We start from the raw sequence: 57,671 nt of genomic DNA on the forward strand, positions 1-57,671 counted from the left end.
ATTACAGTGATGGGACGAAAGAAAATTATACCTATCATCCCGATGGAAGTCTTTTGCTTGCTGTCAACGATGCTGCCCATGTAGCTTTTGAAAGAGATATTATGGGTAACACCATCAAGGAATCAGTCAATGGTGAATGGGTAGCTTCCGAATATGATGCTATGGGAAACAGGCTTACGATCCAAAGCAGTCTGGGAGCGGCTATCTCCCATCAATTCAATACCTATGGAGACCTGTTGCAGATGGAATCCAAAGGATGGAAAGCACAGCTGAAACATGATGCCATGGGAATGGAGGTTGAAAGAAGACTTCCGGGTAGCATTATTAGTCAATGGCAACATGATCTGATTGGAAGGCCTTTACAACAGGGTATTGGTATCCTTCAAGGAGATGAAATCTATCTTAAAAAGAAGAGGGAATACCTGTGGGAGGTAAACGACAGATTGAAACAGATTAAAGATGATAAAGGTATCACCGAATTTGATCATGACGGTTGGAGTAATCTTGCCAAAACAACTTATCCTGATGGGGAAGTACAGTGGAGGAATCCTGATGCAGTCGGGAATCTGTTCAGGACAGTGGATCGCGGGGACAGAAGATATGGAAGAGGGGGGCAACTTAAAAAATCAAATGGTTGGGAATATGCTTATGATGGGGAAGGGAACCTGATAGAGAAAAAACACATCAGCGGAGAGCGATGGGAATATGAATGGAATGATGCCGGGATGTTGGTTCTGGTAATCCGGCCTGATAAAGAGGCTGTTTATTTTAGCTACGATGTATTGGGAAGAAGATTAACCAAGCAATTTAAAAATACAATCACTAAATTTATCTGGGATGGTAATGTTCCCCTGCATGAGTGGAAGGAACATGCCCTAAGTGGGCAGAAATTAAGTAATCTCAAAGTAGGTGAAAATGGTTTGATAACCTGGCTCTTTGACTCAGATAGTTTCGTGCCCGCGGGAAAGATAAAAGGGGAAAAAATTTTCAGTATCATTTCCGACCACCTAGGAACACCCAGCCAGATGTATAAAGAAGATGGTACTTTATTTTGGGAATCTGAGCTGGACAGTTATGGTAAAGTTAGGATGGGGAAAGGAGAGATGGGATTTTGTCCATTTCGCTACCAAGGTCAGTATCAGGATATAGAAACGGGGCTTTGTTACAATAGGTTCAGGTATTATGCTGTAGAGGAGGGGAGATATTTGAGCCAGGATCCATTAGGAATTGAGGGAGGAGTTCATTTATACATATATGTTCATGACCCTTGCATATGGATTGATGAACTAGGTTTATTAGAGAGACCATTTATTCGAAAAGCAACAAGAGAAAAAATAGAGAAAAAAGGCAAGGTAAAAAATGGGAGATTTATTGATGCTAATACCCGAAAACCTATTCCTGGAGGACAAAGAAGAGATTATTCAAGAGCTAAAGGGATGTATGATATAGGACATAAAAAAGGACATGAGCATTGGCGACTAGTCAAGATAGCAGAAAAACGTGGATACAGTCAAACAAAATTTAATGCATGGATAAATAAAAATCCACAATGGTTTCAAGTGGAAGATCCTAAAGAAAATCAATCTCATCGGCATGAGAAGAAAAGAAAAACTAGTTATAGTAAATAGATCCATTTAAATATAAAAACATGAATAAAAAATCAGAAAGATTAAATGAAGATGAAATGTTTGACCTCTTCGATCAAACCGATTTTTCAAAAGTAGAAGTTTTTGTAGAAAAATATGGTATTAATTCTGTTGACAGAGATGGCAGAAATTTGTTAATTAATTTTATTATCGAGCACAAATCTAATTTTGCTATAAAATTAATAAATGAGTTTAAGGAATTAAATATAAATAAACAAGATAAAAATGATTGGTCAGCATTGCATTTTGCTGTACAAGAGAATGATTTAAAGGTTGTAACGACATTGTTAAAGAAAGAATCACAAGTAGATATTGTTGACGAAAACGGAAACACACCACTTGCGGATGCGATTTTTAATGAAGTCGATGAGAATATTATTATTTCTTTACTAGAAAATGGTGCAAGTTTAAATAAGAAAAATCATCACGGTATTTCCCCTAAAGATTTTATCAATAAAGATATGAGTAAGGTGGTGGAATGGATAAAGAAAAATTCTGAATTGAAATGATGAAATGTTTATTTTTTCATAATGTCTGACACTGTCCCGAAAAGTAGTATAAAGGAGTAGGAAAAAGATTTCCCCTCTAGGTTTAGATACAATCTACACCTTTTTATCCTAGGAATTTGTAATTCCAGTTTATCAAAGTTTTTACCGGAAGCTAAACGGGGTGGAAGCCTTGAAAAGCGATTAGGTTTTCCAAAATCTATAACCTCAGTCTGTCAGAAACAGGGTGATTTTTTTATTCTTGATATCTTAAATAGAAACCAGGCAAAGGCATTTGTAAATCCTAATCAATTATATTCTTGATTTTTCTGGAAACAAAACTGTGATGTTTCAACTCTCAAAAAATATTGAGTTGTCCTAGGTAACAATTCTGTCCGATCCGGATATCTATATGGACACATGTGAGCTTTTGACTTAGAAATAGTCCAAGGGTTGATAGCAGATAGAGTGAACATTTATCAACAATGTATCCTATTTGAATGGATCGCATTGAATCTTGAGCCATTCTGGATTACCAAAAGGAAAGCTGCACAACAAGTCTTAATGGAGATTATTGTGACATAGCCGACAAGGATAAATCCTTTATTTCAAAAATCAGGTCATAGATTTTTCAACATTAACCAATTATACCTATGAAAACCTTACTATTCTTTTGCTATTTGTTAGCTCCGGTTTCCACATTTGATTTCGGGGATACCATGTCAGAAATGGTCCAACCTGAAATTCAATTGAAGGAACCATCAGCAGATTTCTGGAATACCTTGCTTGCTAACCATTCTCCTGACTCTTTAAATTTATTCCGATCCGTTGACTTTCAAGAGGATTATCCTTTTGATAGCCGTTTGGCGGGTAGCTATTATACTACTGATTATTATAATTCAAGCGGATTGTCCAAGCCAAAGTGTGTTAAATTAAATATTGATTCACTTGGGAATGTAATCCTCTACGAACCGGAGAATTTTGATGTTGGATCTTCCATGGAAGTAATTTCTGATACATCCTCTAAAATTTTGGCCGAATTTAAAATATATACAAGGGTAGGAAACATATACATTGACCATTACCAAACCCAAAAGAAAGAATTTATATGCAAGTACAGTGTGGAGGAAAATTCAATGGTATGGATGGACGAAAATGGGGAGATGATCACCTGGAGGAGATAAGGAAGAATCTATTGTCTATGATCTAATTGAATATTTGAAATAGATTTTGAATTCGGTTTTTGGATATGACATATTTACCAAATTGCAATGAGCTATGCTTCTATAGCTATTGAATTAAGGAATGAAATACAAGACCAAGTAATAAGGAATATACGCGCAATTGCCGTTAAAACTGTTCCCGGTATCAGCTCAAATTACCGGACATCGAATTAGATAATTACTATACTTTGGCAAATTACATCGGTCTCAAGGATTAATACTTTTAGGACTGGGTCATACGTATCGGTGTAGATTTTACCTACAACTTTTTTATTTTTTTGTATCTAAAATTTTGGTCTAAATAATTTGGAAGTAAATTTTTTGAAGTTGAAAAATTCTTCTTTGAGAAATCATTCATCATCAAATCTCTTATAAAATTCCTTTCAAAAATTAGGTAACATATTGATTTTATGATTGATATATATTCAAAAGAATAAGAAGAGGATTTCTGTTCAATAGTTAAAATGACAAGGTAATTTGATTTTCTCCAAATCAGTTTTAGCGTATTTTATTAATTAAATTTTTACTCCGATGAAGAAGACTATTTTAATTTTGATAGCCGCAATGCAAATGGCTTATGGCAGCAATACTCCAAATGATTTAAAATCGGTTTCTGGGTTAGCATATCACCTTAGTTCACTAGAATTGAAAATCACAGGGATACCAAGGATTGGCAGTTCCATAGCGATTATACCTTGTATTCCGGAAACTTTTGTACACCAAATTGCCACATTGGATTCCCGGCTGGTAGGAATCTGGAAACAAAATCAAAGAAATAATTCCGGAGATTATTCAAATGATAGTTCAATTATGATTGGATTTTCCCATGATGGAAAATTTAATATTTATGAAACTAACTCCTATGACCTTTACAAAAATCAGGACTCTAGTATTAAGGTGATTGCAACATTTGAAATATTCGCCAAAGACGATATTATCTATTTGATACATCCCGAGAAAGGGAATCTGATGTTTTTAAGTAAATACCAAATTAATGGGAACTACCTCCAGACCATCTCTGAAGATGGCGTCAAGGAAATGTGGGTTAGACAAACAGGGAAAAATTTATTGTAAACTCCAAGTTTTATTAAAAGGATTAATAATGAAAACGCAACAATCAATTATCGGAAAATTTCTGCAAATGTTTTTTGTGGTTTACATGATGTTTACCCCGGAAAGCATAGCGGAGGTATTGTCAAGAGAAAACAGCCAAATTAAAGTCCAGGTTAATTCTGGTCTGCAAGGTAAAAGGTTGATGCGAAATTTGATTGCGCTTGAATTCAATGATGGGAATCCAATTCCCATAATATCATGCAAAAAAGATGGATTTTCTTGTTTTATGGATCTATCAAATTCGGTGAAAAAGCCGGAAAGAATTACAGTCATTAACCAAAAAGATGAATCGCACCATTGAGAAAAATATATGTAAGGTGTCTTATTATTCACAATTAAAAATAGCTGTCATGAAAAAGTCATTTGTAATATTTGCTGTTGCCGCGTTGCCTTGGATATGCATGTTGGCAGGAATTGTTTTCTTCAAAGGACTAAAAGTCAAAAATGATACTTCAAAAATAGTACAGACTTTAGTAGGAAATCATTTTTATAATAGAGTTAACAATCAGGTTGCTAAAGGACTAGAAATTGCTTTCCGGCAGGAAAACACCTCTGTGGATCATAGGTTGGTTGGGTTTTGGTCCAAAACAAAATATTACAGTTCCGGTGGATTTTCTTATGTCAGCATTCAAAGATTTTCGATGGATTCTGAAGGTACTATGATCATTTACGAAACCGTATCTTATGCAAGCGGGGGCGGTACCCGTATCGGTCCTTCATCCGACCCTCAAATAGAAACTGTTGTAAAGGTCCACACAAGAGATAACAGATTGTATACGATGTATGGAAATCCTCCTGTTGAAATCTTTGTTATGGAGTTTAGTTTCAGTAATGGGTATTTGCATCTTGTCGGTGCAGACGGTGTAAAAGAAATGTGGGAAAGGAATTGATATATCATTTAGGAAGTAGAAATAATTTTCAGGGATAACCGAATTAATTCATGTAGCTAAATCATTGAACAAAGGGGGGGAAGATGGTCGTTGACTAAGGTACTTTCCTCCATCAGTAGATGAATTTGACTCAACGAGTGGTGAAAATAGATACATTACATAAAAACCTACGAATTTTTTGAATACTACTGATGGATATGGATAGTTACAATTTTGTTTAGCACAGACAGAATTATGTATACCCATGATATTTGAATAAAGTACAATGTTATTGTCAGCAGGAAAGCCATTTTTACTAATACTAAGCTTTATTTATTGCTGTTAACATCATCCAAAGACAGTCCACTTTTCGCAGCTTTCTTAATTGTACCTTGATCCCCTATCTTTTTTTGTTAGCTGTAAATGGCGGATAGACTTTAAAATATGAATTGAGGAAGCCATTATTTTATTATGCTTTAAAATATTCTGATCTAAATATTCTAAAAACTATCCAAAAAGGGTAACAAAATTTTTCCGATCTGGATATAAGGTCAAATGATAAATCTTTTAAAACACCATTAAACTTTTAAAAAAAATGAAAAAGCGAAATTTAATTTCAGAAAAATTATTGTCACTATTTTGGGTAATCTGTATGATTGCCTTTACGTCATCATGTGATTCGTTTAAAGGAGATCAAGGGATTCCGGGAGAAGTAGGGCAGACCGGTCCTCAAGGTCCAATAGGTATCCAAGGTCCTCAGGGGATACCCGGGCTGCAGGGTGAAACAGGTGCTGCTGGCCCCATTGGACTTACAGGTACGGCTGGTCCTGCCGGCCCGGTTGGCCCTGTCGGCCCCATAGGCCCCGCTGGTCCTGCCGGCCCCGCTGGCCCTGTTGGTCCCGCTGGCCCTGCCGGTCCTGTTGGCCCTGCTGGTCCTGCTGGCCCTGCCGGTCCAACCGGTAACGGCAATGTTACCTTATTAATATATGATCAAGTCGATTTTAGATCAGTTTTAAACAGGAGCCTCACAATCCCACTTTTGCCAGGAGAAGTTCGAGAACGAGTTTTGCTGTTGCCATTTTTGATTTCAACAGTGTTTTCTTATCAGGTTCCTGGTCCGGGTGTAGGTAATGCATCTGAATATAGAAGCTTCATATCTGTAACAGGCCCATTTACATTAGGTATAAATAAGATTACTGGTCCCGGGGAATTATATAATAGCATCCGTGTATTTAAAATTGTGGCCAATTCCACCGTAAATGGAAGAATACAATTGCCTGACATTGATCTCGAGGATTATAATGCAGTGGCAGAATATTATGGATTTAAAGATTAATTATAGGCACCGAAAGGGATTTATTTCATCAGTTTTAGTTAAACCGCCAAGATTTTTGGCGGTTTTTTTTGTTTTATTAAAACATAAAATTGAAATATATGATTATCCGCATTTCTACCACCCCCCCTTCAATATCAATAAATTCCGGTGGTCGAGCCTGCCGAGACCATTCTGTAAGTAATCCTATACTGGTAAGAAGGCGGATATACATATTGAAATATTTTTGATAGCAGAGGTAACATCTTCATAAAAAAGTGGATATAGGAAAAAAGTATGAAATTTTAACCAATCAACATAAGATTATGAAAACTATAGGAAGATTTACCATCATTTCATTTCTATTGCTTGCTTCAAGTTGTGCCACCGTATTTACAGGAAGCAAACAAACTGTTCAAATAAACTCTAACATCCAAGGTGCAAGGATCCAAGTAAACGGAGAGGACATGGGAGTAACACCCGCAGCAATAAAACTGAAAAAAGGTAAAGATGGGCAGGTGATTTCATTGGTTAACTATGGATATGAGACCAAAATATTTCAGCCTGAGACCAAAATGAATTTGATATCGATCGCCAATCTAATCAATATTTTTGGCTGGGGCATAGATGCAGTGACAGGTGCACTTTGGAAATACGACAAAAAACCATATTTGATAGAAATGGAGCCAAAAGAATTGGTTGAAAAAAAGTAGCTATTGAAATAAATGATTAATCAAAGAAAAAAGATCCTTTTGAAGAAAATTTTTGATTCCAAATTAGACGCAGAAATACAACGGTAAACGTGATAAAAGGAGTACCAAAATTGTCTTGTGATTCTAAATTTGGAGGGTAATGTTTTCTTGGGTTATTTTTTGAGCAGTGGTAAGATAGGAACCGCTATACTTTTTGGAGGCTTTTCCATTTTAGTAGGAGGATAAAAATCAATTCTTGTTCAATTTAAAAGTGAGACCAATTGGGTAACAATTCCTTAACTAGTATTCATAAATTCTTGAATTGTTGACCAATTCAATTAAAATGGATCCCTAATTATCTTAAATGATAGGGGTAACAATTTGGAAGATCCTTTGATATAAACTTATAAAATTATTTAAGATGAAAGGACAATACTTAACCCTACCGCTGAGACTGGGGGATTTGACAACAAAAGGTGAACATCCGGTTTGCAACCTCAAACAATCAGTAGCGCAGCATCTTCATTTGATCATTACTACTTCTTATGGAGAAATGGTAACAGATGAGGAGTTTGGTTGTGGTATTTGGGAACATGATTTTGACAATCTCACCAGTTCCCATAAAATCAAAGAGCTCATCAGGGATTCGTTACAGGAATCTGTGGAAAGGTATGAATCTAGACTTCACCAGGTAAAAATTGACCTTTTGATCAGTCAGGATGAATTTAGTGTAAAAGGCAGCGGTTCTAGGGTCAAAAAGAAAGTTACTATTAAAATCACAGGAATACTGATAGCTACCAATGAAAGCTTTGTCTATGAAGACAGTTTCTTGATGGGGCCGTATGATTACCAAAATGCCTAAAATAGTATGCAAGAAACCAAACAACATATCAAATCAAGAATGCTGAAAGATGCATCAAGATTATGGGGTTATTCTGATACCCAGATGGAAAATAGTTTTGATCCTTTGGTAGCATTACTATTTGAAGGTTGTGCAGCAGAATTGGAAAAATTATCCTCAGATATATATGCTTCACGGGCGAGGGTTATGGAGCGCCTGGTCCAGGTACTTTGTCCGGAAACATTAACAGGGGCACTGCCGGCACATGGATTGATGTCGGCAGAACCCATAGAGGATATAAGTTTTGTGGATGAATCTATGCAATTTTTCACCCAGATTAAGGAAAATAAAAGTGCAGAACTGAAATCACGTCAAACTTTGGATGTGTTTTTTTCTCCCATTTGTAACTTTCAACTAAAAAAATTAGATATCAAATATCTTGTTGCAGGAAACAAATTTTATAAATTAAAAGGTTCTCATAAAGAGTTGCTTGGTCAATCTAAAGGTTCTTTTGGTTCAACTGTATGGCTCGGTATTAGTGGGGCAAATCTCAATCTTGATGGTTTGAGAATTTATTTTGACACTGTCTTATCAGAAGATAAAAGTTTCTTTTCTAACCTTTTGAATAAAACCCGATGGTTTTATAATGGAACCTTTCTTGAAACCCAAATTGGATTGGAACTTTCAGAAAACAGAAATATAGAATCGATACTGAAGTTTCGTCAAAGCAAAAGCTCAAACATATTACATCAGGTCATAAAAAATGTAGACTCATTTTACAGTCGCAATTTTATAACGGTCAATGACAAAAAAGGAATTACCCAAGATTTACAGCATGCTGGAGTCTTGGAAAGACTTTTAAAACAATTTGATAGCAGTATTGCTGAAACATTTATCAATTCAGATGTGAGATGGATTGAAATTCAATTTCCAGAGCATTTTGCTGGATTTAATTTTGAGAACCTGATTTGTCGGACAAATTGTTTCCCGGTTATAAATAGACAGATTCATAACATCAATTATGCTGTGAAGGAATTAGTCAATATTATTCCCCTAAATAGTGAAGATAGCTTTTTGGATTTAGAAAAAATTCAATTAAAAGATGGGGACACTGATTCGGCTGATTTGCTTTTTCCAAATGAGAATAAGTTACCCATAGTATTGCAAAGAAACGGATCAATTGGAAGATTTGATGAAAGAGATGCCAAAGGGTTATTGGATAACTTGATTGACGTTTTAAGGCAAGAAAGTGCCTCATTTTCAAAGTTTAATAATGACTTTATTTATTCAGAAGTAAAAAAATTGCAACAGATTTTTAATAAAATAGAATTCGTATTGAATGAGAAATATGATTCAAAATTCTCTTCACCTTTTTTGTTGGTAAACCAGCATGAATCTTATCAGGATAGAAATATTTGGATAACATACAGTAGTACACTTGGATCAAAAGCAAACTACATAAAACCTGGTACAATTCTTCATGCATATAATAGCCATTCTTTTGTCTGTCAGAATAATGAATTGGTGACAATTTGTATAGGGGGAAGGGAAAAGTTGAATGTAAATCAATCGATTCTAGCTTTTAGAAGTGCATTGTTATCTCAAAATCGAATCCATTCTGAGGCAGATATTAAAGCATTTGTCATGAGTGAGTTGGGTGAAATTGTAAATAAAGTGGATATAAAAAAAGTAATGAAGATAAATCCTGATCCCAATATTTCTTTCGAAAAAGTCATTGAGATCCAAATTGGATTAATTGAAGGTGCTTTGGAAGGAATTAATGGAGAGCAAACCATAGAATATTGGGAAAAGAATTTAGCAATACAACTGGCTACTAAAACCTTGACTTGGTTTCCCATTAAAGTCTTGTTACTACGTAATAAAAATTAAATAAAATCAGGATGGAAACTAAAGATAAATTGTTTCAACTCATCCAAGGAATAAAAAATTCCGAATTGGATATTAAAGCAGAGGCTTATCTGGCGATTGCTGGAAATGAATGTTTGATTAACGACCAATTCGTGGTATCAAACTCAGGAGCTTTTAAAAGGACATTTCAAAAGGATATCCTTGAAATTTCTCTTGAAGAAGATAAAACACATAAAGAATACATCAATATAAAATTAAATAGGGAGGGGATCTATGATTTACTTCCGGAGGGGATTTTCCACCATTCTACTGATCTAAAGAGGGGTGTAATTGGAACTCATGAGATGGCGTTGCAGGTAAGAAAAAATAAAAAAATAGAGGCAGAATGTAGAAAGTTTTTTGCACCTCTGGAGAATTCCATTTTTGCTCAAAAACTAAATATTGAATCTGAGGAATATTCTTTAATCAAAGGGCTGGATTTCGGAGAAATGGATTTTGATTTAATGGGATTTTATGGGCTTCCATTGGATCTTCCCAAAGAGTTTATCCAAGGATTCTTAAGAATCATGCCACATAAACATTTGGTTTCAGGGGATTACAAATTGGCGGAAAATGTCCTATCAATGATAATAAAACATCCTGTTGAATTTAGATTTATTCAAGATTCAAATATTCCAAACATTAAATATGAAAGGAATATAAACTTTGGAGATTTTGGAAAATTGGGTACAGAAACGATTTTGGGAGATTGGATTCAATCAAGTGATCAAAAAATTGAGGTAAAGGTAGGACCAATTGGGAAGAATGACATTCAGGATTATTTTGAGGGAGGCATAAAAAAGAGGGTTTTGGATATTTTTTATGGATTTTTCATGCCCATGGATGTCGAAATGGAAACTAAATTAAGAGTAAAAGAAAATTGCATGAATATGGTTTTAGAAACTGATGGAGGTCCTATATTAGGATATACCAGTGCTTTTACCAACTAGGTAAAAATTGTTCTAAATAATAATATTTTATAATTTAAATTAATTAATAAGGATGACATGGAAAAGATGGTAATAGATGAAGTGACTAAGACCATACTGATTTTAGGTATGGGAGTATTAGGAGCATTTTTGGTTTTTTTAAAGTTCGTATCGAAGATTTTTGGTGGATTTAAGCCATTTATGAAAGCTACATTGATTTATTTATTGATAGGTTTTTTGTTATGTTCTATCATTGCAGGTTTGGCTTATTGGAGCCATTTAAAAGACCAACAGGTATTTTTAGTAACCTTTCAATTTTACTTTTTATTACTCGGCATTGCACATGTCAATTGGATGGATACATTTTTAAAATGGGCAGGGAAGGAAAAATCACTTCCATTGGAATTGATTTTTTCTATACTTATCGCTTTAGCAGGCAGTATTGGATTTGTATTAGTCCTTAGGGTCTTTGGAGATAATGGACTTGAGATCCATATGGCAGGAAGTATAATTTGGTTTATTGTGCCATGGTTTGTCAATAGGAGTTTTTACAATGCTCTTGAAATACCTGATAAGATATTCAAGCTATGGTATTATCATGTGGGTAAAGATATTGAGGAACCAGATGAAAGTAAATTAAAAAACTTGGTGTTGGTCAGTTTCCTGATTCAAAAAAAAATGGGGGACAAAATGCAAACCCATTTTAGAGCAAAAGCTCCTTTGGATATGGAATTTGGGGAATTATTTTATTACTTCATCAATGACTACAATGAAAGGAATTCCCAGGAGAAGATTGAATTTTTGGACAAAAGTGGTGAACCATACGGCTGGATTTTTTATAAAAAGCCCGAAATCTACACTATTAAAAAAGATTATTTGGATGCTGAAAAAACCGTTTTCAATAACTTTGTAAAAGAGAATAATATTATTATCTGTAAAAGAATATTAGAGTCTTAAATGAATAACATGGAAAATTCTCAAAAATACCTGCCTGTCAACTGGGTTGATGGAATGAAATTGAACAAGAATCATTTTATCAAGGAAAATCTTGCGCAAATGGATTCTCTCTCAAAATCGGTGGCATCCCAACTACATCCTTATAATTATGGAATATTACCCAATTGGGGTAAGAATCAGGATATAAAGATAACCATTACAACAGATAATCAGAATGAAGCAAAAGTTAGAATTTCTTCTTTTAATGCAATCACGAGGGGTGGTTATCTGATTGAATTGGATTATGAAACAATAATCGGTGGTTATCTCTCTCTAGTTCTTCCGAAGATTGAAAGAAAAGCGGAGTCAAATTTTTGGCTTATACTTAGAGTCAATCCATTTGAAAGGACTGGATTTGGGAATACTGATATTGAAGAATTACCCCCGAGATTACCTTCTAGTTTGCCCACTTATTCGCTTCATTTATTGCCTCAGTCAGAGGGAAAACCATGGGTAGTGGGAAATGCAGACCTTCCTATAGGAAGGTTACAATACCTTGATGGAAACTATTCTATTGATGACAATTATATTCCTCCTTGTTCAGCAGTAAGCAGTCATTCAAGTTTGTTGGAATTACACGCAGATATGGAAAAGCTCCTAGGAAAGTTGGAAATAGCATCCATTCAAATACTTAGGAAAATAATTCTTAAAAAGCAACAGAACGATATGGCTTTTATAGTGCAAAAAGTTTGCGAACAGCTGTCTAGTTTCACAGCCATACATGCGGGTTCATTTGGAATATCTAAACTATTCCAACCTCCTGTTTTTTTGATTGAAAGCTTTATTGCTTTATCCAGGCTTATCAAAAACAACTTGGATATATTCGAGGGATGTGGGAAAGAAGAACTTTTGAATTATTTGAATGAATCTTGTGATGTTAGAAAAGGAGAACTTGAAGCCCAATTATCTTTAATTTCCAATTTAAATTACAATCATCAGGATATTTCCTTTAGTGTTGAAAAAATCACTTTCTTTTCTAAGTATATAGACAAATTGTTCGCCAATATGTTGAAACTTGAATATATAGGTAAAAGGAAAGATGCAGGGATATTTGTCAAGGAACATCAACATTCGAAAGAACCTTCTTCTCCTACCGGAGACTACCAATCAGCGGAAGAGGAACCAATCGCTCGGAAAAGAAAGAGTTTTTTTGTTGAATAATCATTTATATACTTAATCATAGAAATCATGAAAAATATTCTTAATTCAAAAGAGAGGAATAATGCCTTTGTAATTTATTTATTGTCCTTTGTAATTACAGTTGCAATCATTGTAACTGCAGTTTATTTCAACTCCTTAATTCCAAATGCTGAAAATGCACACCTGAGAGAAAGGATTGGAGATTATGAAAATCAGGTATTTATCCAGCAAAAATTTGTTGAAGCGATGGTTGAATCAAAAGCTTTAAATGATTCTTTGCAGATATTGGGACACGTACATCCACTTATCGAGAGGAATCTTACGGAAAATCTAAGAAATATGGATTTACAAGAAGGAGGAGAATTGTATGGGGTTATAAATAAGGACATATTCAATTTTATGTATGATTATACCGTACTAAATAAAAAGCTAATCAATTTGCACGAAGAGCTGCAGGATATAGAAAGCTTAAAAGATGAACTTTCCAGAGCCAAACAAGAATTGGAAGAAGCAAACCGAAGTCTTGATGCATATAGAAATAGTTCTAATCTTGGTCCAAAATAAAATTTTGTTTTTTAAATAGTAATTCTTGCACTTATCCTTTAAATTCAACAATATTTTTCATAATTTAGGTCCAAGAGTAAATTGTTTTTGGCTTTTAATACTTTGGGGATTATTTGATTCTCTATGATTTCTGATTTTAGAATATTTTATAATTGTTTAGACAAACCACCTTTGTTATGAAAAATTATTTAGTAATTATATTTCTTATATCCATACTCTTTTTAGGATGTAATCCCTTAAAAAACCAAAAACCACCAGAAATCCCTGATAATGAAAAAAATACGTTCATTCCAGCACACATTAGAAATGAGATAATAATTTGGTATAAAGATTTAGAAGCAAAAAAAGAACATTCAGAAAGAATTGTGGCTAATTTTCAAAAGCTCAATCCTAAAATGACAATAACTAGAGAGAGTTGTTCAAAATGTTTAGACCTGACAGAGAAATTAACGGGAGCAGGCTTGGATGCCTTATTGGAAATGGTTTTGGATGGCCATGGTGATCTTATACGAAGCAGTGACAGAAAGACATCAGGTGCAACAGGTGATACAAGTGTTGTGGTAAGCTTAAATTTTTTAACCTCAGTATTCGATTCCGATTCTAGTTCCATGCATAAAATTTCTGGAATAGATGTGAAACATTTTTCAGGAAAGGAAGTGCCTGTTGCAGTAGTGGACTCCGGGATAGATCAGGAAAATTTTCCACTTCAATTTCTTTTTACTGATTTTGGAATGGATGAATGCTACCCGAATGGAAAGTACGGTTATGGGTTTGTTGATCCATCTGGAGATATCACAGATAGCACAACTAGTAAGCACGGCACTTTAGTTAATTACTACATTTTAGAGCAATTTTTAAAAGAAAAAGTAAATATACCTAGGCTGTTGAATGTCAAAGCATTGAATAGAAATAATAGTGGAAGTGTTTTCGGTCTATTATGTAGCTTGTATTATGCGAAAGAAAAAGGCGCAAAAATCATTAACACTAGTATGGGTTTTTATGATAATGACAAATATTTTGATATGACTGATGGAAAAAACCCTATATTATTCATGATGTATAAAGAGCATCTTCTTCCAAATGGTATAATTTTGGTAACAGCTTCAGGAAATAAGGATGTCAGTCAGGTGCCATCAGAATTAGTAAGTCAACGGGACTTGACACAAAATCGATTTTATCCCGCTGTTCTAAGCGAGACAGATAATGGAATGCCAAATAGCATAATAACTGCGACAACCGTTAACCGTAGTTCTAACGAGCCAAGCCAAAGACAAAATTACTCTTCTCGACATGTAGATGTAGGAGTAGTGGCAGATAAGGAAGTAGGAGAATGGTACAGTTTTTATTTGCCTTTCACACAGATTGGAGACCAAAATCGACCATCGGTTTCTGGTTCTTCTTTTGCCAATGCCATTTTGACAGGTAAAATTTCTGCTAAATTTAATCCCAGCAATTATTTAATAGTTGCGAAATCTCCTAAATCAGAATGGTTGGACGCAATACTAAATCCGGATATTCAATCAAACAGCACTGATTTAATTCCATATATCCACAAAGGAAAAAATTTTCGAAGAATTGATGAATAGATTTGGAAGGTTTACTGTATTTTCATTTTTTTTTATATCAGCATTTTGGTTGCCATATTTTACTCTTTTTGCCATTCAAAAAAGGAGTTCGGATCCTTTGGAATGGTTAGATCGATTAAATGAAATCCGTTCACAGCAAATTTCCATAGATAATAAAATAGTCGATTTACATCAGCTTGTAAAAAGCTATCTGAAACATGGTTACGGAAAAGACAGTATCTATGCCCGCATGGTTCACCGGCTTGGGGATTTCTACAGGATAAAGAAGGATAATGATAAAGCCATCCAATTTTTTCAAGAAGCGATCAAGATCAATTCTAGTGATCAGAAAAACGCCGAATATAAATACCTATGTGAAACCTATTGTAATTTAGGGTTGACTTATTTAGACATTGACTTTGAAATAGCGGAAGATTATTTTGAAAAAAGTCTCCAGATATTTAGAAAGTATCCTGAGGAGAAAAGTTTTGTTGCAGTTATAATTCAAGATAACAGAGCGTCTCATTATTTTGGGTTAGGAGATTATCAAAATGCGATCAATATAATTGATTATGCTATAGTTACCATCCCTAATATAGGTAATACAATGGATGAGAATATGCTTCTCTTACAAAAAGCCTATTCGCTACTTCAAATCAATGAATTAGATCAATCTGAAAAGATATTTGAAAAAATTATAAAGGATTACGATACTGAAGGAGTAGATCTGGATAGTAAGGCTACTGCATTTTCACTTTATTCCCAATTCTTGGAAAATTCAGGTAGAATTTCTGAAGCACTTACCTACTTGGAAAAATGCCTTACCATCCGAAAGGCTTTAGGCTTTAAAGATGCTGTAGCCAATACGCTTTATAAAATGGGTTCTTTACTTTCAGAAACAAATTCAAAAGCTTCATTAGTTTATTTTCAGGAAGCATTGAGTTTCATTTCGGAAAATGACACTGAAAAATATAGGTCAATAGTTAACAATGGGATAGGTGTGACTTATCAAAATATGAACTCTCATCTAGAGGCCTTGAAGTATTTTCAATTGGGTATAATTAATCTTGGGATCGGGTTTAAAAACCAAAACATTTTTTCAAACCCGACAGTTTCGGATTTAAAATTCTGTTCTAATGACCAAATAGGGGTTATCTTATTAAAAAATAAAGGCGAGAGCCTTACTGAGCTTTTTAAAAAAGATCCAAATGAAAATATTTACCTTGACGCATCCATCAAGACACATTTTTTGGCGGATGAATTGGTGAACCAAATGAGGTGGAACCAAAAAACCCAAGTTTCAAAAGAATTTTGGAGAGGTAAAACAAAAAGCCTTTATGAAAAAGCTCTTGAAACATCCTTTTTGGCAAAGAATACTGAACATGCCTTTTATTTTCTAGAAAAAAGTCGGGCAGTTTTGTTGAATGATAGACTTAAGGAACTAGGTGCAACCCAACTTTTATCGGAAATAGATGCCAAAAAAGAGAATTCTTTAAGGATATCAATTGAGAATTTTCAAAGGGAAATAGGAAGTAATTTTTTTGATAAATTACAAAATCAAATCTTAATCAAAGATTTTCATGATGAAAAGCAAGAATACGAGAAGTTTGTTAAAAGTCTTGAGGTCAAATATCCTGCATACTATCAATACAAGTATGACACCATGGTTCTATCAATTGAAGATGTGAGGAATAAAATAATTTCAGAAGATCAGGTTTATGTGAGTTATTTTATTGGAAGTGATAATATGTTTATCCTTAAAATAGGAAAGGAAGATACTTATTTCGATATGATACCAATTGGAAAAATTCCGGAAAAAATTGACAAGTTAAACCAAATGGTTGTTGATAAAGTGAAGCTAAACAACAACTATTCACAATTCTTGGATCTTTCCCATGAAGTTTATAAAGATTTAGTTTATCCCTTGGGTTTGAACAATGAAAGGATTATTGTTTCTATGGAAGATAAGCTTCTCCCATTTGAAATTTTAATCACAAATCCTGGAAATCCCAGTTCATTTTTAATCAAAAATCATTCTTTAAGTTTCACTTATTCTGCTAAGTTTTTGACTAAAAGTAGAGAAAACATTAAAAATGATAAATTGCATTGGCTTGGAATAGCTCCAGTTAATTATTCCTCAACAGTACAAAAAGGAGTGCTCCATGGATCTGATGTTTCATTAAAGAAATTGGCAGGTTTTTTTCCAAAACCTAAAATCCTTATTGATCAAAATGCATCCAAAAGTAATTTTTTAAAAGAATTTTACAAGTACTCAGTTGTCCAAGTTTATTCTCATGCGGAAGCGGATGGTTTAGAGGTGGAACCTCGAATTTATATGTATGATGACAATATAAAACTATCAGAGATTCCTTTTTTAAAGGACTTGCAGACAGAACTGATTATATTGACTGCATGCAATACAGGTGTGGGTAAATCGATTAAAGGGGAAGGTGTGATGAGTTTGGCTAGAGGTTTTGCCTCTATTGGAATTCCCTCAAGTATTACTAGTTTATGGGAGGTTGATGATATTGCAACTTACAAAATAACTGAACTTTTTTACAAATATTTAAATGAAGGCTATTTTTCCGATATAGCACTTCAAAAAGCAAAGTTAGATTATTTAAACTTATATGATAAAGAAAATATGATTCCATATTATTGGGGTGGGATGGTTCTTATCGGCAGTGCCTATCAATTTGAAATTGAAGAAAACCACTTTCCATATCACCTCGTTTGGATTGGTTTATCTTTAATCCTTTTTTCATTAATTGGATTTTTTTGGAAAAAAAAGAGAAGCATGTATCCTCAATAAAAAAAATAAAGGATGGTTAAAAACTATACATTTTTTTCTTACCTAATTAACTCCTTCCAAATTTTAACTACCTGCCGAATTATTATTTTTCATCTTTGAACCACTTTTTAGTAAAAATGAAGTTTCCAAGATCGCCATCAACCGCTCTAACCACTCCAGGTATGAAAGTGACTTAATTTCTTCAATCCTTCTTGCTTCTTTCTCTTCGGGATTGGAGTAATTGAGCTTGCCGGATTCTTGATTTTTCATTTTGAAAACATTAGAGACCAAATCTCTTTATTCTAAGCTAAGGAATAGTGGCTTTTTTTCCAAGAAAAGGTAAATCCCTGAATAGAAATGGATGGAGCCTGTTTTAGAAATTCTCCTTGATATACAACATGACCTTTTCCATCTCTCTCCTTACTTCCGGGGCTTTGTTGAGGTAGTTGTTATTCATAAAGGCAAATGCATAAACCTTTCCCGAGTCAACTTTGATATAGCCCACAAGGCCATGGTTGTTGGCCACGGTACCTGTTTTTGCAAAGATGTAAGGAGTTCGTGCTTTGTAATTGTTTTTCAGTGTGCCGCTGATGCCACCCTGTGGGAGGAGTTGCATGACCTGATTCCGGGGTATCTCTTTTTCTATTTTGACCAAAAGGGAAACCATCGACCTAGGCGTAATCAGGTTATGCCGGGAAAGTCCCGAACCATCTACCCATTTTGGCCGGTCAGCAAGATCCGACAAATAAGTTTTTAGAATATATTCAATAATTCTTTCCGAATTGAGTTCCAAAAACTGTTTGTCAGACATCATCAAGAGGAGCTGTTCGGCAATGAAATTGTCACTTTCCTGAAGCATTTCTATCCAAAGTGGCTGAAGTGCTCCTCCATAAAAAACCTTATGTTTTGCTGGTATACTTTCACCTACAACCGAGATGCTTTTTTTCAATTCTTCCCCAGCTAAAAATGCAAATGTCTCAGCCGAAGTGATAAAAGGGATTTCAGACTTGGTTTCTGTATAAGTGTCGGGATTGAAATAAAAGGCATTGGCATGCAATTGCCTTTCTACGCCTTTGTTTGTTTTGTCCGGGTTGATAGAGACTTTCCCAAAATAGGGGATATTGGCTTTGGGAACCCTCTTTTGGTTGGTGAAGGTGACAAAATTCCCATAGATGGGAAATGGGGATTTCTCGGTAGAATAGGAATAATAATAATCGTCCCACTGCCAACCGTAGCCAAAAGCTTCGTCTTTCCAGTTTTTGTCAGAGAATTGGATGGTTTCATATTTTTGAAGAAATCCATCGATATCAGGTTGTGGGAGTTTACTGTATTTCCATCCGGGATAGCCTGTTCCCCAAATTGAAATTTGCTTTCCGTTTTCTACATAGCGAAATGCAGGTAGGCTGTCAGTCAGCATCATGATGCTTCCATAGAAAGTCAGGAGTTTCGTGGTGGAAGCAGGGATGAAATTCATGTGGCTGTTTTTTTCAAAAATGACCCTTTGGCTGTCCGGTTCGAAAAGAATGAATCCTGTCAGGTGGTTGCCAAAAAATGATTTCTCATTGAGAAGACTATCCAAGCCTTCATATTTAGCCCTGAAATCAGCTTCCTGTCCCCAAAGAGGGGAAAGGAAGAATAATGCGAGGAATAAGGGGAGGATGGTTTTTTTAATATCCATTGAAATCAGATTCCTTGTTTTTTTCCTGCCCAAAACAAAAACAACCAACCCACAATAAATGCAACTCCGCCCAAAGGCGTAATGGCGCCAAGCCAAGTGATTCCGGTCAGTGAAAGGACATACAGCGAACCTGAAAAAATAAGGATTCCTATCAGAAAGGACCACATGGCTTTCACTAATATTTTTCTTTCGGGCTGAAAATGATACCAAACAGCTACTACCAACATGGCCAAGGCGTGGTAAAAATGATATTTGACGGCCGTTTCAAAGGTGTCCGACCTTCCATTGGATTCCAAAATCGGCTCCAAACCATGTGCCCCAAATGCCCCAATGCCAACAGCGGTGGCGCCAACTATAGCAGCTATCTGAATAAAATTAGCTTTCATATTATTTGTATTCTCTTTCGCCAAAAATGGCAGTTCCGATCCTGACCATTGTACTCCCTTCTTCCTGCGCAATGATATAATCCCCACTCATTCCCATAGAAATCTCTCCCAGGTCAAAGTTTGACGGAAGTTTTTTGGTTTTTAATTTGTCGAATATTGACTTCAAATTTCTGAATTCCTGCCTTACGACATCCTCCTTGTCGGTAAAAGTTGCCATGCCCATCAAACCCACAATCTTCACGTGGGAAAGAGATTTTATAGCCTCACTTTGGACAAGTTCCTCCAATTCTTTTTCGTCGAGACCAAATTTACTTTCTTCTTTGGCGATGTACACCTGTAGTAAACAATTGATAACCCTGCCTGCTTTTTCGGCTTGTTTGTTGATTTCTGTGAGGAGCTTCAGAGAATCCACGCCATGGATCAGATAAATGAAGGGTGCGATATACTTTACTTTGTTGGTCTGTAAGTGTCCGATAAAATGCCAACGTATATCCTTTGGAAGCGCAGCCTGTTTTTCCTCCAATTCCTGTACTTTGTTTTCGCCAAAATCCCTGAGACCTAGGTCGTAGGCCTGCCGGATGAACTCTGCCGGATGGGTCTTACTGACAGCCACCAATAGACAGCGAGGATTTACAAATGTATTTTTTAATGATAGGAGGTTTTCTTTGATACCCATTCTGTAAATTTGGCAAAATCAATGCAAACAAAGATATGGCGATATTGGGTACATTGCTAAAAAAAGGTATCAGATTAAGGGATTCTTTGGTTCAGGAATACAGTTCTCCATTGGACCTTCAAAAAGAGGAACTCAAAAAACTACTGATCAAAGCAAAGGATACTGAATTTGCCAAAAAATATCAATTTGATTTGATTTTGAAGAAATTCAAGCAGGGAGAAAGTGATTTTTACACGGCTTTTTCAAGTCAAATCCCAATTTATAATTACGATTCGATCTACAATGAATGGTGGTATAGGCTCAAGGGTGGAGAAGAAGACATCACTTGGCCGGGAGCAATCCGGCATTTTGCCTTGACTTCCGGGACCTCAGGTGCTGCTTCCAAGTATATTCCCATTACCAAGGATATGGTCAAAGCCATCCGAAAAACCGGAGTCCGTCAGATTTTGACCTTATCCAAATATGACCTTCCTGATAAATTATTTACCAAAGGGATTTTGATGCTTGGGGGAAGTACGGACCTGGAATTTAATGGGACGTATTTTTCGGGGGACTTAAGCGGAATCACCACCGGAAGATTACCGATATGGTTTCAGCGGTTCTATAAGCCGGGAAAAAAAATCTCCAAAAACAAAAACTGGGGAGAAAAGCTTGATCAAATTGTAGAGAAAGCCCCGGATTGGGATATTGGCATCATCGTCGGTGTTCCGGCATGGCTTCAGATTTTGTTGGAAAAAATCATTGAGCGGTATAACCTCAAAACCATCCATGACATATGGCCAAACCTTCAGATTTTTGTCCATGGTGGGGTTTCCTTTGAGCCTTACAAGCAGGGTTTTGAACGTTTACTTGAAAAGCCCCTGATTTACATGGAAACCTACCTCGCATCGGAGGGATTTTTGGCATTTCAGGCGATTCCGGACAGCAGGTCTATGCGCCTTGTTCTGAACAATGGGATTTTTCATGAATTCATCCCTTTCAATGAAGAGAACTTTGACAGTGAGGGCGAAATTCTTCCTTCTGCCAAATCTCTTAAGATCGATGAAGTAGAAGAAGAAACAGATTATGCCCTGCTGATCAGTACCTGTGCCGGGGCATGGCGGTACCTGATCGGGGACGTTATCCGGTTTTCTTCCAAAGAAGAAAGCGAGATTTATATCACAGGTAGGACCAAGCATTTTTTGAGCCTTTGTGGCGAGCACCTTTCTATGGACAATATGAACAAAGCCGTGGAATTGGTTTCTGAAGAAATGAACCTCAATATCAGGGAATTTACCGTTCTCGGTTTGCCTCACGGATCCTTGTTTATGCACCATTGGTTTGTCGGTTCTGATGACGAAGTAGATCAGGCCGCACTGCTAAGGCAGATTGATGAGAAACTGAAGCAACTCAATGACGACTATGTCGTGGAGCGGAAGCATGCCCTGAAAGAAGTGAAGCTGACGGTGCTGTCGCCTTCCGTTTTTTACGATTGGCTCAGATCCAAAGGAAAAGAAGGAGGACAGAACAAATTTCCAAGAGTATTGAAAGGGGAGAAGGCGGAGCAGTGGCTCGGATTCTTAAAAGAAAACGGCATAAAAATATGAATCAGGCGCTTTGGGAAGGAATAAGTATGGGGCTGGTACTGTCGGCGATGATCGGACCGGTATTTTTCGCATTGATCCAAAACAGCCTTGAACATGGATTTCGGTATGCTGCGGTTTTGGCCTTGGGGATTTTGCTTTCCGACCTCATCTATGTCTTAATCACGTACTTCAGTGTTTCACTTTTTGCCCGGAATCCTTATTTTGAGATCATCCTTGGGTACATTGGTGGGATTGTATTGATTGGTTTTGGGATTTCTACCATTCTCAAAAAAAACAGGAACAGACCTAATTCCGGTGGGATACCTTTGCCCAAAACCAAAAAAAGAACCGGGTTTATGAAGGGATTTGGGATCAACGGGGTCAACCCATTTGTATTGCTTTTTTGGATCTCCATCGCGGGATTGGTCAACCTCAAACAGGAGTACCAAAGGATAGACATTTGGCTGTATTATACAGGGATCCTGCTGACAGTATTCTGCATTGACCTGCTCAAGGCATTTATCGCCAAGCAGCTTTCGGGATTTGTCACCCCTAAGCTGATGGCCAAACTCAATATCGTAGTAGGATTGGTGTTGATTTTCTTTGGAAGTAAATTGGTGAAGTTTGCATTAGACAAACAGGTTTTGATAGGGTAGGAGATTTAGAGTCAATTTTAAGAGGTGTTTTTCCAAGAATCCAAGTTAATCCCTCTTGGTGGAAAATTGTTTGATCCCGTTGGGGTCGTGGGTAATAAAAACCATTTTTTTCCATTGGTTTCACCCATGGCTATTGAGAGATTTGATCCAATTCTGAATCATGTTTTATTGAGGATTGAAATTTTTTTTCCGACCACGTAGTGGTCCAACTTCTCAATACTGTGTCCGCCGTTGCGGAGCCCCCGGAGCAACCAGGGGTAAAAAGGACAAAAGTTAGATGGCAACAACCCTGAAAGGGTTGAACTTTTTACAAAATCATAATTAAAAATTCACTCAATCTACAACAGGTATTTTGGGTCAAACTTGATTTCGTATTCTTCCAAAAATGCTTGATATTCTTCTAAAAATGAAACCTTTTTATGATGTTCCTCTTGGGTCTTAATGTAATTCATTAACCTGTCTTTTGCTTTGATGCTCTCTGAAAATGCGCTGTATCCATCCTGCCATCCATTAAAATTTGGGAAAATACCTTCCCTGTTTATAAAATCGCTTGAGGCGAGTTTGATGTCTTTTATTAGAGCAGCAACAGACAATGTAGGGTGAATATGTGTTAGAATATGAATATGTTCTTCCATTCCATTGACCCTATACAGGTGGCAATTCTTATTGGTAAGTAACTGATGGATATAGGCAAAAAGTCTTTTCTTTTCAGTTTGAAGTAGTACCGGTTTCCGATGTTTGGTGGAAAAAACAATATGAAAAATAATTTGGGTGTAGGTGCTCATAGACGAATTTGGTTTTAAATGTGATGAATAGTTGAATGTAAAAATTTTCAATTAAGTTTTAAAGAATTCGACCCCTTTAGGGTCGTTGAAAAAGAATTAATGCCCTTTTTTCCATGGGTTTCACCCATGGCTATTGAAAGGTTTGACCCCTTTAGGGTCGTTAAGAATTAGCAGGATTTAATACTTCCAAAGGAATTAGCCCATTGCAATGAAAGAATTGACCCATTTGGTGTCATTGTTTTTGGACAACTTTAATAATTCCCGACCATGAAGTGGTCGAACTTTTCAATAGCCCCCGGTGCAACCGGGGGTAAAAAGGACAAAAGTTAGATGGCAACAACCCTGAAAGGGTTGAACCCTTGATGGTAATTCTTAGATTTTTTCTCACTCCACTTCCACATCAAAAGCCCCGTTGACGATTTTTCCATCGATTTTTACCTGCACCCAGATCCTGTAATTGCCGGGTTGGGGAAAGGCATAAGGGAAGCTGACCATACTGTGTTCGATGTGATCGGGATCGGTTGGGTCGAGGTGGACCATATTTCCCATCAGGAGACTGTCACGTTCCTTTTCTGGCATTTGGTGCAAAACTTTGATCACACCATCGATGCTGTCCGGAAAGCTCAGCCCTGACGGCAAATTTTGCATGCCTATTTTGCCTGATTCAAATCTTTCGAGCAACATCTGTTGCGAACCCATGGAATAATTGCCTGTAGGGTGGAGGTGGATGTACACAGACCCGTCGTGTTTCAGGACTACCGCATGACCCATCATGCCGAGATAGGGTTCAAGCTTGGCAGCATTTCCTTCCGGATCAAAAAGCGCAAAATCAAGGTTGTATAGGGTGCCAGTTTCAAAATTTTCTCCATCAGTTTCCCAGACTGCCGAGTATCCTCCCGGCAAATCGGTTTTGATCCCGGGTTTGCCACAGATCATGATATCTCCATCCAAGGAAGTCTTTTTACCCGAAACAGGATTGGAAAAGGTATAAGTGTCGTCCCGTCCCAATATGACATCTGTATTGGATATGAGCTGGAAATTTGAATTTTCAGGAATGGTAAAATCCGAAATGATGGTCTCTGAAAACCCTGTAAACCGGGTAATATCCGCATATACATGGTAATCGCCTGCCGGGATGGGAGGTAGCTTTACCTTGAAATTCAAGGAATCCAACCGCTCAGGGTGAAGGTGCGCAAACACATCCAAATCTCCCTTTCTGATCAAAAACAAATGCATCAGCTTGCCGTGGTCGGGGACTATCAGACTGAGCTTTCGTGAGGTTTTGCCTTGCTTGAGGGTAGCGGTGTCTATTGCGAGGTGAAGGTAATGTTCCCCGGCTGCCGATTCAATTCGCGAATTGGCTTCGATGGGTTTGAAAAGGTAGTCGTTGTATTTTTCAGATTCTGAATCCCACCAGGTTTTTCCTCCCCAAAGCACCAAGAGCATGATGACTGACCCGATGGCAATTCCATATTTTCTTCTTTTGTCCACAGCAGGGTTCCTTTCTTTTCCCGGATCCCGGATGCTGTCACTCATCGCTGAGGAGATGATGGTCACCATCAGGATTACCAAAAATATCCCCAGAATTGTCAGCGGAATGCCCAATTCGGAGGTCATGGAATTCTTGGCTGTGGGCCAAGCCATTACCGGAACGATCGCTTCAAAAGTTTGCCCATTGGCCTGCATCATCACCTGAACACTCGAAGTTCCCGAATTCATAAACCACAATTCGCCCTCATATTTTCCCGGTTCTCCGAGCACCGCCACCATGGGGTCGGCTTTAGGAGTTCCTTTCAGACCCGCAGACCAATAAACAGGACGAACCTCAAGGGTAATATTTTCAGGATTTTCGGGAATGATGATGGTCACCCTCGCGATTCCGGGGACAACTTCAGCCGGTTGGATATTGGCGAGGATGCGGTAAGGTCCGAGAAGACCCTCATAAATGACTCCGGGACTTCCGATATGGCTGCTCGACAAATACCAAAGCAAAATAAGAATAGGCAATACTGATTTTCTTTTCATAATCTATCTCTTCACCTGCTTCATCCAATTGCCCCAAGAAAGCCCGACTCTTGAAGTCAGAATTCCAATACCCAAAGCTATTGCCAGACCTTTGATCAGATCCCAACCATAGGTAGAGAAATTGGGGTTGAACTGATACCTGAATTCGTAGCTTGGATTGGCAAAATAGGGCCAGGAGAACCTCCCAAAGAACCAACCCCTGCCGATTTCAGAAATCAAAACTTCAGAAAAGTACCATTGTACCGGGGTAAAACAGACAACGAAGATCAGGGAAAGCAGGACTGCCAAAAGCCACTTGTTGGAATTTCTCCATTTTTCGATGGCATAGTCAATGGCTATCGCCGGCACAATCAGGAGAATGGGGAAATGAAAAGGCTGGAACCGTGTGATGTAATTGAAGACCGGGCTGAGTTTGGGTTCGGCAGGAAACAAAGGCATAATCCACACCATTGCTGCCATGACAAAGGTATATATCAAAGCCATTTTGGTCGCGGCAAATCGATAAGGGGAAGCAAATGATATGGAAATCAAAAAAAGCGGAAACATCAAAGCGGCGATCTGATACGGCAAAACCCCATGAAGCATATTCAAAAAGAAATACTCAGACACCAAGGTATAGACCATCACCAACAAAAACCCTGCGGACAAGGCGTACATCCATTGCAGGTGGGATTTGGTGCGGGCATCCATTTTTTCTCCCAATTTGTTTTGGGCTGCAATCACTGAAATCATGGCGCCGAATTGGATCATCATCATCCCGAGCCCCAACAAAGCATGGGGTGGAGAGAGGATTTTTACATCAAGACCATAGGTATTGTGCCACCAATCGTCAAAAGGAGCGGAGGTCAACATCGCAAATGCCCCCCACACGCAAAACATCGCTCCCAAGGATCCATGGAAAATCCCCCAAAATCTGATGCTTTGCGACTTTTCTTCTTTGGAACCCCAAAAGCTGGTTTTCAACACTTTGATCCCCGAAAACACCCCCGCGATCACTGCACCCAAATAAATCAGGATGTGGGGCGGAGAAAACAAGCCATCCCGGCCCACACTCATGTGCCATGAAATGTCCCATTGCAATCCCACCGCGATGCACAGGGAAGCAAAAACGGTCGCATAGACATAAGTCGGAATCACGCGGGTGACCGTGGCGGTGTCAAATGCCGCAGACTCCGTCAGGGTGGTGGAGGTGAAATTTTGGTTCATAAAAGTCTGATTTGGTTCTAAATATAGAAGTATTGGTCCCTAGATAGAAATATTCTGATGTTAAATTTTTCAGGCAAATGGATAAAGCTACTTTTTGGAGATACTGGATTTAGGGCTTTGGTAGAGGTGAATGAATTATCATCCTAAAAGTCAAATTTTTTGTTTCAAACTAAGTTTCTTAAATATTTTTACCTAAACCCTTGTTTATTTTTAAATCATTAACTACATTTTGTTCTAAGTACTATGTGCTTACAGTTAAATTCTTTCATTTAAACGTTCAAATCAATGGAAAACAGAATCTCCATCGAGATCCCAGCAGCGGATCTCCAAGCTGTAAAAGCAGCCCTCCAGCAAGTACAAAGCTTGTTGGCACCGTATGTCATTGCGCTTACACCCGAGCAGCGCAAATCCATCCCCAAAATGAGTGACGGATCCGGTCCATTTGTAGACAAAGTGATGGACTATGCCGTCAACAATTCAGAATTTCTACCGGCATTTGTCAGTCTAGGAGAACTTGAAAAAGACTGGAATGCTACTTCGGGTTTGATGCCATTATTGAGGATGGTAGATCAGATCCATGACACCATGAGCGATACTGCCATGCTAGCAGGATCGGAAGCCTACAAAGGTGCGTTGAGTTATTATAATTCGGTGAAGCAAGCCGCAAAAATGAATGCTCCGGATGCAAAAGCCATCTATGAAGACCTGAGAAAAAGGTTTGAAGGGCAAGGCAAAAAACCAAAGCCTACCGTGTAAATTAAAAAAATAAACCCTTGATTTGAACTTAGACTGCACCGGACCTGAAAGGGTCCGGTTTTTTTGTGGACGATAATTGAGAAAAAACCATTCAAGTTTCCTAAACCAACACCTTGTCCACTTCTGATCACCGACAGTTCACCTCCGAACTGCATCAGTTTAGCAAAAAGCTCAGTGAGTTCACCTCCGAGCACAGTGAGTTGTGCAAAAAGCTCAGTGAATTCACCTCCGAGCACAGTGAGTTGTGTAAAATGCTCAGTGAGTTCACCTCCGAGCACAGTGAGTTGTGTAAAATGCTCAGTAAGTTCACCTCCAAGCTCAGTAAGTTCACCTCCGAGGTCAGTAAGTTGTGAAAAAAGGTGAACTGTGTAGGTAAAAAGGGGAGTGAGTTCGCCTATGTAGTGGGGGGAGGTACTTGGGAAGTACCCCTCTCCACTTGGGAAGTACTCTTTAAAATGGAAATGGATTTATGAAAAATCTAAAAATAAAAAAGGTGCAAATTCAATTTGCACCTTTTTTATTTTTTAAGAAAACTCTGATTCTAAAAGAGTTTCAAGAATTTGATCAAAAAATGAAATTAATACCAACTTGGTAATTTCTGCCGAACATGATCATAAATGACTGTCCTGAGGAAACAGGTAGAAGTTTGCCTAGATCATTTTGAATGCTCTTGCTTTCCGTTATTCCATATCCCATAAGAGGCATGTTCATTTCTATCGAGAGATTGTTAAGAAAGCGATAGTGAAGACCAATGGATAAATCCATTCCATAATTCCGATAACTTTGGATTGTTTGTAATTCACCGTTTGTTATACTGTTAATGCTGTTAATATGCTTTTCTGAATAGCCACTAACTCCTATACCTGTTTCTCCAAATAGTTGAAGGTTTTCGTCTAATTCAAAAAACTTTCTTGCAAAAACCCCAATACCTGAGGTGTTCAAATACTGATCACCCCAACCTTCATTAAATTCATTATAGATGTAATCTTGTCCAAAGTGACGTCTATTGAATAATCCTTCTACACCCGCCATCCACTTGTCATTAAGCATGTAGGCCAGACCTGGAGAAAATGTATAAGTATGGGATATATTATTTGATGAAGCCGAAGTTGGGTTAGAAGTGTTTTCATAAGAGGAATTAGTAAAACCTAGCTCTACACCTACATTTCCCCTTATAATCCATGATCCCTTTTCCATTTGTGCCCAACTGTTGTGGGAAAATGAAATAAGTACAAATATTAAAATTGACCTTATTTTCATTGTTTGTTAATAAAAAAGTTGACACCTAAGAAAATTGATGTTGTGTTTATCCCAATATTCAAATCATGGATATTTGTCCTTGATTCAACGTTGGGCTCATTTTCCTTTTGGACGCTGTAGCTGTAACCTATAGGGGAAATCAAAGCTTCTATTGCCAACCATTTTTTTGGGAAATAAGCAATTCCACCATATCCTTTTAGCTGTAAACCATTTGTTCTCAATTCTCTTTCCTCAGTATTCGGGCTTGAAACATCGCTATTGATTCTGTTAAAGTATCCGATGTCAGCCTGGGCAAAAAGGAAAACCTGTTCGGAAATCGAAAAATATTTTCTCGTAAAAGCCCCAATACTAGCAGTCGTAGATTTTTGGCGGAAAATAAGTTCGTCTGTGCTTTCAAGATTATTTGTCCAATAACTTCTCCGGTACGATAGATTCATTCCCACCACCAAATTCTTTTTTACAAACTTCCCTACCTGAGGAGAAATGTCAAATCCTTGGTTTTTATAAATGTTTTTATCTGTGGATGGTGGGTTTGACCTGATATCATGGTTGATATAATAGTTAAGTGACCCACCTAACATCCAATCTCCTTTGCTGGTTTGGGCTTCTAAAGAGGAAAATACTCCTGAAGCAACAATAATAAATAGTAGTTTTAGTTTCATGATGCAATGATACATCTATCACTAAGAAAAACAAGCTAATAGTTTTAAAATATTTTGATACAATAAACAAGCTAATTTAGATAACCGTGTGGGTATTCGAGTGAGAATGAATACTATGAAACTTCCAAAGAGGAGTTAAAAAATTCGACACCTTAAGGGTCGTAGACAATCAAATCGATATCCTTTTTTCCATGGGTTTCACCCATGGCTATTGAAATGTTTGACCCCTTTGGGGTCTTTTTAAAATTAAGGATTAATGCTTCAAAGCAAGGGAGTGACGGCAAAGCCGTCCAACTTCTCAATAGCCCCCGGTGCAACCGGGGGTAAAAAGAAACAAGATAGTTGACAACAACCCTGGAAGGGTTGAACCTTGACAACTATTTTATTCCCGGCTTATATTTCCTTCTCGCATTTTTAAGCACATCCTCTCTATAAAAACTTACGTCTTTGAATTCCCCTTTGCTGTATCTTTCAGCCTGATCGACAAAGTGTGGAGAAAAGGGATTGCCGCTTTGACCGCCGGCAATGAGGCTTTTTGCTTTGACTTTATCTCCAAACTCCACCACGGCCACAAAGCTGTTGCCCACATTGCCGTACCATTTCTTGGTATTGGGATATGCCCTGCTGCCATACGCCGCCAATGAACCCCAAAGTGAAGAATTATAGCCGATGGGTAAGCTTGGGAGATGGTCATCATACCTTCCCTGGATGTCATTGGTAACCCGCTGAAACCTGTTGATCTCTCCCCAAGGCGTATTCCATGTTCCAAAATCTTCCACCAATTTGTCCACGGCTTTTTCAAAAGCGGTGATCTTCATACTATCAGGTGCTTCTTTGGCAAGCAGATCAAAGATATAAGCATCCCAAGGTCTGTCCATATCTCGGGCTTCCCTCAGGAGTTGGTTTCCCCAAAATACCGCCAAGGACGTTCCCACAGAACTCACTCCGGTATTTCTATCCCAATCGGAAAGGACTTCCATAGGCTTTTTTAGCTTTCCCTTTCGTGGATCTGTTTCGGGCAGATTCCTATAAGCCTGTTCCAATGAAGGGATCAAAGGTTCAAATGCCATGAGCTTGGGGTCATAGGCAGTCGCGATCAATGATTCCAAAGTGAAATCTTTTTTGCCGGTCAAAACTCTCACTGCATTCAGTCCCCGTGCATTTTCCACATCCCATGCCATGTAGGCAGGAAAGCTTTCCCTCTTCGGAGAAAAGGATCCGGCCGCGGTAAAAGGATCTGAATTACAGTTTTGGATCCATCCGTTTTCAGGATTTTCGATCAAAAGCATTTCCTCGACTTCATGCAGCCCTTTCCAATCTGTGGCCGGATTGCTGCCGTCAACGGTATTTCTCCAATCAAATTTCGGGTCTCTTTTTGGGACAAAATTGCCGTGGTAGTAGACGATATTTCCATCCTTGTCGGCATAGACGGTGTTGTTGGAGGAGTTGGTTTTGAGTGCCATGGTGGCTTTGAACTCCTGGTGGTTTTTGGTTTTTGTTCTTGAAAATGATTGAATCAGTGCTTTTTGCCTTTCTGCCATCAGGGCGATGGCGATCCATTTTCCGTTTTCTTCCTTGATTACCGGGCCGTGATGGCTGTAATAGGCTGTTATCGAGTGCTCTTTGACCTGATCTCCCTCTTTGTATTTGAGTTTGATCTCTTTCTCAGTCAGTGGCAACCACTTTTCCCCAAACTGATAATGGTATTTTCCTTTTCTATTTTCTACAGTCAGTGCATAATGGTCGATCGCATCGGCTTTGCTGGAAGTATGCATCCAACCGTTGTATTCATTGAATCCCTGGTAGATAAAAAACTGTCCCCACGTCACCGCGCCGTAGGCATTGAGTCCTTCTTCGCTGACCATATGTACTTCAGGACGGAAATAAAAGGAAGTGTGTGGATTGATTAAAAACAGCGAATTTCCGCTTTTCGAAAGTTTTGGTGCGATGGCAAAACCATTGCTGCCTCTTGGTTCAGTATCCCAATCCCTTTCCTCCAACACAAGGTCGGAAAGCATTTCTTTCCCATAAAATGACTTGAGTCCGTTGGTGGAAATGGTTTCAATATCTCCGCCGATGCTTCCTTCGCTGAAAGTCAAAGCCATCCAAGGTTCGAATTTGGTGAGTAACTTGGGTTTGACCTCAGGATGGGTATGCAGGTAATAATTGATCCCGTCGGCCCAAGCGTTCATCAATTCTTTGAGCCAGTCAGGGGAGTTTTGGTATTCGCTTTTGACCACCTCCTCATCGATATACAGCTTCATTCTCAAATCGGTGTAGAGCAGGTTGATGCCTTCCACTTCCGCCATTCTCCCCATGGCATTGATAAAGTTGACTTCTACGCGGTTGAAATCGTCCTCACATTGGGCATAGACCATTCCAAATACTGCATCGGCATCTGTCTTGCCATAGACATGCGGAATGCCCCATTGATCTCTGATGATTTCAGTATTTTGGGCCCTTAGTTGCCATTTTGAGATTTCACTTTGAGCGAATGAATAAAAATTCAACCCGAGAAGGGAGATGAGCAGAAGTACTCTTTTTAGCATAATTGGGTTTGGTTTTAAGTAAAGCTAAAATAGGGATTTGACCGTTTTATTCAACAATATTTTATTGAAGTGGCCAAAAACATCATTGTTGTACTCCTTCATCTGTTGTTAAAATGGTTTATATTGATTAAATTTTAAGTAATACAGAGTTAAATCAGATTTATTTAGGAAATAATAGACTTTTTGTTTCTTCAAAAAGTTCGAAAATGAGGAGTTTTAGGAGAATCTTTAATAGAAAGTAGTTGTCAAAGAAATGGGTCTTTGACTTAAAGAAATCAATCGGATTGATGGTAACACGCGAAAAGGTTGCAATGGAGGTATTCAAGCTTTTGGACATTGTGTCTGATGGGATCCTGATTTTGGACAATCAGGTTAAAATTCTTTACCTCAATAAGGTAGCAGCGTTTTTCCTTGGAATCGATCAAGAAAAAGCCTTGGATCAGGAATTTTTAAAACTGGCCATTGATCCACAAATTTCAGGTTTGGTCCACAATTACAAATCAGATAAATCCACCTCCTCTATAGAAATTCACGTGGGTGAAGGAGAAAAGCAATCCTGGATTGAATTGAAGATTTATGGTAAGGATGAATATGTGATCGTGTGTTTTAGAGATATCTCTGCAAGAAAGGAAGGCGAAGAAAAGTATAAAATGGCTTATGAGTCCATCAGATTCCTGAATTCCCATTCCCAAAAAATCAAGGAAGAAGAGCGGACACTCCTGTCCAGGGAAATTCACGATCAATTGGGCCAAAGGTTGACAGGGATGAAGATGGAAGTTGATTTTATTTTGAAAAAAAGTTCAAACCTGGATGACTTTGCGAAAGAAAAACTTCAGGGCGTTCTCAAGCAGATAGAACGGACTGTGAGCACGATAAGGAATATCTCCCGAAGTCTGAGACCTGGTATTTTGGATGATTTTGGTCTTTTGGCAGCCTTGGAATGGCAGGCGGAGGAGTTTAAAAAAACGGTGCAAATCCCCGTATTTTTTCAATATGGTGGTAAGGAAAAACCAATTGAAAATCAAAAAGCTACTGCCATATTTAGGGTTTTTCAGGAGTGCCTGACCAATATCATGCGACATTCCCAATGCAGTCATGTCAAAGTAGAAATTGATTTTGGACCTATGGCCTTGAAACTTATGATTGTGGACAATGGATCGGGATTTGATACCAAAATCTTAAATAACACCAAATCACTTGGTATATTGGGAATGAAAGAGCGGGCAGAGAGTTTTGGTGGGAGTTTCGACATTCAAAGTAGCCCGGGAGATGGGACAAAAACCATTTTGACCATGCCTTATTAAAATCAAATCAATGAAAGCCTTAATCGCGGATGATCACCCTATAGTCAGAAAAGGAATAATTCAATTGTTGAAAGATGCGTTTCCGGAAATGTTGACCGAAGAAGTCAGTTCGGGGATAGAAGCAGTCAAAAGAATCAACCATGAAAAATGGGACCTTATCATCCTGGATATTTCTATGCCCGGCAGGAATGGCATTGATGTACTGAAACAAGCCCGCAATTCGGGAATAAAAACCCCAATCCTGATTCTGAGTATGCAGGCAGAGGAACATTACGCACTGAGGACATTGAAGGCCGGGGCATCGGGGTATGTCAGCAAAGAAAGCGCAGGAGATGAACTGGTAAAGGCAGTGGAAAAGGTTATGAAAGGCAAAAAATATATCAGCCCAAAGGTGACGGAAATTCTTGCTGAAAACCTGGGGGAAGAACCAGAAATTATCCACGAGAAATTATCCGACAGAGAAATGGAGGTCATGATGCAAATCGCTTCTGGGAAAACCGTGTCTGATATAGCGGCAGAACTGAGTTTAAGTGTGAGTACAGTAAGTACTTACCGGCTCAGAATTTTGGAAAAACTTCATCTTCACAACAATGCTGAGATATTGAGGTATGTTTTTGAAAATGGAATGGCTTGATTTTGTAGTACAAACAACGACAGCAAAATCGCTTTTTTGACTAAAGCCTGCGGGTGTGATAGGAGGTAATTTTGGAGAAACAATTTACCCTTCTATGTTTTACGCCAAAGAATCTCGCATCAAAGCCATCGTATATGATTTAGCTCCAAGCAATACGGTGAAAATTTTTGAAATATTCAACGACTTACCCTTTGTTGAAAATCTGGGAGCAGTCTATTCCATAGATTCCATGGTAGATAAAATAATTGACCAAAAGGCAAACCTGGTCTTTGTAAATGTTTGCTACAAGATGACATCCGGCAAATTTGCTCCCGTCCAAGTCATTGAACGAATCAAAACCTTAAATCCCTCAGCTACTATTATCCTTGGTAAATCCCACATTGGACCACTTTTGAAGCAGTTATACCTGCAACAGGGTTTTGACTATGTCATTGACAAAGTGAATGATTTCGATAAAATACCTCAGATATTGCAGCAGATTTTTATCGAAAAAGAATTGGAAGAAGTAGCTATGGTTGCTTAATCAACACCCGATTAATGTAAAGCAAGTGGAATGGGAGGGCCTCTGTCCGATACTGCCAGGTATGGGAACCCGGTCTTTCGGTATATTCGTGGGGAGTTTGGTTTTGAAGAAGCAGTTGATGGAGTTGTCTGTTTGTTTCAATTAAAAAGTCATCTACCCCACAATCTATGATCAAGGAAATCCCATTTTGTTTCATCCTATCGACCAGTCCCACCACTGTTTAGTCAGTGAAGGGGGAATCATATTTGATTTCCCCCAACATTGCCTTTTGACCTTCAATCTATAATTTTCAAAAGGAAGTTTTTTGAGCATATAAATGATAGGATTTTTGAAAAGTACCTTGGTAAAAAACCAAATCAAATAGATTTATATGTATATCCGCCTTCTTACCAGTATATGATTACTTACAGAATGGTCTCGGCAGGCTCGACCACCGGAATTTATTGATATTGAAGGGGGGTGGTAGAAATGCGGCTTTGCCGCATTTCTACCACCCCCCTCTGATCTCACGATATCCGTTCACCGAGCTTGCCGAGGTGGAGAAAAATGATATTTGGCTATTGGTATGAAAGCGGATAATCAAATAGATTTAATCTGACAAGCACCCTGTAAGATTTAAGAGGGTCAAAAAAATACGTCAGAAATGTTTCTGGCATTTCTGACGCTTTAAATAAATTCTTAGTGAAATTTTTTGACTTTTTCCTGTTCGCCTACGGAAGAAACAGTCTGACTCAATCTTTCTGCATAATCATCTAACAATTCCCTTATTCTGGCTTGCTTGTCAGACTTGACGATAAGTCCTGCATGGTAATCCAAGGGCACCCGGAAACAAACCTCTGGATCATCGAACGAAGACAGGTCAGGGTCTTGGAATTTTGACAGGGTAAGAACGATTCCGGCATAGCCCTTCTTCACTTTTGGAAGGGTGTATTTTTTACCTTTGACTACAGAATCTTCGATTTTCGCCCATTCAGTCCAAAGATTGATATCTGTAGCGCCTTCCACCATTTCGGCTAGATGTGCACCTCCGACTCTGGATGATGTCTCCAAAAAGTAGACCTGGCCATCATCTTTTCCTTTGATAAATTCTGTGTGACTTGCACCGTTTTTCATCCCAAAAGCTTTCATTACCTGCTCGTTGGCTTTTCGCATGGATTTGTCATCCTCCGAACCGTAGGTGACATTGGCACTTCGGAATATTCCGCCGCCTTGTGAGATTTCCATCGGTGTCGCCAGGTATTTGGAAACTGTGCAAAAAATATTTTTCCCATCTAGGTTGAGTCCATCAGCATGGTAGACATCACCGGGCCTAAATTGCTCCACCAGATACCTCAAGCGGTTATCACCCATTTCATGGATGTTTTGCCATAGGCTATGTTTGTCATGGACTTTGATGATACCATGGGCAGATGCTTCAGACCTTGGTTTCAAGACCCAAGGTGGCGGTACATTGTCTGCGAAATGGTTGATTTCTGCATCATTGAATAAGGCCGAAAAAGCAGGTACCAAAACCCCTGCTTCTTGGGCCCTCATCCTCATGGCGAGTTTGTCCCTGAAATACCTTCCCGTGGTCTGACCCATACCGGGGATTCGGAGATTTTCCCGTAAGAAAGTAGCTTTCTCCACATCATAATCGTCCAAAGCCGCAATGGCGTCGATTTTTACCCCTTTCATCAATCCGGCCACTCCTGTCAACAAAGTTTCAAGATCCCAGTCCAAATCCTGTCCGGGCATATAGAAAATCTCATCGATATATTCTCTTGGCCAATTGTTTTCGCGTAGTTTTTCTGAGGTGATCAGATAAACTTTGTTGCCGGCTTTTTTCAAGGCAATCAAAAATGCACTTCCTTTGAAATAATTGGATATGCATAAAAATGTCTTAGGGCTATCTTCCATGGTCTAAAGATTTTCTAACAATTTAATCAATAAATGTACTCCATACGCAGTGGCGTGCTTTGTTTTTGCAAATTCAGAATCACCGAAAGCTGTACCGGCAATGTCAATATGAGCCCATGAGGTATGGTTTTCTGTAAAGAACTCCAAAAATTTTGCAGCTGTGATGGCACCGGCGTAAGGTTTACCGTGAAAGTTTTTGATGTCGGCAATTTCCGAATCCATCTCGGTTTTGTATTGATCCCACATGGGCAATGACCACAACCTTTCGCCTATTTTTTCTCCGGATTGCTTGAGGTTATTGGATAATTCTTCGTTTTTGGAAAACAGAGCGGCACATTCATAACCAAAGGTACCCACCGCACTTCCTGTCAGAGTCGCAAAATCAATGACTGTATCAGGTTTGTAATTTTGGATCAGGTAAGACAGTCCATCTGCCAAAATCAATCTTCCTTCCGCATCGGTATCGATTATTTCAATGGTTTTGCCACTGTAGCTTCCGATTACATCTGAGGGTAAAAATGCATGGCTGTCAATTGCATTTTCAACACATGGCACCACAGCTGATACGTTCACATTGAGTTGGAGGTCAGCGATAAGCTGCATGGCGCCGAGAACTGCGGCGGCACCTCCCATGTCACATTTCATGTGGACCATTCCCTGGGTTTTGATATTCAGTCCTCCTGTATCAAAGGTCACACCTTTGCCAACAAGTCCTATATGCCTGGAAGCCGATTTGGACCGGTATTTCATGATGATGAATTGAGGTTCCCGGTGACTTCCCTGACCAACCGCCAAAAATGCCTTTAGGTTTTCTTTTTCTGCTTTCTTTTTATCGAGAACCTTGACGTCAAAACCGAATTTTTTCCCGGCATTGGCAGCCCAATCCGCCAAATATTTCGGAGTGATTTTATTTGGAGGCAAATCCACCAAATGGAATGTTTCGATTTGTGCATCAGCAATTTTCAGCCCTTTTTCGATTATTTTCTTTGGTTCAGGTATTGCTGATAAAATTGAAATATTGACTTTTGACCAATTTTTTGGACCTTTTTCGGATTGCTTGTAATGGCCAAGCCGATAAGTGCCAAGAACCAATCCCGAAACAGCAGCTTCAAGAAAATCGGTGTCCATCTTATCCTCCAAAATGACCAAAACCTTTTTTTCAAAAAGATTTTCTTGTTTGGAGGTCAATCTTCTGAAGGCTGTCTTGGTCGTTTTGTAGGAAGGTTCCTTCCCTAATCCAACCAAAATAAAAATCCTTTCGGAGCCTTTGTCTTCAACAATAAATTGACTGTCCTTTTTCCCCGAAAATAGATTTTTGGAAATAGTAAATGATTCAAAGTAAATGGCTTGACTGCTTTCATCCGTTTCAAAAAAAGGTATGATGACCAAACCTTTGAAACTGTCAGAAGATTTTATGGGGGATATTTTCATTTTTATTTTGGGACAATCGTTATAATAAAGAGGTGAAAATTATTTTGATAGCCGGAGGCGGGAACAAATTCCAACTATAACAACAAGATAAATTGAATTTTGAATTTTCAAAAGATAAAGGACAATTCTTTGAAGTCGTAGCCCTTGAGTCTCTGCTATTTTTTTTGATTTCACCCTACAAGTCACCTTTCCGGTTACTGAAGAAAAGCCATTCGATTGCTTTTGGAAATTCATCACTCCAATAGGTCTCATTGTGTTTGCCCTGCTCGTTGATGCTGAGTTGTATTTCCATTTTTTCCTTGAGGGTATCTCTTTTGAGAAGTCTTTTCTTGAATTTCTTGATATGGCTGACCATTGTTGCACTTTCTTTTCCTCCTGCATACAGATATATTTTGGTGTCCAAGGGATCGAAAAAGTCCAAAAAAGAAAATTTGATCTTTGGAATCACCCAAAGAGAAGGGGAGAAGATCATCAATTTGCCATAAACTTCCGGATAGATCAGGCCACTAAACAAACTTACGAGTCCCCCCATAGAACTCCCTCCGATACCGGTAAATTCCCTTTCAGGTTTGGTGCGGAAATTTTTATCTATAAATGGCTTCAAAGTATCGGTAAGAAAACGGATATACTGTTTGCCCTGCCCTTTTCCAAGCAAGGTCTTTCCTACATTATATTCCAAAACCCTTTCTTTTTCAGCATGTTCTATGGCGATGATGATAATTTTACCGATCCCATAATCTGACATGACAGCGAGTTTTTTATCTATTTGCCAGTTGCCAAAGGGCGATTTTTCATTGAAAAGATTTTGAGCATCCTGTAGATAAAGAACAGGATAGAACTCTTCGGAAGTATTGTAGTCATGGGGCAGCAATGCCCACACTTTTCGGGTTTTGTTGAGTTGGGGAATCTCAAATTCTTCTGAAATCAGGTGGACCTGAGGCAGTTGACTTGGTCTGTAAGGAAGCCAATTTTGACGCCATTTCGGTACATGTTCTTTTTGAACACCTGTTTTTTTCTTGCAAAATCTGTTTGGGGTTTTATTCTCGAACTTGTCAATTTCTACTTCTGACCAGTCACCTTTGGTAAATTTGTAAATCAGTTCTGCGGGGTATACAAATTCAGGAGGGAAAGAGAAGGAGTAATTTCCCGATGCAATTTTGTGCATCAGGTATTTTTTGTCCTGGGTAATCCATTGGTTAAAATTTCCTGACAAATATACAGGGCGATCATCGTCTTGATCGGTTGAAAGTAGTATAGTCAGTCCATCTTCAACGTTTTTGACTTCCTCCTGACTCACTATCGTATTTTCATCACATTCCATTCGTGTTGTTTCCAATTTGTAAATAACAATTCCTTATGAGTAAAATTAGGTCATATCGTTGGGGCAATTATTGAACAATTTTCAAATTTTTGTTCAATTCTTTGTGAGGATGACATAATTTTTTCAAAAAAAATTCCATCAAATGGTTTCATACTTCTCCTATCAAGCTATTGACCAACTGTAGCGTATGGACAGCGGCAAGTCCTGCAGTCTCTGTCCTGAGTCTACTTTTGCCCAAAGAACATGGCAGGAAAAAATTCTTGAATGCAAGATCAAGCTCTTGGGGAGAAAAATCCCCCTCAGGTCCGATTAGGATAAGGTATTCCCTATTTGGTTTTGCTTTTTCAAAAAGATGTCGGGTATTGTTTTGATCGACATAGGCGATAAATCTTTGGTATGTATCGAACTTTTTGTTTATCACCAAATCCTCCATTTTACAAATCGGATTTAATTTCGGAAAACGGGTCTTTATACTTTGCTTGCAGGCTGATATTATTTTCTTTTCTAACCTTTCAAGTTTCAGAAAAGACCTTTCAGAATGGACCGATTCCATCAGGGTAATTTCGTGAACACCAATTTCAGAGATTTTTTCAATCATCCACTCCATGCGCTCTGGATTTTTGGTAGGGCAAATGGCAAGGTGGATATAAAAGTCTTCCTCAGGTTCATAAGACTTCTTTTCCACTTTTAAACCTGCCTTTTTTGGATTTGGATCTAGAATTACACACTGGTACAAATAACCCTGACCGTCGGTAAAATCTACTTTATCGCCCTGGCTTTTTCTCAAAACCTTAATCAGGTGTTTAGATTCATCAGGATCTAAATGGAAAAGAACTTCAGGTATGTTGTCGTGGAAGAAAAGCTGCATTGTTCTGGATAATTATTTGTAAAAATACATATTCATTTTGGAGACTGTGTCAGGATGAAAAAAAAAGCGCAATCTCTGGGAGACTGCGCTTTTAATAATTGACTTTTTGTTTTGTGACAATTAAGCCTTTGAAATTTCCATGTTTACTGTAATTCCTTTGATGGTATTGTTTTTCATCACTTTGATTACATGTTCTGCATCTTTGGAAGGTACATCTACGAAAGAGAAGTTGTCAAAGATATCGATGCCGCCAATGCTTCTTCCCGGTACTCCGGTTTCACCTGCAATGGCTCCAACGATGTCGTTTGGTCTGATTCTGTCTTTCTTGCCAAGGTTGAGGAAAAGACGGGCCATTCCTGGCTCTCTGACTCCTTTTTCCCTTGCAGGACCACGGTCAGAAGATCTTTCGCTTCTTTCGCCTCTGTCAGGTCTGTCTCCTCTTTCTGATCTCTCAGGTCTGTCTCCTCTTTCTGCTCTTTCAGGTCTGTCCCCTCTGTCGCTTCTTTCGAATCTTCCACCACGCTCCCTGCTTCCGCTACGTCCTGAATCTCTGTCTCTCTCTCTTCCTCTTCCAAAATCCCTTCCTTCAGATCTTCTTGCGCCTCTGTCTCCGCTTCTTTCTCCACCTCTTCCAAGGTCAAGATCAAAGTTTTGGTCTTCCATTTCGTGGACCGCATCAGCCATTTGGATTTTTGCAAGACCTAGAACAATCTGCTCCATGGTCAAACCTTCAGTAAGCATCTGTCCGATAGTATCTTCGTAGAAGCTGTTGTCCTCAGTTTTGTTCAGTTGTCTATAGACATCCTTGATCAATTGAGTTTTCTTCAATTCAACCAAATCAGCTACAGAAGGAGGAGCCATTTTAGTGATAGAGGTCTTGATGAATTTTTCCAAATCCTTCACCCTAAACATGTCTTTTCTTCCTGTTACGAAACTTATAGCTGCACCTGATTTACCGGCACGGCCTGTTCTTCCGATTCTGTGGACATAATTGTCCTCATCCAAAGGAAGGTCAAAGTTGAAGACAACTTCAACATCGTCAACATCAATTCCTCTTGCAGCGACGTCAGTTGCCACCAAGATGGCTACCTGTCCTTTTCTGAATTTGTTCATCACCTTAGTCCTCTGACCCTGAGAAAGGTCACCGTGAAGGGCTTCAGCGGCGATGCCTCTGGCCAAAAGTTCTTCGGTAACTTCGTCGGTTACTCTTTTGGTATTACAGAACACAATACCCAAGGTAAATTGATTCAAGCTGATCAGCCTGGTCATCAATTCAATTTTAAGTGCAGGCTTTACTTCGTAATATACCTGAGACACATTCTCTACAGTGAGTTCTTTTCTAAGGACCTTGACAATCTCAGGATTTTTCTGATATTTTCTTGTCAAGTCCATGATTGGCTTAGGCATAGTCGCAGAGAAGAAGACGGTTTGTCTTTCCTCAGGACATTCGCTCAGGATGTTTTCGATATCATCTCTGAAGCCCATGTCAAGCATCTCATCAGCCTCATCCAATACGATGATACCGACGTTTTCTAATTTTAATGTACCACGGTCCATATGGTCCATGATTCTACCCGGAGTACCGACCACGATTTGAACACCTCTTTTGAGGTCTCTTACCTGTCTGTCCATCGAATCACCGCCATATATACAGGTAGAGGAAATACCTCTTTTGTACTTGGCAAGTTTTACGATTTCGCCTTCAACCTGAACAGCAAGTTCACGGGTAGGGCAAAGGATCAAAGCTTGTGGTTTTTTAATGCCCGCATCAACCTTGTCGATTATTGGAATACCAAAAGATGCAGTCTTACCGGTTCCCGTCTGGGCCTGTCCGATGACGTCTTTTCCTTCTAATAAGAAAGGGATAGATTGTGATTGAATGGTAGAAGGTTGGGTATAACCCATGTCTTCCACCGCCTTGAGGATTTCTTCTGAAATCCCCAGGTCTGAGAATGTTAATTCTTTTTCCATGAAATGTTTCCTTACTTCTTCTAGACCATGTTTTTCTTTGAAGCAACCCAAGTCAAGCGACAGTAAGGAAACCCACGGTTAGAAAAATATTATATTATTAATTCGGGTGCAAAGGTAATGTAAAAAAAATTGAACTGCAAGGATCATTTAAAAATAATTAGAACATCTTCAAAAAAAATGGGTTGTTTTTAGTTTTTTATTCTGTTTTTGGTCATTTTGATACCCATTACATATATTTTGTTGCAAGGTTGTTGACCAAATTTACATACTCAGAGGAAGCATCTTCTTTAGATTTTCCTTTCATTGCCAACCAAGAATTATACTTTGCAGCTGCAACGAAATCAAATCCACCGGGTCTTTCTTCATTATTATCACCTTCCGTTGCTTGCTTATAAAGGCTGTAAAGTTTTAATAACTCTTCATTTGAAGGCTTGCTAGTAAATTTTTTTGTCAAAGCGACAGCAGATTCTAAGGTGTTTGCTTCCATTTGTAAACTTGATTTCAATTTTCAGTTTCCAAATATATAAAAGAATGGTGATTGGTTTTTGGTTTTGGATTTCAATCCAATTAAAAATCTGAAATTTTTATAAAGAGAAAGCTCCAAAACCAAGTTTCTAAACTTGAAGTTGGAGCTTTAAATATTGTATAAATTTTGCTTAGCCTCTTTTGTTCATAGAAACATAATGCCTATCCACCTCACCGGTGTAGATTTGGCGTGGTCTTCCGATTGGTTCACCGTTGTGTCTCATTTCTTTCCATTGTGCGATCCATCCTGGCAGACGTCCCATGGCAAACAGCACTGTAAACATATCTGTAGGGATACCCAATGCTCTGTATATAATGCCTGAGTAAAAATCCACATTTGGATACAGGTTTCTTTCTACGAAATATTGATCGTTAAGAGCTGCATATTCAAGTTCTTTGGCGATTTCTAAAACAGGATCTTTAACTCCTAATTTTGCAAGGACGTCATCTGCTGCTTTTTTGATGATTTTTGCTCTTGGATCAAAGTTTTTATAAACCCTGTGACCAAATCCCATCAATCTGAAAGGATCATTTTTATCTTTTGCCTTATCAAGGAATTTTTTGGTGTCTCCTCCATCTGCTTTGATTGCTTCGAGCATTTCAATTACAGCTTGATTGGCACCACCATGAAGCGGACCCCAAAGTGCATTGATACCTGCAGAGATGGAAGCATAGATACTAGCCTGTGAAGAACCAACAATTCTGACAGTAGATGTAGAGCAGTTTTGCTCGTGGTCAGCGTGGAGTATCAGTAGCTGATCCAAAGCTTTCGCAACTATAGGATCAACATCATATTTCTCAGCCGGCAATGCAAACATCATCTTCAAGAAGTTGGAGCAATAATCTAAGCTGTTATCAGGATAGTTTACCGGATGTCCGACTTCATTTTTAAAAGCCCAAGCTGCAAAGGTTGGCATTTTGGCCAATAACCTAATGATACTCAGATTTACTGCATCTTCGTTTCTAGTTGGATCCAAGGATTCCGGATAGAATGCCGTCAAAGAGCAGATCAAAGAAGAAAGAACGCCCATTGGGTGAGAGTTGGACGGGAATCCATCTAGGATTTTCTTGATGTCCTCATGAACCAAAGTGTGGGTAGTAATCTCCCTTGTAAACTTTTCGTATTGGCTTTGTGTAGGAAGATCGCCATATATCAATAGGTAGGCTACTTCCAGGAAGGTTGATTTTTCAGCAAGTTCTTCAATATTATATCCTCTATACCTTAGGACACCAAGTTCACCGTCCAAAAAGGTGATTGAACTTGTGGTTGAACCTGTGTTTTTGAATCCTGGGTCTATTGTAATCAATCCGGTCTGAGCCCTCAGTTTGGCTATGTCTATAGCTTTTTCATTCTCAGTTCCTTCAATAATTGGGAGTTCAAAATCTTTTCCTCCATATGAAAACTTAACGGTTTCGGACATAAGTATTGTTTTTATTTTTTCTGTTTATCGTATCAAAGTGTTTAACTTCTTTAGCTGCGCTTAAGTTAGTAAAAACGTGTATTTTTTACATGTTTAATTACATCAGTAGCGGATTAAAGATTATGAAATTATTTTATTGTTTCTATAATGAAAATCAAAAATCAAAAATGATTCTTGGTTTATTTTATCCAAATACGTAATTATTATTGTTCAAATATCGTATTTCCAAATTAATATTTTTTTCTAAGCTAAAGAAGCTTCTGGTTTTTTTGCAAAAAAAAAAGCCCCGAAGGGCTAATTTTATTTACAGAAGTGTTCAAAAACCTCAACGAGGTGTTCGCCGATCATTTTGGCATTTCTTCCTTCGATGTGATGCCTTTCAATGAAGTGCACCAATTCACCGTCTTTGAACAATGCCATGGCAGGTGAGGAGGGAGGATATGGCAAATGGTGTTGACGCACTTTTGCGACAGCAGCTGCATCATTTCCTGCAAAAACAGTAGCCAATACATCCGGCTTGATGTCACTTTGATCCAAAGCCAACCTAACTCCGGGTCTTGCAGCGCCGGCTGCGCAGCCACATACAGAGTTGATGACAATGAAAGTGGTTCCTTTGTGGTCTTTCAAATGGTTATCCACTTCTTCGGCTGTTCTGAATTCCTGAAAACCTGCATTGGTCAGTTCAGAACGCATGGGAGCAATTAATTCCTCTGGGTACATATTTTTTTAATTTTTTATTTTTAAAGAAAACCTAATTCAAGTTTGGCAGCTTCGGACATCATGTCCTGTGAATATGGTGGGTCAAATGTCAATTCCAATTCCACGTGGTTGATACCTTGGATCTGCTGGATTTTGTTTTTTACCTCTGAGGGGATAAATTCCGCAGAAGGGCAATTGGGTGAAGTAAGTGTCATCATGATGTATACATTGTTGACAGGATAGATGCTGATTTCATAAATCAAACCCAAATCATACACGTCAACAGGAATCTCAGGATCATACACTTGCTTGATGGCATTGATTACTTTTTCCTTAAGTTCTTGCGAAGGTATTTCCTTTATTTCTTCTGTGGTTTCTGACATATCGTTTATACATTTTGCTTGGCCTGGTAAGCCAAAGCGTATAATTTCATTTGCTTGATCATGGCGGAAAGCCCATTTGATCTTTGGGATCCGATGATATTTCCCATTCCGATTTTATCTATAAAGTCAAGATCGGCTTTGAGGATTTCCTGAGGCGTTCTACCTGAAAGCACCCGGATCAATAAGCTGATAAGACCTTTGGTAATATCTGTGTTGGAATCTGCCAAGTACTGAATCCTGTCTCCATCCCCTCTGGTTGTGAGCCACACTTTAGATTGACAGCCTTTGATGATGTTTTCGTCTACTCTTTCCTCCTCGGGAAATTTTGGTAATTGACTACCCAATTCCATTATATAATAGATGGTAGATTCTTTGTCGTCTCCAAGAATCTCGAATTCCTCGATGATTTCGTTCTGTATGTCCTGGATGCTACTCATTTATTTTTGATTTTGGCTATTTTGGCTAAGCTTACCGCCATTTGGTCAATTTCTGATTTGGTATTGTAAACAGAAAATGAGGCCCTTACAGTTCCTTCGAGGCCTAAACGTTGCATAAGAGGCTGCGTACAATGATGACCTGTCCTTACTGCGATTCCGTTTGCATCAAGCATCACACCCACATCAAAAGGGTGCATTCCGTTGATATTAAATGATACGACACTTACTTTCTCTGAGGCTGTACCAACAGGAACAAATCCTTTAATCTGTCCAAAAGTTTCGTTTGCATGGTCAAGCAACTCATCTTCATGTTTTTTGATATTTGATTTCCCTATAAAGGAAATAAAATCAAGAGCCTTCTGAAAGGCAATTACATCGGCAATATTTGGCGTTCCTGCCTCGAATTTGAAAGGGATTTCATTGTAGGTTGTTTTGGCAAAAGTGACCTCTTTAATCATCTCACCGCCACCTTGATAAGGAGGCATGATTTCCAGCAGGCTTCTTTTTCCATATAAAATCCCCAAACCCGTCGGTCCATATAACTTGTGCGCTGAAAAGGCCAAGAAATCACAATCCAAGTCCTGAACATCTATATCCAGGTGATTGGTCGATTGGGCACCGTCCAAAAGTACTTTTGCGCCAACTTGATGGGCTTTTTTGATGATTTCTTTTACGGGATTTATTGTGCCCAATGCATTGGAAACATGAACGATACTTACAAATTTCGTCTTATCAGAAAGCAGGTTTTCAAACTCCTCCAAAAGAATTTCACCCTTGTCATTGATTGGGATAATCTTTAAAATAGCCTCTTTTTCCTCGCAGAGCATTTGCCAAGGCACGATGTTGGAGTGATGCTCGAGGGTAGAAATGATGATTTCATCACCTTTGGTGATAAATTTTCTACCAAAAGAAGAAGCTACTAAGTTGATGCTTTCTGTAGTGCCTTTTGTAAAAATCACTTCCGCACTTTCATTGGCATTGATAAAATTCTTTACTCCATCTCTTGTCTCTTCATAATATCTTGTCGCGCGGTCCGCAAGAGTATGCGCACCTCTATGAATATTGGAGTTATCATGTTCGTAATACGCAGTTAGCGCGTCAAGCACCGATTGGGGTTTTTGGGTAGTCGCAGCATTGTCAAAATAGATCAAAGGCTTCCCGTTGACCTCCTGATGGAGGACGGGAAACATTGTTCTGATTTCTTCTATATTCAATGGCATGACTTTTTCTTAAAAATTACTTCCCAAACGATTTTGGACAATATTTACAATATGGTTTTGAAAAGCCTCATCGGAGATGTGGTCCATGACCTCGCCCGTAAAAGCATATAACAACATTCCTCTAGCCTGTTCTTTGCCCAAACCTCTTGCCCTCAAATAGAATAAGGCTTCTTCATCCAATTGCCCCGTAGTACAACCATGGGAACATTTGACATCATCCGCCCAGATTTCCAATTGCGGCTTGGTATTGACAATCGCGTCTTCGGACAATAGGATATTGTTGTTTTGCTGGAAGGCATTTGTCTTTTGGGCATCTTGCCTTACGAAAATTTTGCCATTGAAAACCCCTCTTGAACTATCAGCCAACAATCCTTTATATAATTCATTGGATTGGGCATGTGGCTTGGTATGGTCCACATTGGTGTGGTTGTCGACGTGGGTTTTCCCATTCAAAAGGTATAAACCATACATATTTCCTTCGCAACCCGAATCAAGAAGATTCAAGCTCAGGTTATTCCTTACCATATCTCCCGAAAGAGATACCACTACAGAGGTGAAGACGGAATCTCTATGGATGTCTGTTTCGGTGTTATTGACTGTAATGGCGTTTTTACTTTCGTTTTGAAGCCTGTTGTAGTGAACTTGGGAGTTTTGTCCGACTTTGATTTCTGTCACCATGTTGCTGAAATAGGTCTTGTCATCCAAAGAGACACTGTCCTCCAAGAATGTCACCTCAGCATTATCCTCAACTTCAATCAAAATCCTAGAATGGATGACTTGTCCGTCATTTGATTGATTAAGGAAAAGGAAAAGGATCGGTTTTTCAACTTTTTGGTTTTTTGGTACTTTTAGATAAACCCCGTCCTCAAAAGAAATATTGTTTAGGGCCACAAAGGGGTCCTTTTCTGTTTTTGCGATTTTTCCCAAAAGCTCAGGTTTGGCATCGCTTATCAAAGAAAGTATATACCCATTGTTTGATATAGTGGATAATTCTTTTTCAAAAAAGCCGTTGTTAAAAACCAACAGGTCACCCTCAAATTCCCCGAAAACATGGGATTGGATGATTTCATTATTTAAACTTGCTTTTTTGGCGAAAGAAAAATCAGAAATTGAGTTCTCCAGTTTTTTGGTGATGGCGGTAAATTTGTATTCTTCTTCTTTTATTGCCGGAAGTCCGGTTTTTTCAAGAATAGCCCTACTTGATTTTCTCAGATTTGAGAAAGAAGATCCGCTTGGAACCTGACTTAACAAGGAGTCAAGTATATTAATTTTGGTAGTTGTCGTCATTGATTTTAAAAGATTTTTGGTAAAAACCGGAATTATACAGAAGCGGCATTCACTTCTTCTTTGATCCAATCGTACCCTTTTTCTTCTAATTCCATAGCCAATTCCTTGGTCCCTGATTTCACGATTCTTCCGTTGTAAAGGACATGGACATAATCGGGGACTATGTAATCCAACAGTCTCTGGTAGTGGGTGACCACAATAGTAGCTGTTTTGTCAGATTTCAATGTATTAACCCCATGGGAAACAATTCTTAAGGCATCGATATCAAGTCCGGAATCCGTCTCATCCAAAATGGAAAGCGTTGGTTCCAACATCGCCATTTGGAAAATTTCGTTTCTCTTTTTTTCTCCGCCTGAAAATCCCTCATTCAATGAACGGCTCAAAAGCTTTTGATCTATTTCCACCAATTTCATTTTTTCTTTCATCACAGAAAGAAACTTGACGGCGTCCAAGGCAGGCAGGCCTCTATATTCGCGAACCTGATTGACAGCAGTTCTCAAAAAATTTGTTGTGCTCACGCCGGGAATTTCTACAGGATATTGGAAAGCCAAGAAAACACCTTCTCTAGCCCTGTCTTCAGGAGCCAATTCCAAAAGGTCTTTTCCCTGAAATACCACTTCACCTTCAGTCACCTCATATTCTTCTCTGCCTGCCAATACGGAGGCCAAAGTTGATTTTCCTGATCCATTTGGACCCATGATAGCGTGAACCTCACCTGCTTTGACTTCAAGGTTGATACCTCTTAATATAGGAGTGCCTTCAATGGAGGCATGTAAATTCTTGATTGATAACATAATTGATTTGATATTAGAAATTTGAAATCCGAAATCTTTTACCCTACGCTGCCCTCAAGGGTCAGGGCCAAAAGTTTTTGTGCTTCCACCGCAAATTCCATCGGTAGTTGGTTCAGCACCTCTTTTGCATAACCGTTGACAATAAGGGCAACTGCATCTTCGGTACTGATACCCCTTTGGTTGCAATAGAACAACTGATCCTCACCGATTTTGGAAGTAGTGGCTTCGTGCTCGACTTTGGCTGTAGGGTTTTGGATGTCTATATAGGGGAAAGTGTGTGCGCCACAACGGTCACCCATCAATAGAGAATCACACTGTGAAAAATTCCTTGCATTGGAAGCCCTTTTCATTACCTGAACCTGACCTCTGTAAGAATTTTGTGATCTTCCTGCAGAAATACCTTTTGAAACAATCCTTGATCTTGTGTTTTTACCGATATGGATCATTTTTGTACCTGTATCAGCCTGTTGGTAATTGTTGGTGACAGCTACAGAATAGAATTCGCCGATTGAATAATCACCTTTTAAGATACAGGAAGGATATTTCCAAGTGACTGCGGACCCTGTTTCTACCTGTGTCCAGGATATTTTAGAATGGTCACCTGCGCAGATTCCTCTTTTGGTTACGAAATTGTAGATACCACCTTTTCCTGATTTGTCTCCGGGATACCAGTTTTGGACAGTCGAATATTTCACTTCTGAATTTTTGGCAGCGTAGATTTCAACAACTGCGGCATGCAACTGGTTTTCATCTCTTTGTGGAGCAGTACATCCTTCTAAATAGGAAACATAGGAGCCTTCATCTGCAATAATCAAAGTTCTTTCAAATTGACCGGTATTTGCAGCATTGATTCTAAAATAAGTGGAAAGCTCCATAGGACATCTGACACCTGTAGGAATGTAGCAGAAAGAGCCATCAGAAAAAACTGCGGAATTGAGTGCTGCGTAATAGTTATCAGTCATTGGGACTACTGATCCCAAATATTTTTTGACCAGTTCTGGATGTTCGTGAACGGCCTCACTGAATGAACAAAAAATAATTCCCAATTTGGAGAGCGTTTCTTTAAAAGTCGTTCCCACCGAAACGGAATCAAGTACCGCATCAACGGCAATTCCCTGAAGTCTTTTTTGTTCGTTGAGATTGATTCCGAGCCTTTCATAAATCTGAAGCAGTTCAGGATCAATTTCATCCAGGCTTTTTGGTTTGTTACTTTTCTTAGGTGCAGAATAATATCTGAGTCCCTGAAGATCAATTTTGGGGTAATGAACATTGGCCCATACCGGTTCAGTCATGGTAAGCCAATTGTTGAATGCTTTTAATCTCCATTCCAACAACCATCCGGGTTCCTCTTTTTTTGCAGAAATCCAGCGAATAATACCCTCATTTAAGCCTATCGGAGCTTCGTCAGTTTCTAAATCAACTGACCAGCCATGTTCGTAATCTTTGGAGGTTAATTCTTCTAATATCTTATTGTCCTTGCTCATTTGTTTGAGTAATTTAGACTAATTATAGTTTGTGAGGCGAAGATACAACATTTAACCAAATTATAATGTTCAAATCCGTTGTAAAAATCTATCAAACATGCTCAACAATGACCTTATTTAAAAGAAAATCAATCATTTAGAGAAAAGAAAAGCTGAGAGCAGTTCTCTCAGCTTTGTTGTAAAAGTTAAATAATAAAGTTGAATAATTATAATTTTTATTAAAATGGATTTAATCTAAATAACGAATAACTATGATCAAGATCATTCAATGACCTATGTTTTATGCTTATTTTTCAAAAAACTGGATGGGTCTGTTGATACTTTCTTCCAATACAATCAGTGTTTCGGTCCGGTCTATTCCATCTACTTTTTGGATTTTGTCCAAGACAGTTCGGAGGTGATTGGTGTCTTTACAGATGATTTTGGCAAAAATGCTATAATTCCCCGTGGTATAATAAGCATTGATTACTTCTGAAATTTCCTTTAATCTTCCGATGACAGTATCGTAGAGAGAACTTTTTTCAAGGTAAATTCCAAGAAAGGCAGAGATGTCGTAGCCGAGTTTCGAAAAATCAATATTGAGTGTGGCACTTTTCACGATCCCCATGTCTTCGAGTTTTCTCATCCTTACGTGTACAGTACCGGAAGAAACATAAACTTTTTTGGCAATTTCTGTATATGGGGTCTTGGCATCATCATTCAACAATGAAATAATCTTAAGATCAACATTGTCAATATCTAAAATTTTGTCCATTTTTTTTGGGTTAATTTGAGGCTATGTTAATATATGTGCCCACAAATTATGAAATAGTTAAAAAATTGCAAAATAAATTTTTCAATTTGTAAAATTCGGTAAAATGAAGTTACTTTGGTGCGTTCGACTTGAAGTTATATAATATTTGGTATTTACTTCCTTTGGTCAAATAAATGTTTGAAAATTTAAGTTTTACTTTGTTTCAGGCATTTTATAAATGGAAACTTTTAATCTCTAAAGTTATATTTGGGTTTATATTCTGAAAAGGGTCTTGCTAATGGCAAGACTTTTTTGTGCCCTTAAAAAAATTTCAAATGCAAAAATTTGCATATGAAAAATATTTATCTGTATATTTGAAAAAAATATCTCGCATATGTACAGACTTTCTTTCATCCTCGCATTATTCGTAAGTGTTTCACTTGTTGGACCACATGTTCAGGCCAAATCGTTTTTTTCTGAAACAGAAAATGAAAAAGAGATTAAAAACGCTACAAAAGAGAATGAAAAGGCGCTAGTCTCTTTGAAACCTTTTGTAGGCGTTTCTTCAGGAGATCAAAATTCAGGATTAACGAGTGATTTGATAATCGATGTTCTTGATCCGGTAGATGGATTTGGTTCAGATTATGCACCGTGGTTTTGGTCAGAAGAGACCTTCGCGATGCTTGATGGATATGCTCCGTTCATTTTTAGGACAAAGAAAAGTGCTGCTGCTATAGATGAATTGAGGGTTGTGATTTCAATAAATGAATTCGGAAAAGTGATAGGTTATAAAATCCTGAATGAATCACCCGACAAAGGTTTAAGGGAAAGACTTGCCCATGTGATAAGAAAAATGCCTGATGCTACACCTGTCCCTGGATTCAGTACTTATGAATCCATGGATTTCGAATTGATCATGGCTTATTGATATTTGTTCAGATTAACTCTTCGGTTTGATTTTCCCTGCCAATTTTTTGGCAGGGATTTTTTTTGAGCGGTTAGGAATGGGATACGTCATATCCTAATTTTAACCTAATCATCAACTCAAACAGAAATGAAAAAAAACATACTCATGGTAGCTATTGGCCTGCTTGCTTTCACAAGCTTTGCCATAGCACAGGAAGTATCTCTGTCTCCGGATAAGAAATGGCCTGAGCAAGATAAAAAGTCAAAATTTTATACAGTTTCCGGGGAAAGACACGGACAGTCTTTTTTTAAGAAGTATGAGTTCCCTGAGGTACAGTACACACCCGGAGAAAAACTGACTTTTGACATTTACCACACCCCGGACGTGATGTATCATTGGTACAAATTATGGGCAGAAAAGTATCCGGATATCACTGAGCTATATGAGGTGGCAAAATCCTATGAGGGACGCCCTATTCTCCAAATGACCATCACAAACAAAAAAACCGGGAAACATACGGACAAACCCGCCGCTTACTTTGAAGGTGGAAGGCACGGCGGAGAAGTAACAGCAAGTGAAGCTGTTTTTTGGTTGACCCAGCATTTATTGGAAAACTATGGCAAAGATCCTGAAATCACCAAACTGATTGACACCAAAACAGTCTATGTCAGGCCACAAAACAATCCTGACGGGACAAACATGTACCTTTTTACGGAGCAGCAAAATCGAAGTACTGTCCGCCCGCACGATACGGATAGAGATGGGTTACTCGATGAAGATCCAAGTGAGGATCTTGACGGAGACGGAATCATTCGAATGATGCGTAAAAAAGCGGTTACCGAGAAAGAAAAGGAAGAAGCGAATTACGTTATCGATCCTAAGGATCCAAAAGGACGCTTGATGAAAAGAGTTTTTGAAGGCAAAGGTGATTATATCATGTATTCGGAAGGCATAGATAATGATGGCGACGGCAAATACAATGAAGATGGAATCGGTGGATTGGACCTTCATAGAAACTACCCCGAAAACTGGAGACCTGATACAGGTGGAGATGAAACAGGGAGAGGGTATACCCAATTTGGCGCGGGCGAGTACCCATTGAGCGAAATCGAAACCCGCTCAACAGTACTTTGGTTGCTTTCGCATCCCAATATTTCGGTTGTCAATTCATTGGATACCCGTGTTCCCATGCACTTGAGGCCACCTTCCACTTCGTCAAGTGCAGAGTCCATGTTTTTGAAAGACAGGTTGATCTACGAATACTATGACAGCCTCGGAATGACAATTACCGGTTATCCTTGGGCAGGTGATGTCTATGAGACCTACAGTACGAGAGGAAAAGTAAACAGGCTGACCGGAGATCCTTTGAAGCCAAGCCCATTATTTGGACATGGACCTGACTTTGGATATTTCTATTATGGAGCGGTTTGGTATGGTGATGAGCTATGGAACAACGGTGCCATGAAGGATTATGACGGTGATGGTCAGCGGGATGATTACGATGGTATGAGATGGGATGATGAAGAGAATGGTTCAAAAGGTTTTAAGAATTGGGAAAAATTCACCCATCCGCAGCTTGGTGAAGTCGAAATTGGTGGATCGCATCCAAAATTCTTTAGCCAAAACGGGCCTCCTTGGCAGTTAGAAACCTGGATCAAAAAACAATCCCTCTTCAACCTTGCAATGGCAAAGGACTTGCCGCAGATTGAGATCAAAAATGTCAATATCACTAAATCCGGAGATGTATATGAGATTAAAGTAACCTGGACTAACTCAGGCAAACTTCCTGTGGCATTGGATCAGGCCAAAAGGGTGAAAATCGTACAGGAAGACAGGTTGATGCTGGATTTTGACAAGGAACTGACAAAAGGTTTTGAAAATTCAAAAGTACAGATCACTACTCCGGAATTGTATGAAAAAACCATTTACGCAGGTTATACCGAAGTCGGAGAGACCAAGGAAGCAATATTCAAAGTGAAAGTGAACCAGAAAGAACCTGTCAAAGGAAAGCTAAAATTGCTTTCAACAAGAGGAGGTTATATCGAAAGGGAAATTACCTTAGGAAACTAAAGGGTAGTCCTAAAAGGAAAATAAATGCCACAAAACATAGATGTCAAAGGATTATCTTTTGCTATCTCCTATGGTTTGTGGCATTTTTTATAACATCAAAAATCCATTGAAATAAAACTTAAAGAATCATTACTTGTTCTTTCTTTTATTTGAACCATATCAAAATCCCGATTAAAATGAAAACCCAAATCAAATTTCATCTCTTTATCCTTCTTTTTTGGTCATCGACATTTGCGATAGCCCAAGAAAAAAGAGCTTTGACCCATCAGGATTATGATGGATGGGAAACGGTTTCTTCAGAGAAAATTTCCAAATCAGGTCAATGGATAGGTTATACAGTCAATCCTCAAGATGGAGATGGCAGATTGGAAATTGTCTCCCATCAAAATCAGGATCAGCGATTTCTTCTTCCCCGAGTCAATCAATGGACATTTTGCCATAACAGTCAATTTGCAATTGGGAAAATCTATCCGCAGGCAGATACTGTCAAGAATCTCAAATTGAAAAAGAAAAAGGCGGATGATATGCCAAAGGACAGTGTGTTTGTCATGAACCTGACTACCGGAGAATTGGAGAAATTAGCGAGGGTGAAGTCTTATTCTATTCCGGCAAAAGAAGGAAATTGGATGGCAATTCATTTTGAGAAGGATTTGCCTAAAAAAGCAGAGAAAAAAGAAAACGGTGATACCACAAAAGTCAACGGGCCAAAACCTGAAAAACCCAAGAAGACCGATGGGTCGAAGCTCATGGTCAAAGACTTGGCAGGAACCCAAATTTATGAATTTGATAGGGTAAAATCATTTGGCTTTTCTGAGAAGGGAGACTTTTTGTATTATACAAAAGCATCCGAAGACACTTTGAAGAACGCGGGTATTTTCCTTTTTAATCTCAAAACAGGGGAATCAAAAACCATTGATGAAGGAAAAACAGACTATATTTCTATGGTTTTTTCTCCTGAGAATAAGCTTTTGGCTTTTTTGGCCACAGAGGATTCTACCAAATCCAAAAAGCCCTATTTTGACCTTTTCCTATTTGATATCAACAAAGAAAAAAACCAGAAGATAGCCTCCAAAGGCACTGCAGGGATCAATGGCATGGTAAGTAAAAATGGCCGATTGTTTTTTTCAAATGACGAAAACCGGTTGTTTTTTGGGACTTCTCCGGATTATATCGCATACCAATATGAAGACGATTCGACCATTTTGGATGAGGAAAGGGTAAGTCTTGATATTTGGGGATGGCAGGATGCAGAGATTCAGCCTATGCAATTGAAGAACAAAAGCAGGGAAGAGAATAAATCTTTTCTCACTGTTTTCAATTTGAAATCCAAGATCATCACCCAGATTGGAGATGAATCAGTATCCCAGATCGATGTGGACAAAAAAGTCAAAAATCAGTTCGGGCTTGGTTTTGACGCAAGTCCTTACCGTAGAAATTACAGTTGGGATATTCAGATAGGAAGAGATTTGTATTTGGTAGACTTGACGACGGGTTCAAAAAGCCTCATTCGAAAAGATGTCCCTGACAATCCACAATTATCTCCTGAAGGTAAATATGTCTTTTGGTATGACGAGCGCGACAGTTCTTGGGTTTCCTATGATATTAAATCAAAAACCTTCAAGAACCTGACACAGGATATTGAGAGCATTTTTTATGATGAGCTGCATGATTCACCTGCCCTTCCTTCAAGCAATGGTGCCGCAGGATGGACCAAAGGGGATTTGGCCTTTTTGGTATATGACAGGTATGATATCTGGAAAATAGATCCCACAGGAAAGTCAGCTCCGGTGAATGTGACAAAAGGCGAAGGGAAGAAACAGCAAATTGTATTTAGGAGGGAAAAGCTGGACAATGAAGAAGAAAGCATAGACCCATCACAGCCCTTGATATTGAATGCTTTTAATGAATTGAATAAGAAAAACGGGTTTTTCAAAGGGGATATTTCAGGTGCAACTATTCCACAATCCATTGTTTTTACAGACCACCGGTATTCAAGCTTGACCAAGGCAGAGAATTCAGACAAAATGCTTGTTAGAAGATCTACATTTCAGGAATATTCTGACATCTACGCTACGGATTTGAACCTCAAGTCGATGGAACAGGTGTCCCATGCAAATCCACAGCAAAGTCAGGTAAAGTGGGGATCGGTAGAATTGGTCAATTACCTTGCAAATGATGGTGTGCCGCTTCAAGGCCTCCTATTCAAACCGGATAATTTTGATCCAAAAAAGAAATACCCCATGTTGGTTTATTTCTATGAAAGGAATTCTGACGGATTGCACTCCTATAGAGCCCCCGCTCCAAGTGCGTCGACGATCAACATCCCTTATTTTGTGAGTAATGATTACTTGGTTTTTGTGCCGGATATCAAGTATGACTTGGGCTTACCGGGACCAAGCGCTTATAATTGCATCATACCGGGCGTTCAGGCTTTGGTATCAAGAGGATTCGTGGATGCCTCGAATATGGCTATACAAGGCCAATCTTGGGGAGGTTACCAAGTTGCCTATTTGATCACAAGGACCAATATGTTCAAAGCTGCCGGCGCGGGAGCTCCTGTCGTGAATATGACTTCGGCTTATGGTGGCATCAGGTGGGGTACCGGAATGAGCAGGATGTTTCAATATGAGCAAACGCAATCAAGAATAGGAGGGACACTTTGGGACAAGCCACTGTATTATATTGAGAATTCTCCACTCTTTACGATGGATAGGGTAAATACGCCCGTCCTGATTATGCACAACGATGACGACGGTTCAGTTCCTTGGTATCAGGGAATTGAGATGTTCATGGCATTGAAAAGACTGAATAAGCCGGCTTGGTTGCTTCAATACAACGGGGAAGACCATAACCTCAGGTTGAGAAAAAACAGGAAAGACCTTTCCATCCGTATGGCCCAATTCTTTGATTACTATCTCAAAGGAGCCCCGGCACCTCTTTGGATGACAGAAGGTTTGCCTGCTGTCGAAAAAGGGAAAACCCTCAAGTATGAGCTTTCAGGAAATTGAGTGATGAAATAAATTAAAAAAGCCATTGGGTGGAAATTCCCAATGGCTTTTATTATTAATGTATGTACACAATTATGCCAGTAGATTGGATATCCATTTAAATTTTTGTCTGCAGACTGAAATATCCGATACATCCCTGCCAGATGACAGGCGGGGGTCTTCAGACTTCCGTCTTCCGTCCCCATGAAGAAGAATATAGGGTTACAGGCAAAGAAGCGTATATCCATGTTATTGTTTTAGACTTTTCAGGACTACCTATTGATATACCTTCTTATGAAGAATTGAAAATTGCCCATGACATCAGGATAGATTAGCTTGTTTTGCATGTTGTTGCCGTCTATTTCAGAACTCATGAGAAACATGGCCGATAATTCCAGTCCGATATCCCATTCGTATTCAAAATTAGAAACCATGCCAAATTTTACCGGAACATAGCCGACTGCCGTTGATTGATTTGATCTTTCCACAAATCCCTGA

At 38.6% G+C, this 57,671-nt stretch carries 50 protein-coding genes (2 of these 50 cut by a window edge); 24 read left to right on the top strand and 26 right to left on the bottom strand.

Going from position 1 to position 57,671, the window contains the following annotated elements; translation table 11 throughout:
* The 15 genes from MMU05_RS09520 to MMU05_RS09590 form a co-directional block, all read left to right on the top strand.
* On the top strand, positions 1–1,628 hold the final stretch of the coding sequence (locus MMU05_RS09520; RefSeq protein ID WP_241141446.1) for a DUF6531 domain-containing protein. 2,692 nt of this gene lie to the left of the window's left edge; the window shows 1,628 of its 4,320 coding nt (coding positions 2,693–4,320); its start codon lies off the left edge, out of view; it ends in the stop codon at positions 1,626–1,628.
* A gap of 20 nt (positions 1,629–1,648) precedes the next feature.
* Positions 1,649–2,155 carry an ankyrin repeat domain-containing protein gene (locus MMU05_RS09525; protein ID WP_241141447.1) on the top strand — a complete coding sequence of 169 codons (507 nt, stop codon included), beginning with the start codon at positions 1,649–1,651 and terminating at the stop codon, positions 2,153–2,155.
* A 629-nt stretch (positions 2,156–2,784) separates the two neighbouring features.
* Positions 2,785–3,315 (top strand): hypothetical protein, encoded by a 531-nt coding sequence (locus MMU05_RS09530; RefSeq protein WP_241141448.1) that lies wholly within the window; start codon positions 2,785–2,787, stop codon positions 3,313–3,315.
* A gap of 570 nt (positions 3,316–3,885) precedes the next feature.
* Complete coding sequence (locus tag MMU05_RS09535) at positions 3,886–4,428, top strand: hypothetical protein (RefSeq protein ID WP_241141449.1); 543 nt, start codon at positions 3,886–3,888, stop codon at positions 4,426–4,428.
* A gap of 389 nt (positions 4,429–4,817) precedes the next feature.
* Positions 4,818–5,357 (top strand): hypothetical protein, encoded by a 540-nt coding sequence (locus MMU05_RS09540; RefSeq protein ID WP_241141450.1) that lies wholly within the window; start codon positions 4,818–4,820, stop codon positions 5,355–5,357.
* Positions 5,358–5,931: 574 nt separating this feature from the next.
* On the top strand, positions 5,932–6,672 hold the full coding sequence (locus MMU05_RS09545) for a collagen-like protein (protein WP_241141451.1): 741 nt from the start codon (positions 5,932–5,934) through the stop codon (positions 6,670–6,672).
* Positions 6,673–6,974: 302 nt separating this feature from the next.
* The gene (locus MMU05_RS09550; protein ID WP_241141452.1) at positions 6,975–7,361 is read left to right on the top strand and encodes a PEGA domain-containing protein; all 387 of its coding nucleotides are present in this window, start codon (positions 6,975–6,977) and stop codon (positions 7,359–7,361) included.
* A gap of 400 nt (positions 7,362–7,761) precedes the next feature.
* Positions 7,762–8,202: a GPW/gp25 family protein gene (locus MMU05_RS09555; protein ID WP_241141453.1), complete on the top strand. Its 441-nt coding sequence runs from the start codon at positions 7,762–7,764 to the stop codon at positions 8,200–8,202.
* Between the two features lie 6 nt (positions 8,203–8,208).
* Positions 8,209–10,071, top strand: a complete 1,863-nt coding sequence (locus MMU05_RS09560) for a type VI secretion system baseplate subunit TssF (protein WP_241141454.1) — start codon at positions 8,209–8,211, stop codon at positions 10,069–10,071.
* Positions 10,072–10,082: 11 nt separating this feature from the next.
* Complete coding sequence (locus tag MMU05_RS09565; protein WP_241141455.1) at positions 10,083–11,039, top strand: type VI secretion system baseplate subunit TssG; 957 nt, start codon at positions 10,083–10,085, stop codon at positions 11,037–11,039.
* 108 nt (positions 11,040–11,147) lie between these two features.
* Complete coding sequence (locus tag MMU05_RS09570) at positions 11,148–11,975, top strand: TssN family type VI secretion system protein (RefSeq protein WP_262917658.1); 828 nt, start codon at positions 11,148–11,150, stop codon at positions 11,973–11,975.
* Positions 11,976–11,984: 9 nt separating this feature from the next.
* Complete coding sequence (locus MMU05_RS09575) at positions 11,985–13,175, top strand: hypothetical protein (protein ID WP_241141456.1); 1,191 nt, start codon at positions 11,985–11,987, stop codon at positions 13,173–13,175.
* Between the two features lie 27 nt (positions 13,176–13,202).
* Positions 13,203–13,718 (top strand): type VI secretion system TssO, encoded by a 516-nt coding sequence (tssO, locus tag MMU05_RS09580; protein WP_241141457.1) that lies wholly within the window; start codon positions 13,203–13,205, stop codon positions 13,716–13,718.
* Between the two features lie 176 nt (positions 13,719–13,894).
* Positions 13,895–15,304: a S8/S53 family peptidase gene (locus MMU05_RS09585; protein WP_241141458.1), complete on the top strand. Its 1,410-nt coding sequence runs from the start codon at positions 13,895–13,897 to the stop codon at positions 15,302–15,304.
* Entirely contained in the window at positions 15,297–18,095 is a 2,799-nt protein-coding gene (locus tag MMU05_RS09590; RefSeq protein WP_241141459.1) for a CHAT domain-containing protein, read from the top strand. The genes MMU05_RS09585 and MMU05_RS09590 overlap by 8 nt, the downstream gene beginning before the upstream one ends.
* 63 nt (positions 18,096–18,158) lie before the next feature.
* Here MMU05_RS09590 and MMU05_RS09595 read toward each other — a convergent pair whose 3' ends face one another.
* The 4 genes from MMU05_RS09595 to MMU05_RS09610 all read right to left on the bottom strand — a co-directional run bounded on the left by MMU05_RS09595 (position 18,159) and on the right by MMU05_RS09610 (position 20,814).
* The gene (locus MMU05_RS09595) at positions 18,159–18,344 is read right to left on the bottom strand and encodes a hypothetical protein (RefSeq protein WP_241141460.1); all 186 of its coding nucleotides are present in this window, start codon (positions 18,342–18,344) and stop codon (positions 18,159–18,161) included.
* A 103-nt stretch (positions 18,345–18,447) separates the two neighbouring features.
* Positions 18,448–19,752 (bottom strand): D-alanyl-D-alanine carboxypeptidase, encoded by a 1,305-nt coding sequence (locus MMU05_RS09600; protein ID WP_241141461.1) that lies wholly within the window; start codon positions 19,750–19,752, stop codon positions 18,448–18,450.
* 5 nt (positions 19,753–19,757) lie between these two features.
* Positions 19,758–20,138 carry a DUF423 domain-containing protein gene (locus MMU05_RS09605; protein ID WP_241141462.1) on the bottom strand — a complete coding sequence of 127 codons (381 nt, stop codon included), beginning with the start codon at positions 20,136–20,138 and terminating at the stop codon, positions 19,758–19,760.
* A gap of 1 nt (position 20,139) precedes the next feature.
* Positions 20,140–20,814, bottom strand: coding sequence for a YggS family pyridoxal phosphate-dependent enzyme (locus MMU05_RS09610; RefSeq protein WP_241141463.1), 675 nt, complete (start codon positions 20,812–20,814; stop codon positions 20,140–20,142).
* A 35-nt stretch (positions 20,815–20,849) separates the two neighbouring features.
* Here MMU05_RS09610 and MMU05_RS09615 point away from each other — a divergent pair, with 35 nt between their 5' ends.
* Both MMU05_RS09615 and MMU05_RS09620 read left to right on the top strand, forming a co-directional pair.
* Positions 20,850–22,400 (top strand): GH3 family acyl-acid amido synthetase, encoded by a 1,551-nt coding sequence (locus MMU05_RS09615; RefSeq protein WP_241141464.1) that lies wholly within the window; start codon positions 20,850–20,852, stop codon positions 22,398–22,400.
* Positions 22,397–23,035, top strand: coding sequence for a LysE family translocator (locus tag MMU05_RS09620; RefSeq protein WP_241141465.1), 639 nt, complete (start codon positions 22,397–22,399; stop codon positions 23,033–23,035). Before MMU05_RS09615 ends, MMU05_RS09620 begins: the two co-directional genes overlap by 4 nt.
* Positions 23,036–23,373: 338 nt before the next feature.
* On the opposite strand, the gene tnpA is transcribed toward MMU05_RS09620, so the two are convergent.
* The 3 genes from tnpA to MMU05_RS09635 form a co-directional block, all read right to left on the bottom strand.
* The gene (tnpA, locus tag MMU05_RS09625; RefSeq protein ID WP_241141466.1) at positions 23,374–23,820 is read right to left on the bottom strand and encodes an IS200/IS605 family transposase; all 447 of its coding nucleotides are present in this window, start codon (positions 23,818–23,820) and stop codon (positions 23,374–23,376) included.
* Between the two features lie 384 nt (positions 23,821–24,204).
* Positions 24,205–25,845, bottom strand: a complete 1,641-nt coding sequence (locus MMU05_RS09630) for a hypothetical protein (protein WP_241141467.1) — start codon at positions 25,843–25,845, stop codon at positions 24,205–24,207.
* A gap of 3 nt (positions 25,846–25,848) precedes the next feature.
* Complete coding sequence (locus MMU05_RS09635; RefSeq protein ID WP_241141468.1) at positions 25,849–27,051, bottom strand: hypothetical protein; 1,203 nt, start codon at positions 27,049–27,051, stop codon at positions 25,849–25,851.
* 285 nt (positions 27,052–27,336) lie between these two features.
* On the opposite strand from MMU05_RS09635, the gene MMU05_RS09640 reads away from it, so the two are divergent.
* The gene (locus MMU05_RS09640) at positions 27,337–27,807 is read left to right on the top strand and encodes a hypothetical protein (RefSeq protein ID WP_241141469.1); all 471 of its coding nucleotides are present in this window, start codon (positions 27,337–27,339) and stop codon (positions 27,805–27,807) included.
* 564 nt (positions 27,808–28,371) lie between these two features.
* Here MMU05_RS09640 and MMU05_RS09645 read toward each other — a convergent pair.
* The 3 genes from MMU05_RS09645 to MMU05_RS09655 all read right to left on the bottom strand — a co-directional run bounded on the left by MMU05_RS09645 (position 28,372) and on the right by MMU05_RS09655 (position 32,278).
* On the bottom strand, positions 28,372–29,067 hold the full coding sequence (locus tag MMU05_RS09645; protein ID WP_241141470.1) for an outer membrane beta-barrel protein: 696 nt from the start codon (positions 29,065–29,067) through the stop codon (positions 28,372–28,374).
* Entirely contained in the window at positions 29,064–29,729 is a 666-nt protein-coding gene (locus MMU05_RS09650) for a hypothetical protein (protein ID WP_241141471.1), read from the bottom strand. The genes MMU05_RS09645 and MMU05_RS09650 overlap by 4 nt, the downstream gene beginning before the upstream one ends.
* Before the next feature lie 377 nt (positions 29,730–30,106).
* The gene (locus MMU05_RS09655) at positions 30,107–32,278 is read right to left on the bottom strand and encodes a penicillin acylase family protein (protein WP_241141472.1); all 2,172 of its coding nucleotides are present in this window, start codon (positions 32,276–32,278) and stop codon (positions 30,107–30,109) included.
* A gap of 287 nt (positions 32,279–32,565) precedes the next feature.
* Between MMU05_RS09655 and MMU05_RS09660 the strand changes: the two genes are divergently transcribed.
* The 3 genes from MMU05_RS09660 (at position 32,566) to MMU05_RS09670 (ending at position 34,739) form a co-directional block, all read left to right on the top strand.
* Positions 32,566–33,582, top strand: coding sequence for a sensor histidine kinase (locus MMU05_RS09660; RefSeq protein WP_241141473.1), 1,017 nt, complete (start codon positions 32,566–32,568; stop codon positions 33,580–33,582).
* A 10-nt stretch (positions 33,583–33,592) separates the two neighbouring features.
* A complete protein-coding gene (locus tag MMU05_RS09665; RefSeq protein ID WP_241141474.1) occupies positions 33,593–34,216 on the top strand; it encodes a response regulator in 624 nt (207 codons plus the stop codon).
* Positions 34,217–34,310: 94 nt separating this feature from the next.
* On the top strand, positions 34,311–34,739 hold the full coding sequence (locus MMU05_RS09670; RefSeq protein ID WP_241141475.1) for a radical SAM protein: 429 nt from the start codon (positions 34,311–34,313) through the stop codon (positions 34,737–34,739).
* A 678-nt stretch (positions 34,740–35,417) separates the two neighbouring features.
* On the opposite strand, the gene MMU05_RS09675 is transcribed toward MMU05_RS09670, so the two are convergent.
* From MMU05_RS09675 to MMU05_RS09745, 15 genes are all read right to left on the bottom strand, one after another.
* Positions 35,418–36,635, bottom strand: coding sequence for an ATP-grasp domain-containing protein (locus tag MMU05_RS09675; RefSeq protein ID WP_241141476.1), 1,218 nt, complete (start codon positions 36,633–36,635; stop codon positions 35,418–35,420).
* A 3-nt stretch (positions 36,636–36,638) separates the two neighbouring features.
* Entirely contained in the window at positions 36,639–38,066 is a 1,428-nt protein-coding gene (locus tag MMU05_RS09680) for a leucyl aminopeptidase family protein (RefSeq protein ID WP_241141477.1), read from the bottom strand.
* A gap of 175 nt (positions 38,067–38,241) precedes the next feature.
* Positions 38,242–39,387 (bottom strand): alpha/beta hydrolase, encoded by a 1,146-nt coding sequence (locus MMU05_RS09685; protein WP_241141478.1) that lies wholly within the window; start codon positions 39,385–39,387, stop codon positions 38,242–38,244.
* 148 nt (positions 39,388–39,535) lie between these two features.
* Entirely contained in the window at positions 39,536–40,255 is a 720-nt protein-coding gene (locus tag MMU05_RS09690) for an RsmE family RNA methyltransferase (protein WP_241141479.1), read from the bottom strand.
* Positions 40,256–40,375: 120 nt separating this feature from the next.
* On the bottom strand, positions 40,376–42,226 hold the full coding sequence (locus MMU05_RS09695; protein ID WP_241141480.1) for a DEAD/DEAH box helicase: 1,851 nt from the start codon (positions 42,224–42,226) through the stop codon (positions 40,376–40,378).
* A 226-nt stretch (positions 42,227–42,452) separates the two neighbouring features.
* Positions 42,453–42,713, bottom strand: coding sequence for an acyl-CoA-binding protein (locus MMU05_RS09700; RefSeq protein ID WP_241141481.1), 261 nt, complete (start codon positions 42,711–42,713; stop codon positions 42,453–42,455).
* Between the two features lie 169 nt (positions 42,714–42,882).
* A complete protein-coding gene (locus MMU05_RS09705; protein WP_241141482.1) occupies positions 42,883–44,172 on the bottom strand; it encodes a citrate synthase in 1,290 nt (429 codons plus the stop codon).
* Positions 44,173–44,472: 300 nt separating this feature from the next.
* A complete protein-coding gene (locus MMU05_RS09710; RefSeq protein WP_241128382.1) occupies positions 44,473–44,892 on the bottom strand; it encodes a BrxA/BrxB family bacilliredoxin in 420 nt (139 codons plus the stop codon).
* Positions 44,893–44,912: 20 nt separating this feature from the next.
* Entirely contained in the window at positions 44,913–45,254 is a 342-nt protein-coding gene (locus tag MMU05_RS09715) for an SUF system Fe-S cluster assembly protein (RefSeq protein ID WP_241141483.1), read from the bottom strand.
* 5 nt (positions 45,255–45,259) lie between these two features.
* The gene (locus MMU05_RS09720; RefSeq protein ID WP_241141484.1) at positions 45,260–45,691 is read right to left on the bottom strand and encodes a SufE family protein; all 432 of its coding nucleotides are present in this window, start codon (positions 45,689–45,691) and stop codon (positions 45,260–45,262) included.
* Positions 45,688–46,911, bottom strand: coding sequence for a cysteine desulfurase (locus MMU05_RS09725; protein WP_272493292.1), 1,224 nt, complete (start codon positions 46,909–46,911; stop codon positions 45,688–45,690). Before MMU05_RS09725 ends, MMU05_RS09720 begins: the two co-directional genes overlap by 4 nt.
* A 9-nt stretch (positions 46,912–46,920) precedes the next feature.
* A complete protein-coding gene (gene sufD, locus MMU05_RS09730; protein ID WP_241141485.1) occupies positions 46,921–48,198 on the bottom strand; it encodes a Fe-S cluster assembly protein SufD in 1,278 nt (425 codons plus the stop codon).
* Positions 48,199–48,230: 32 nt separating this feature from the next.
* Positions 48,231–48,992, bottom strand: a complete 762-nt coding sequence (sufC, locus tag MMU05_RS09735; RefSeq protein ID WP_241141486.1) for a Fe-S cluster assembly ATPase SufC — start codon at positions 48,990–48,992, stop codon at positions 48,231–48,233.
* Positions 48,993–49,030: 38 nt separating this feature from the next.
* A complete protein-coding gene (sufB, locus tag MMU05_RS09740) occupies positions 49,031–50,476 on the bottom strand; it encodes a Fe-S cluster assembly protein SufB (RefSeq protein ID WP_241141487.1) in 1,446 nt (481 codons plus the stop codon).
* A 286-nt stretch (positions 50,477–50,762) separates the two neighbouring features.
* Positions 50,763–51,230, bottom strand: a complete 468-nt coding sequence (locus tag MMU05_RS09745) for an Lrp/AsnC ligand binding domain-containing protein (RefSeq protein ID WP_113924546.1) — start codon at positions 51,228–51,230, stop codon at positions 50,763–50,765.
* Between the two features lie 373 nt (positions 51,231–51,603).
* Here MMU05_RS09745 and MMU05_RS09750 point away from each other — a divergent pair, with 373 nt between their 5' ends.
* The 3 genes from MMU05_RS09750 (at position 51,604) to MMU05_RS09760 (ending at position 57,194) form a co-directional block, all read left to right on the top strand.
* Positions 51,604–52,137, top strand: a complete 534-nt coding sequence (locus tag MMU05_RS09750; RefSeq protein WP_241141488.1) for a hypothetical protein — start codon at positions 51,604–51,606, stop codon at positions 52,135–52,137.
* A gap of 126 nt (positions 52,138–52,263) precedes the next feature.
* Positions 52,264–54,186: a M14 family metallopeptidase gene (locus tag MMU05_RS09755; RefSeq protein WP_241141489.1), complete on the top strand. Its 1,923-nt coding sequence runs from the start codon at positions 52,264–52,266 to the stop codon at positions 54,184–54,186.
* Between the two features lie 176 nt (positions 54,187–54,362).
* Positions 54,363–57,194 (top strand): S9 family peptidase, encoded by a 2,832-nt coding sequence (locus MMU05_RS09760; RefSeq protein ID WP_241141490.1) that lies wholly within the window; start codon positions 54,363–54,365, stop codon positions 57,192–57,194.
* 251 nt (positions 57,195–57,445) lie between these two features.
* Here MMU05_RS09760 and MMU05_RS09765 read toward each other — a convergent pair whose 3' ends face one another.
* Positions 57,446–57,671 carry the 3' portion of a hypothetical protein gene (locus MMU05_RS09765; protein WP_241141491.1) on the bottom strand. Its footprint extends 479 nt past the window's final position, so 226 of the gene's 705 nt are visible here — the last part of the coding sequence; the start codon falls outside the window, past its right edge; its stop codon occupies positions 57,446–57,448.

This window comes from Cognataquiflexum rubidum (assembly GCF_022538115.1).
Lineage (GTDB): Bacteria > Bacteroidota > Bacteroidia > Cytophagales > Cyclobacteriaceae > Cognataquiflexum > Cognataquiflexum rubidum.

Bases quoted from the DNA above. Each gene is read 5' to 3' on its own strand.
- MMU05_RS09745 (WP_113924546.1), bottom strand. From the start codon at position 51,230: ATGGACAAAATTTTAGATATTGACAATGTTGATCTTAAGATTATTTCA.
- MMU05_RS09695 (WP_241141480.1), bottom strand. From the start codon at position 42,226: ATGGAAAAAGAATTAACATTCTCAGACCTGGGGATTTCAGAAGAAATC.
- tnpA (WP_241141466.1), bottom strand. From the start codon at position 23,820: ATGAGCACCTACACCCAAATTATTTTTCATATTGTTTTTTCCACCAAA.
- MMU05_RS09550 (WP_241141452.1), top strand. From the start codon at position 6,975: ATGAAAACTATAGGAAGATTTACCATCATTTCATTTCTATTGCTTGCT.
- MMU05_RS09670 (WP_241141475.1), top strand. From the start codon at position 34,311: ATGTTTTACGCCAAAGAATCTCGCATCAAAGCCATCGTATATGATTTA.
- MMU05_RS09685 (WP_241141478.1), bottom strand. From the start codon at position 39,387: ATGGAATGTGATGAAAATACGATAGTGAGTCAGGAGGAAGTCAAAAAC.
- MMU05_RS09665 (WP_241141474.1), top strand. From the start codon at position 33,593: ATGAAAGCCTTAATCGCGGATGATCACCCTATAGTCAGAAAAGGAATA.
- MMU05_RS09585 (WP_241141458.1), top strand. From the start codon at position 13,895: ATGAAAAATTATTTAGTAATTATATTTCTTATATCCATACTCTTTTTA.
- MMU05_RS09525 (WP_241141447.1), top strand. From the start codon at position 1,649: ATGAATAAAAAATCAGAAAGATTAAATGAAGATGAAATGTTTGACCTC.
- MMU05_RS09635 (WP_241141468.1), bottom strand. From the start codon at position 27,051: ATGAACCAAAATTTCACCTCCACCACCCTGACGGAGTCTGCGGCATTT.
- tssO (WP_241141457.1), top strand. From the start codon at position 13,203: ATGAAAAATATTCTTAATTCAAAAGAGAGGAATAATGCCTTTGTAATT.
- MMU05_RS09570 (WP_262917658.1), top strand. From the start codon at position 11,148: ATGGGAGTATTAGGAGCATTTTTGGTTTTTTTAAAGTTCGTATCGAAG.
- sufB (WP_241141487.1), bottom strand. From the start codon at position 50,476: ATGAGCAAGGACAATAAGATATTAGAAGAATTAACCTCCAAAGATTAC.
- MMU05_RS09540 (WP_241141450.1), top strand. From the start codon at position 4,818: ATGAAAAAGTCATTTGTAATATTTGCTGTTGCCGCGTTGCCTTGGATA.
- MMU05_RS09620 (WP_241141465.1), top strand. From the start codon at position 22,397: ATGAATCAGGCGCTTTGGGAAGGAATAAGTATGGGGCTGGTACTGTCG.
- MMU05_RS09595 (WP_241141460.1), bottom strand. From the start codon at position 18,344: ATGAAAAATCAAGAATCCGGCAAGCTCAATTACTCCAATCCCGAAGAG.
- MMU05_RS09640 (WP_241141469.1), top strand. From the start codon at position 27,337: ATGGAAAACAGAATCTCCATCGAGATCCCAGCAGCGGATCTCCAAGCT.
- MMU05_RS09705 (WP_241141482.1), bottom strand. From the start codon at position 44,172: ATGTCCGAAACCGTTAAGTTTTCATATGGAGGAAAAGATTTTGAACTC.
- MMU05_RS09680 (WP_241141477.1), bottom strand. From the start codon at position 38,066: ATGAAAATATCCCCCATAAAATCTTCTGACAGTTTCAAAGGTTTGGTC.
- MMU05_RS09645 (WP_241141470.1), bottom strand. From the start codon at position 29,067: ATGAAAATAAGGTCAATTTTAATATTTGTACTTATTTCATTTTCCCAC.
- sufD (WP_241141485.1), bottom strand. From the start codon at position 48,198: ATGACGACAACTACCAAAATTAATATACTTGACTCCTTGTTAAGTCAG.
- MMU05_RS09560 (WP_241141454.1), top strand. From the start codon at position 8,209: ATGCAAGAAACCAAACAACATATCAAATCAAGAATGCTGAAAGATGCA.
- sufC (WP_241141486.1), bottom strand. From the start codon at position 48,992: ATGTTATCAATCAAGAATTTACATGCCTCCATTGAAGGCACTCCTATA.
- MMU05_RS09565 (WP_241141455.1), top strand. From the start codon at position 10,083: ATGGAAACTAAAGATAAATTGTTTCAACTCATCCAAGGAATAAAAAAT.
- MMU05_RS09750 (WP_241141488.1), top strand. From the start codon at position 51,604: ATGTACAGACTTTCTTTCATCCTCGCATTATTCGTAAGTGTTTCACTT.
- MMU05_RS09725 (WP_272493292.1), bottom strand. From the start codon at position 46,911: ATGCCATTGAATATAGAAGAAATCAGAACAATGTTTCCCGTCCTCCAT.
- MMU05_RS09590 (WP_241141459.1), top strand. From the start codon at position 15,297: ATGAATAGATTTGGAAGGTTTACTGTATTTTCATTTTTTTTTATATCA.
- MMU05_RS09605 (WP_241141462.1), bottom strand. From the start codon at position 20,138: ATGAAAGCTAATTTTATTCAGATAGCTGCTATAGTTGGCGCCACCGCT.
- MMU05_RS09575 (WP_241141456.1), top strand. From the start codon at position 11,985: ATGGAAAATTCTCAAAAATACCTGCCTGTCAACTGGGTTGATGGAATG.
- MMU05_RS09650 (WP_241141471.1), bottom strand. From the start codon at position 29,729: ATGAAACTAAAACTACTATTTATTATTGTTGCTTCAGGAGTATTTTCC.
- MMU05_RS09690 (WP_241141479.1), bottom strand. From the start codon at position 40,255: ATGCAGCTTTTCTTCCACGACAACATACCTGAAGTTCTTTTCCATTTA.
- MMU05_RS09610 (WP_241141463.1), bottom strand. From the start codon at position 20,814: ATGGGTATCAAAGAAAACCTCCTATCATTAAAAAATACATTTGTAAAT.
- MMU05_RS09700 (WP_241141481.1), bottom strand. From the start codon at position 42,713: ATGGAAGCAAACACCTTAGAATCTGCTGTCGCTTTGACAAAAAAATTT.
- MMU05_RS09720 (WP_241141484.1), bottom strand. From the start codon at position 45,691: ATGAGTAGCATCCAGGACATACAGAACGAAATCATCGAGGAATTCGAG.
- MMU05_RS09545 (WP_241141451.1), top strand. From the start codon at position 5,932: ATGAAAAAGCGAAATTTAATTTCAGAAAAATTATTGTCACTATTTTGG.
- MMU05_RS09530 (WP_241141448.1), top strand. From the start codon at position 2,785: ATGAAAACCTTACTATTCTTTTGCTATTTGTTAGCTCCGGTTTCCACA.
- MMU05_RS09755 (WP_241141489.1), top strand. From the start codon at position 52,264: ATGAAAAAAAACATACTCATGGTAGCTATTGGCCTGCTTGCTTTCACA.
- MMU05_RS09630 (WP_241141467.1), bottom strand. From the start codon at position 25,845: ATGAAAAGAAAATCAGTATTGCCTATTCTTATTTTGCTTTGGTATTTG.
- MMU05_RS09535 (WP_241141449.1), top strand. From the start codon at position 3,886: ATGAAGAAGACTATTTTAATTTTGATAGCCGCAATGCAAATGGCTTAT.
- MMU05_RS09615 (WP_241141464.1), top strand. From the start codon at position 20,850: ATGGCGATATTGGGTACATTGCTAAAAAAAGGTATCAGATTAAGGGAT.
- MMU05_RS09715 (WP_241141483.1), bottom strand. From the start codon at position 45,254: ATGTCAGAAACCACAGAAGAAATAAAGGAAATACCTTCGCAAGAACTT.
- MMU05_RS09555 (WP_241141453.1), top strand. From the start codon at position 7,762: ATGAAAGGACAATACTTAACCCTACCGCTGAGACTGGGGGATTTGACA.
- MMU05_RS09655 (WP_241141472.1), bottom strand. From the start codon at position 32,278: ATGCTAAAAAGAGTACTTCTGCTCATCTCCCTTCTCGGGTTGAATTTT.
- MMU05_RS09660 (WP_241141473.1), top strand. From the start codon at position 32,566: ATGGTAACACGCGAAAAGGTTGCAATGGAGGTATTCAAGCTTTTGGAC.
- MMU05_RS09600 (WP_241141461.1), bottom strand. From the start codon at position 19,752: ATGGATATTAAAAAAACCATCCTCCCCTTATTCCTCGCATTATTCTTC.
- MMU05_RS09710 (WP_241128382.1), bottom strand. From the start codon at position 44,892: ATGTACCCAGAGGAATTAATTGCTCCCATGCGTTCTGAACTGACCAAT.
- MMU05_RS09760 (WP_241141490.1), top strand. From the start codon at position 54,363: ATGAAAACCCAAATCAAATTTCATCTCTTTATCCTTCTTTTTTGGTCA.
- MMU05_RS09675 (WP_241141476.1), bottom strand. From the start codon at position 36,635: ATGGAAGATAGCCCTAAGACATTTTTATGCATATCCAATTATTTCAAA.